This is a genomic window from Agromyces sp. NPDC056965 (genome assembly GCF_042673425.1).
In the GTDB taxonomy this organism is placed as follows: Bacteria; Actinomycetota; Actinomycetes; order Actinomycetales; family Microbacteriaceae; genus Agromyces.
Genome location: NZ_JBHURI010000022.1, coordinates 1 through 52,533, shown reverse-complemented (window position 1 = coordinate 52,533; position 52,533 = coordinate 1). Strand labels below are relative to the sequence as shown.

At 70.2% G+C, this 52,533-nt stretch carries 40 protein-coding genes; 33 read left to right on the top strand and 7 right to left on the bottom strand.

The features are described from left to right. The 11 genes from ACFTQE_RS07835 to ACFTQE_RS07785 all read left to right on the top strand — a co-directional run. Positions 1 to 4,943: Ig-like domain-containing protein (locus ACFTQE_RS07835; protein ID WP_376924514.1), on the top strand; the 4,943-nt coding region annotated here is incomplete at its 5' end. A 43-nt stretch (positions 4,944 to 4,986) separates the two neighbouring features. Then, positions 4,987 to 5,955, top strand: a complete 969-nt coding sequence (locus tag ACFTQE_RS07830) for an AAA family ATPase (protein WP_376924513.1) — start codon at positions 4,987 to 4,989, stop codon at positions 5,953 to 5,955. Beyond that, entirely contained in the window at positions 5,952 to 7,319 is a 1,368-nt protein-coding gene (locus tag ACFTQE_RS07825) for a DUF58 domain-containing protein (RefSeq protein WP_376924512.1), read from the top strand. The genes ACFTQE_RS07830 and ACFTQE_RS07825 overlap by 4 nt, the downstream gene beginning before the upstream one ends. Then, positions 7,316 to 9,823, top strand: coding sequence for a transglutaminase domain-containing protein (locus ACFTQE_RS07820; RefSeq protein ID WP_376924511.1), 2,508 nt, complete (start codon positions 7,316 to 7,318; stop codon positions 9,821 to 9,823). Before ACFTQE_RS07825 ends, ACFTQE_RS07820 begins: the two co-directional genes overlap by 4 nt. 43 nt (positions 9,824 to 9,866) lie before the next feature. Continuing rightward, the gene (locus ACFTQE_RS07815; protein ID WP_376924510.1) at positions 9,867 to 10,367 is read left to right on the top strand and encodes an FHA domain-containing protein; all 501 of its coding nucleotides are present in this window, start codon (positions 9,867 to 9,869) and stop codon (positions 10,365 to 10,367) included. 161 nt (positions 10,368 to 10,528) lie between these two features. After that, complete coding sequence (leuC, locus tag ACFTQE_RS07810; RefSeq protein ID WP_376924509.1) at positions 10,529 to 11,992, top strand: 3-isopropylmalate dehydratase large subunit; 1,464 nt, start codon at positions 10,529 to 10,531, stop codon at positions 11,990 to 11,992. 2 nt (positions 11,993 to 11,994) lie between these two features. Next, positions 11,995 to 12,615 (top strand): 3-isopropylmalate dehydratase small subunit, encoded by a 621-nt coding sequence (gene leuD / locus ACFTQE_RS07805; RefSeq protein WP_376924508.1) that lies wholly within the window; start codon positions 11,995 to 11,997, stop codon positions 12,613 to 12,615. Next, positions 12,612 to 13,979, top strand: a complete 1,368-nt coding sequence (gene murA / locus ACFTQE_RS07800) for a UDP-N-acetylglucosamine 1-carboxyvinyltransferase (RefSeq protein ID WP_376924507.1) — start codon at positions 12,612 to 12,614, stop codon at positions 13,977 to 13,979. The genes leuD and murA overlap by 4 nt, the downstream gene beginning before the upstream one ends. A gap of 40 nt (positions 13,980 to 14,019) precedes the next feature. After that, positions 14,020 to 14,763 carry a lysophospholipid acyltransferase family protein gene (locus ACFTQE_RS07795; protein WP_376924506.1) on the top strand — a complete coding sequence of 248 codons (744 nt, stop codon included), beginning with the start codon at positions 14,020 to 14,022 and terminating at the stop codon, positions 14,761 to 14,763. Then, complete coding sequence (locus ACFTQE_RS07790; RefSeq protein ID WP_376924505.1) at positions 14,753 to 15,901, top strand: NAD(P)H-dependent glycerol-3-phosphate dehydrogenase; 1,149 nt, start codon at positions 14,753 to 14,755, stop codon at positions 15,899 to 15,901. The genes ACFTQE_RS07795 and ACFTQE_RS07790 overlap by 11 nt, the downstream gene beginning before the upstream one ends. Next, positions 15,801 to 16,889, top strand: coding sequence for a D-alanine--D-alanine ligase family protein (locus ACFTQE_RS07785; RefSeq protein WP_376924504.1), 1,089 nt, complete (start codon positions 15,801 to 15,803; stop codon positions 16,887 to 16,889). Before ACFTQE_RS07790 ends, ACFTQE_RS07785 begins: the two co-directional genes overlap by 101 nt. A 79-nt stretch (positions 16,890 to 16,968) precedes the next feature. Here ACFTQE_RS07785 and ACFTQE_RS07780 read toward each other — a convergent pair whose 3' ends face one another. Beyond that, positions 16,969 to 17,499: a DUF3515 domain-containing protein gene (locus ACFTQE_RS07780; protein ID WP_376924503.1), complete on the bottom strand. Its 531-nt coding sequence runs from the start codon at positions 17,497 to 17,499 to the stop codon at positions 16,969 to 16,971. 210 nt (positions 17,500 to 17,709) lie between these two features. On the opposite strand from ACFTQE_RS07780, the gene ACFTQE_RS07775 reads away from it, so the two are divergent. Beyond that, positions 17,710 to 19,440, top strand: a complete 1,731-nt coding sequence (locus ACFTQE_RS07775) for a substrate-binding domain-containing protein (protein WP_376924502.1) — start codon at positions 17,710 to 17,712, stop codon at positions 19,438 to 19,440. 25 nt (positions 19,441 to 19,465) lie between these two features. Then, a complete protein-coding gene (thiL, locus tag ACFTQE_RS07770; RefSeq protein ID WP_376924501.1) occupies positions 19,466 to 20,476 on the top strand; it encodes a thiamine-phosphate kinase in 1,011 nt (336 codons plus the stop codon). Here thiL and ACFTQE_RS07765 read toward each other — a convergent pair. Then, positions 20,446 to 21,039 carry an RsmD family RNA methyltransferase gene (locus tag ACFTQE_RS07765; RefSeq protein ID WP_376924500.1) on the bottom strand — a complete coding sequence of 198 codons (594 nt, stop codon included), beginning with the start codon at positions 21,037 to 21,039 and terminating at the stop codon, positions 20,446 to 20,448. The genes thiL and ACFTQE_RS07765 overlap by 31 nt on opposite strands. 259 nt (positions 21,040 to 21,298) lie before the next feature. Here ACFTQE_RS07765 and ACFTQE_RS07760 point away from each other — a divergent pair, with 259 nt between their 5' ends. The 16 genes from ACFTQE_RS07760 to mutM all read left to right on the top strand — a co-directional run bounded on the left by ACFTQE_RS07760 (position 21,299) and on the right by mutM (position 41,117). Then, entirely contained in the window at positions 21,299 to 22,105 is an 807-nt protein-coding gene (locus ACFTQE_RS07760; protein ID WP_376924499.1) for a tetratricopeptide repeat protein, read from the top strand. After that, positions 22,102 to 24,339, top strand: a complete 2,238-nt coding sequence (locus tag ACFTQE_RS07755) for an ATP-dependent DNA helicase RecG (RefSeq protein WP_376924498.1) — start codon at positions 22,102 to 22,104, stop codon at positions 24,337 to 24,339. The genes ACFTQE_RS07760 and ACFTQE_RS07755 overlap by 4 nt, the downstream gene beginning before the upstream one ends. 51 nt (positions 24,340 to 24,390) lie before the next feature. Beyond that, on the top strand, positions 24,391 to 24,882 hold the full coding sequence (gene coaD / locus ACFTQE_RS07750) for a pantetheine-phosphate adenylyltransferase (RefSeq protein WP_375833841.1): 492 nt from the start codon (positions 24,391 to 24,393) through the stop codon (positions 24,880 to 24,882). Between the two features lie 26 nt (positions 24,883 to 24,908). Beyond that, complete coding sequence (locus tag ACFTQE_RS07745; RefSeq protein WP_376924516.1) at positions 24,909 to 25,883, top strand: AAA family ATPase; 975 nt, start codon at positions 24,909 to 24,911, stop codon at positions 25,881 to 25,883. Between the two features lies 1 nt (position 25,884). Continuing rightward, entirely contained in the window at positions 25,885 to 27,267 is a 1,383-nt protein-coding gene (locus ACFTQE_RS07740; RefSeq protein ID WP_376924497.1) for a DUF58 domain-containing protein, read from the top strand. After that, complete coding sequence (locus tag ACFTQE_RS07735) at positions 27,257 to 29,584, top strand: transglutaminaseTgpA domain-containing protein (protein WP_376924496.1); 2,328 nt, start codon at positions 27,257 to 27,259, stop codon at positions 29,582 to 29,584. Before ACFTQE_RS07740 ends, ACFTQE_RS07735 begins: the two co-directional genes overlap by 11 nt. Before the next feature lie 11 nt (positions 29,585 to 29,595). Next, a complete protein-coding gene (locus ACFTQE_RS07730; RefSeq protein ID WP_056009712.1) occupies positions 29,596 to 30,165 on the top strand; it encodes a DUF177 domain-containing protein in 570 nt (189 codons plus the stop codon). A 2-nt stretch (positions 30,166 to 30,167) separates the two neighbouring features. Next, a complete protein-coding gene (gene rpmF / locus ACFTQE_RS07725) occupies positions 30,168 to 30,371 on the top strand; it encodes a 50S ribosomal protein L32 (RefSeq protein WP_022891802.1) in 204 nt (67 codons plus the stop codon). A 55-nt stretch (positions 30,372 to 30,426) separates the two neighbouring features. After that, positions 30,427 to 31,110, top strand: coding sequence for a ribonuclease III (gene rnc, locus ACFTQE_RS07720; RefSeq protein ID WP_376924515.1), 684 nt, complete (start codon positions 30,427 to 30,429; stop codon positions 31,108 to 31,110). A gap of 113 nt (positions 31,111 to 31,223) precedes the next feature. Then, complete coding sequence (locus ACFTQE_RS07715) at positions 31,224 to 32,453, top strand: ROK family protein (protein WP_376924495.1); 1,230 nt, start codon at positions 31,224 to 31,226, stop codon at positions 32,451 to 32,453. A gap of 168 nt (positions 32,454 to 32,621) precedes the next feature. After that, complete coding sequence (locus tag ACFTQE_RS07710; RefSeq protein ID WP_376924494.1) at positions 32,622 to 33,830, top strand: glycoside hydrolase family 76 protein; 1,209 nt, start codon at positions 32,622 to 32,624, stop codon at positions 33,828 to 33,830. A 112-nt stretch (positions 33,831 to 33,942) separates the two neighbouring features. Beyond that, complete coding sequence (locus ACFTQE_RS07705; protein WP_376924493.1) at positions 33,943 to 35,295, top strand: extracellular solute-binding protein; 1,353 nt, start codon at positions 33,943 to 33,945, stop codon at positions 35,293 to 35,295. A gap of 3 nt (positions 35,296 to 35,298) precedes the next feature. After that, positions 35,299 to 36,246, top strand: a complete 948-nt coding sequence (locus ACFTQE_RS07700) for a carbohydrate ABC transporter permease (RefSeq protein WP_376924492.1) — start codon at positions 35,299 to 35,301, stop codon at positions 36,244 to 36,246. Between the two features lie 7 nt (positions 36,247 to 36,253). After that, entirely contained in the window at positions 36,254 to 37,084 is an 831-nt protein-coding gene (locus ACFTQE_RS07695) for a carbohydrate ABC transporter permease (protein WP_376924491.1), read from the top strand. A 30-nt stretch (positions 37,085 to 37,114) separates the two neighbouring features. Next, the gene (locus ACFTQE_RS07690) at positions 37,115 to 40,153 is read left to right on the top strand and encodes an alpha-mannosidase (protein WP_376924490.1); all 3,039 of its coding nucleotides are present in this window, start codon (positions 37,115 to 37,117) and stop codon (positions 40,151 to 40,153) included. 40 nt (positions 40,154 to 40,193) lie between these two features. Next, positions 40,194 to 41,117 (top strand): bifunctional DNA-formamidopyrimidine glycosylase/DNA-(apurinic or apyrimidinic site) lyase, encoded by a 924-nt coding sequence (gene mutM, locus ACFTQE_RS07685; RefSeq protein WP_376924489.1) that lies wholly within the window; start codon positions 40,194 to 40,196, stop codon positions 41,115 to 41,117. Between the two features lie 30 nt (positions 41,118 to 41,147). On the opposite strand, the gene ACFTQE_RS07680 is transcribed toward mutM, so the two are convergent. Then, positions 41,148 to 41,705, bottom strand: a complete 558-nt coding sequence (locus ACFTQE_RS07680) for a dihydrofolate reductase family protein (RefSeq protein ID WP_376924488.1) — start codon at positions 41,703 to 41,705, stop codon at positions 41,148 to 41,150. A 103-nt stretch (positions 41,706 to 41,808) separates the two neighbouring features. Between ACFTQE_RS07680 and ACFTQE_RS07675 the strand changes: the two genes are divergently transcribed. Beyond that, positions 41,809 to 42,447, top strand: a complete 639-nt coding sequence (locus ACFTQE_RS07675) for a TetR/AcrR family transcriptional regulator (RefSeq protein ID WP_376924487.1) — start codon at positions 41,809 to 41,811, stop codon at positions 42,445 to 42,447. Here the strand turns inward: ACFTQE_RS07675 and ACFTQE_RS07670 are convergent. Further along, entirely contained in the window at positions 42,435 to 43,538 is a 1,104-nt protein-coding gene (locus tag ACFTQE_RS07670) for a GNAT family N-acetyltransferase (protein ID WP_376924486.1), read from the bottom strand. The genes ACFTQE_RS07675 and ACFTQE_RS07670 overlap by 13 nt on opposite strands. Beyond that, positions 43,535 to 44,620: a GNAT family N-acetyltransferase gene (locus tag ACFTQE_RS07665; RefSeq protein ID WP_376924485.1), complete on the bottom strand. Its 1,086-nt coding sequence runs from the start codon at positions 44,618 to 44,620 to the stop codon at positions 43,535 to 43,537. The genes ACFTQE_RS07670 and ACFTQE_RS07665 overlap by 4 nt, the downstream gene beginning before the upstream one ends. Before the next feature lie 172 nt (positions 44,621 to 44,792). On the opposite strand from ACFTQE_RS07665, the gene smc reads away from it, so the two are divergent. Then, on the top strand, positions 44,793 to 48,311 hold the full coding sequence (gene smc, locus ACFTQE_RS07660; protein ID WP_376924484.1) for a chromosome segregation protein SMC: 3,519 nt from the start codon (positions 44,793 to 44,795) through the stop codon (positions 48,309 to 48,311). Between the two features lie 40 nt (positions 48,312 to 48,351). On the opposite strand, the gene ACFTQE_RS07655 is transcribed toward smc, so the two are convergent. Together ACFTQE_RS07655 and ACFTQE_RS07650 are read right to left on the bottom strand one after the other, a co-directional pair. Beyond that, a complete protein-coding gene (locus tag ACFTQE_RS07655; protein WP_376924483.1) occupies positions 48,352 to 50,016 on the bottom strand; it encodes an alpha-amylase family protein in 1,665 nt (554 codons plus the stop codon). Then, positions 50,013 to 50,981: a TIGR03885 family FMN-dependent LLM class oxidoreductase gene (locus ACFTQE_RS07650; RefSeq protein WP_376924482.1), complete on the bottom strand. Its 969-nt coding sequence runs from the start codon at positions 50,979 to 50,981 to the stop codon at positions 50,013 to 50,015. Before ACFTQE_RS07650 ends, ACFTQE_RS07655 begins: the two co-directional genes overlap by 4 nt. 107 nt (positions 50,982 to 51,088) lie before the next feature. Here ACFTQE_RS07650 and ftsY point away from each other — a divergent pair, with 107 nt between their 5' ends. Further along, a complete protein-coding gene (gene ftsY / locus ACFTQE_RS07645; RefSeq protein ID WP_332063374.1) occupies positions 51,089 to 51,964 on the top strand; it encodes a signal recognition particle-docking protein FtsY in 876 nt (291 codons plus the stop codon). 13 nt (positions 51,965 to 51,977) lie between these two features. Beyond that, the gene (locus ACFTQE_RS07640; RefSeq protein ID WP_376924481.1) at positions 51,978 to 52,460 is read left to right on the top strand and encodes a DUF2004 domain-containing protein; all 483 of its coding nucleotides are present in this window, start codon (positions 51,978 to 51,980) and stop codon (positions 52,458 to 52,460) included. Positions 52,461 to 52,533: the final 73 nt, after the last annotated feature.

Genomic DNA, 52,533 nt, shown 5'->3' with positions numbered 1-52,533 from the left:
GCGGCGAGACGCTCGCGATCCTCTCGCCGAAGGGCGAGCTCTGGGTCACGGGCGCGGCGGGCGAGCTGCAGTTGAACCCGGCAGACACGGAGCCGATCGCCCAGCTCGGCAAGGATTCCCACGTCGCCGTGTCGAAGGGCGGCGTGGTCTTCGCGAGTTCCGCAGAAGACGACGAACTCGTGAAGGTCGAATCGCCGGGCGCCGACCCTGAGCTGAGCGATCTGCCGGCGATCGGTGAGCACCAGTTGTCGGTGGTGGGCGATGAGCCGGTGGTGCTCGACACCGACGAGAACGTCCTCGTCATCGATGGCGCCGCGAGGAAGCTCGAGAAGAAGGCGCTCAAGATCCAGCAGGTCGGCGTCGAGACCGACTCGGTGCTGCTCGCCACTGGGGACTCGTTGCTGAATGTGCCGCTCAGCGGCGGCGACGTCGACGTCATCTCCGCCGACATCGACGCCCCTGTGTCCGCGGTGGATGTCTCGAGCCCCGTCTGGCTCGATGGCTGCGCCCACGGGGCATGGGCGGGCGTCGGTCGCTACGTCAACGCGTGCGACGGGCAGAAGCCGGTCGTGCAGCCGATCGATCAGGTCACGACAGGCTCGCGACTCGAGTTCCGGGTGAACCGCAGCGTCATCGCCCTGAACAACCTGTCGAACGGCAACGTGTGGCTCGTCGACTCCAACATGCGTCTCGTCGACAACTGGGACGAGGTGACGCCGCCCGACGAGACCGACGCCGAAGAGGGCGATGAGAAGGCCTCCCAGCAGACGTTCGAAGACACACTGGCCGAGCGCAGCGAGACCAACCGTCCGCCCACCGCGCGCGACGACGACTTCGGCGTCCGCCCCGGCCGCACCACGGTGCTCGAGATCCTCGAGAACGATACCGACCCCGACGGCGACGTGCTCACCGCGACGAACATCAGCGAGATCTCGGAGCAATCGGGCCGTCTCGAGGTCATCGACGGGGGTCGTGCCCTGCAGTTCACCCCGGCTCAAGGGGCCGCGGGCACGATCTCGTTCCAGTACACCGCCGACGACGGCAGGCTCGGTGTCGCGCAGGCGCATGTCGACGTGACGATCCGCCCGATGGCCGAGAACAACGCCCCGGTCGCGATTCGTTCGGGTGCGGTCAGCGTCGAGCAGGGCAAGTCGATGGGCTACAACGTGCTCGCCGACTGGGTCGACCCCGACGGCGACGACGTCTTCCTCGTGAGTGCCTCGCCCACGAGCGGTGATTCCGTGCGGTTCGCGCCCGACGGCTTCGTCACCTTCGAGCACAAGACCGGAGAACTCGGCACGAAGGAGGTGCAGTTCGTCGTCTCCGACGGCACGCTCACCTCGGCCGGGGTGCTCACCGTCGACGTCAAGGAGCCGGGCGCGCTGAACCCCGTCGGAACCCCCGACTTCGCCGAGGTCTTCGCCGGTGAGACGGTGATGATCGAACCGCTCGTCAACGACCTCAGTCCGTCGGGGGAGCCGCTGGCGTTGCTCGGCGTCGAGCAGACGTCGACGGCTGCATCCGTCTCGCCGAATCTCGAGCGCGGCGCGATCGCGTTCTCGTCCGACAATGTCGGAAGTCACATCTTCCTCTACAACCTGGGAGCCGGTGCGGCGACGAGCGTCGGGCTCATCCGCGTCGACGTGAAAGAGGTCCCGGGGGAGTCACCACCGCCGATCGCGGTGAAGGACACGGCGTTCCTCCGTCCCGGCGAGCCGACGACATTGGCGATGCTCACCAACGACGTGTCGCCGAGCGGGCGTGTGCTCGCCGTGCAGACCGTCGACACCGAGGCATCCGGCGACCTGCTCTCGGTCGAGGTGCTGAACAACACGGTCGCGCGCATCACGGCGTCCGAGGCGATCACCCAGCAGCTCCAGTTCGAGTACACGGTCTCCGACGGCATCGCGAGTTCGACGAGCACCGTGACCGTGGTGCCCGTGCCGCCGCTCGTGAAGCACCAGCCGCCCGTCGCGACGGATGACGCGGTGACGGTGCGCGCCGGCGACATCGTCACCGTGCCGGTGCTCGACAACGACTACCACCCCGATGCGGCACCGCTCACGCTCGATGCCGAGCTCGTCGACGTCAGCGGAGCCGGCGGTCTCGTCTTCACCGCCGACGACACCGTGCGCTATCAGGCGCCGAGTGAGCCCGGCGTCTACACCGCCTCCTACCGGGTCTTCGACGACTACGAGCAATCCGCCTCAGCGGTCGTGCGCTTCACGGTCGTCGGCCCCGATGCGAAGGGCAACCGGGCGCCGTTGCCGTTGCCGCTGACCTCGCGCACCTTCGAGGGCACCGCGGTCAAGATCGACGTTCCTCTCGACGGCATCGATCCCGACGGCGACTCCGTCACGCTCGTCGGCATCACGACCCCGCCCTCGCTCGGCAAGATCGTCGACATCGGCAGCACGCACATCAGCTACGAGGCCTACGCGGGGTCGGCGGGTACCGAGTCGTTCACCTACGAGGTGGCCGACACGGCGGGCAAGTCGGCGACGGGCACGATCCGCATCGGCGTGATCCCTCGGCCCGCCGAAGCACTCCCGCCGAACGCCGTCGACGATGTCGTCGAACTGCGCCCGGGTCGCCGTGCGGCGATCGACGTGCTCGCGAACGATTCCGACCCGAGCGGATACCCGATCAAGGTGCAGAAGAAGCTGCCCGAGGTCGGCGAGGGCCTCACGGCGAGCGTGAAGAACAACCGGGTGCTCGTCGAGGCGCCCGACTTCGAGGGCGGCAACTCGGTCCGCTACGAGATCACGAACGGCCACGGCGGCGCCGACGGAGCCTTCATCCAGGTACTCGTGACCGAAGACGCGAAGATCGAGCCGCCGATCGCGCACGACCAGATCATCGAGCCGAAGCAGGTGGCCGACAAGAGCTCAGTCACGGTCGACCCGCTGAACGATGCGCAGAACCCCGGCGGTCTGGTCGAGGACCTCGTGGTGACCGTCGAGGGCCCGAACTCCGAGAACGCCGAGGTGATGACCGACGGCACCGTCAAGGTGAAGCCGACCTCGAAGCGGCAGGCGATCGCCTTCCGACTCACGAACGAGGTCGACGAGCTCACGGCGATGGCGTTCATCATCGTGCCGCCGAGCACCGATCCCGACGATGCGGGGAAGGAAGAGGAAGAGACGTTCCCGCCGCCCTACCTCGCGGAACTCGGCCCGCAGATCGTCCGCATGAACGGCACCATCTCGTGGAGCGTGGGCGACATCGTGATCGTCCCGTCGGGCAAGCCCGCGCGCATCCTCTCAGCGACGTCGACGAACGGTGACGGCGGGTCGCCGATGACCGACGCCTCCACCCTGACCTACAAGCCGGCCAAGGACTTCCGGGGTCAGTCCGCGGTGACCTTCGAGGTCACCGACGGCGAGAGCGCGAGCGATCCGAAGGGCCGCAAGGCATTCCTGACGATCCCCGTCACCGTCGGCGACCCGAACTTCGAAGACGTACCGCCGACGTTCACGCCGCGCGCAGTGAAGGTCGAGGCCGGCGAGCCCCCGCAGCAGATCGACCTGCGGCAGTCGAGCGGCCACCCGAGCGACAAGGTGCTGCAGGAACTCTCGTACAACGGACTGCAAGGGCAGAACGCCGATTTCACGGCCGGGATCAGCGGTTCGACACTGACCGTGGGTTCCCCGCTCGGCGTGCAGCCTGGCACGAAGACGACGCTCACGTTCACGGTCGACTACAAGGAGTTCTCGGTGCCGGGCTCGATCGACGTCGAGGTCGTGAGCTCGTCGCGGCCGAAGGCGCAGGCGCGCGATGACGGACCCGAGGAGATGCTGCGCAGTCAGTCCAAGACGATCGACGTGTTGGCCAACGACATCAACCCGTTCGAAGCCGAGGGCACTCCGCTGCGCGTCGTCGACGCTCAGATCGACCAGGCGTCGGTCGGATCGACGGCGAGCGTGTCCTTCACGGCGACCGGCATCACAGCGAAGACGGGTCCCGCGTTCACCGGTGAGCTCAGCATCGTCTACCGGGTGCAGGACGGCACGAAGGACCCGGCACGCGAGGTGCAAGGTCGCGTCACCGTGATCGTGCGCGCTGCCCCTGACGCACCTGCCGCCCCGCACGCCACCGCGGGCGACGCAACGGCCTCGGTGCGATGGCAGACGCCGGCGACCAACAACTCGCCGATTCTCGACTACACCGTGAGCTGGTCGGGCGGCAGCAGGACATTCCCGGTCAGCGCTGCCGGCACGTACCAGGAGATCCCGAATCTGACGAACGGGCAGGCCTATTCGTTCACCGTCACCGCGAGGAACAAGATCGGCAGCTCGACGGCATCATCGGGCAGCAACACCGTCACTCCCTACGGAACGCCGAGCCAGCCGCGAAGCGTGGTGATCCGGAAGGGTGGCGACGCGCCGACGACGTTGACCATGGACTGGAACGCCCCCTCGGTCACCGGCGGGGGTTCGATCCACTACGAGTGGCGTCTGAACGGCGGAGGCTGGCAGAGGGCGAACGGCACCTCGGCTTCATCAGGCAGCGCCGGCGCCGGCACGTGGACCGTCGACGTGAGGGCCGTCAATGAAGGCAGCGGCAAACCGGGCCCCATCGACAGCGCATCCGTCGTCGTCAACAACCCACCGCCACCGCAGCCCTCCGGATCGATCGGCAAGGGCCCGAGTATCGGCTGCCAGAGCGGCGGAGGCGGGTGCGCCGAGGTGCGCATCACCTGGAATAATCTCGACCCGGGAAACTACAGGGTCTATGCGCTGGCCGGCGGCTCCGCCGTGGGTTCCTACAAGGGCACGTACAACAATCTCGGTGCGAGCGGACAGCTCCAATTGCAGAATCACCTCGGAATCCGCAACGACACCATCGCCGTACGGTTCGAAGACATCGGCGGCGGCACGTCGGTGACATTGGGTGCGATCAGCGGTGCTCAATGGAACGCCATCCCTTACAACACATGGTGACCCCGTGCCACCAACACAGCCCGAACACCTCAGAGGAGCAGACATGGCAGTGACACAGGAACAGGCGGACTGGTTCTCCGACGCCTTCGCGAAGCTCGTCGACAACGTCGACCAGGCGATCCTCGGCAAGCGCGAAGTCATCCGGCTCGTCGTGACGGCATTGCTCAGCGACGGCCACGTGCTGCTCGAAGACGTACCGGGCACCGGCAAGACGGTGCTCGCCAAGGCGCTCGCCAACACGCTCGACGGTTCGAACTCGCGCATCCAGTTCACCCCCGACCTGCTGCCGTCGGACGTCACGGGCGTGACGATCTACGACCAGGGCAAGGGCGTCTTCGAGTTCCACAAGGGCCCGATCTTCGCCTCGATCGTGCTCGCGGACGAGATCAACCGAGCGAGTCCGAAGACGCAGTCGGCGCTCCTCGAGGTCATGGAGGAAGGACGCGTCACGGTCGACGGCGTGAGCCACGACGTCGGTCGTCCGTTCATGGTCATCGCGACGCAGAACCCCGTCGAGCAGGCGGGCACCTACACGCTTCCCGAGGCGCAGCTCGACCGCTTCCTGATCAAGACCTCGCTCGGCTACCCCGACCACAACACCGCGGTCGCACTGCTCCTCGACTCGTCGAACCGCGCTCGCGCATCGAAGGTCGCGCCGATCATCGCCCCCGGCTCCGTCGCGGCGATGGCCCAGCTGGCCTCCGAGGTGTTCGTCGACGCATCCGTGCTCGCGTACCTCAATCACATCGTGACCGCGACGCGCTCGCACAAGGACTCGACCCTCGGCGTCAGCATGCGCGGCGCACTCGCGCTCGCGCGAGCCGTCAAGACATGGGCGCTGTCGCAGGGCCGCACCTACGTGACGCCCGACGACGTGCGCGAGCTCGCGGTGCCCGTTCTCGCGCACCGCATCATCGTCGACCCCGAGTCGGACTTCGCCGGAGTGACGGCCGAAGACATCGTGAGCCGAGTGCTGGTCGACGTCGAACCGCCCGCGTACCGCGCGGCATGACGAATTCCACCGCACCCGAACGCCCGGCGGCCCCTCTGCGCGACGGTGTGACGGGTACCGTCACGCCCGAACGCCCGGATGCCGCTCCGCGCGTGCCCTCGCAGGCCGCCATCGCCCTGCGGGGCCTGTGGCGCGCCGTCGCGGGCGGCGTGCGGAACGCGCTGCGGCTCTCGGGGCAGGCGCTCGGGCGCGTGTTCGGGTTCGCCGCGCCGGTCACGAGCGTGGTCTCCCCGCTCGGCTGGATCGTGCTGGCCGGCGCCGTGGTGTCGTTCGCACTCAGCCGTATCTTCGGGTGGATCGAGTTCGGGTTCGTCGGCGCGACGCTCGCCGCGGCCCTGCTCGTGGCGGTCGCGTTCGTCTTCGGACGCGCGAACTTCAGCGTGCACATCGAGCTGAATCCGCACCGCGTCGTCGCCGGCGAGCGGGCGCTCGGTCGCATGCTCGTGACGAACGTCGCCGCGAAGCCCTCGATCCCGTCTCGCATGGAGCTGCCGGTCGGCGGCGCCGTCGCCGAGTTCGTCGTTCCGGTGCTCGCACCGGGCGCCGAGCACGACGAGCTCTTCGCCGTGCCGACCCATCGTCGCGCGGTCATCGTGGCCGGTCCCGCGATCACGGTGCGCGGCGACCAGCTCGGGCTGCTTCGACGCACCGTGCGATGGACCGATGAGGTCGAGCTCTTCGTGCACCCCGTGACGGCGCGGCTGGCGCCGAGCGCCTCCGGCCTGGTTCGCGACCTCGAGGGCGAGGTCACGAAGACGATCACGAACGACGACATCTCCTTCCACGCCCTGCGTTCGTACGAGCCGGGCGACGCCCTGCGAAACGTGCACTGGCGCACATCGGCGCGCACCGGCCAGCTGATGGTCCGCCAGTTCGAGGAGACGCGTCGCTCGCAGCTCACGATCGTGCACACGACCGATCGCGCCGCCTACGCCTCCGAAGACGAGTTCGAACTCGCCATCTCCATCACCGCGTCGATCGGAGTCCAGGTCGTGCGCGACGGAACCAGGATGAGCATCGTGAGCGAGCGGATGCCGCTCTCCACCGCCACCCCGACGTCGCTGCTCGACGACACCTCGCGTCTGGTCGAGACCTCGGGCGACCACGCGAACCTGCGAGACTTCGCAAGGGACGCGACGAAGCGTCTCCCGCCGCCGAGCGTGGTCATGATCGTCGGCGGCTCGCAGGTGCCGCTCGCCGACTTCCGCGCGGCCGAGACCGTCTTCGGCCTCGACACGCAGACCATCGGATTCCGTGCCGAGTTCGGTGCGCCGTCGCGCATCGCGAAGGTCTCCGGGCTCACGGTCGTCACGATCGGTGCGATCGGCGACCTGCCCCGGGTCATGCGGAGGGTGCGGCCGTGACCGATTCGACGACACCTGTGCAGCCCGCCCCCGCGGCTCCCGCCGCGCAGTCCGCCACACGGCCGTTCCCGGCGCGGGCATGGCCCGACGTGGCGATCATCTCCGTCCTGTCCCTGCTCGGCGTGATCGGCTACGAGACCTCGTTCGGCGACTACAACTTCCTGGTCGCCGGCATCGGCGGCCTCGTCGTGGGCACCGCGTTCGGCGTGCTCGGCTACGTGCTCCGGCTCGGCGTCGTCACCAACGTGCTGGCCGCGCTCCTCGGCTACTTCCTCTTCGGCAGTGCGCTGACGATGCCCGCCCAGTCGTTGTTCGGCGTGGTGCCGAGCCTCGAGACGCTCGCGGGGCTCGCACTCGGCGCCGTCTGGGGCTGGGCGGACATCGTCACCCTCCAGACTCCGGTCGAGGCCCCGTACTACATCCCCGTCGTGCCGTACTTCGCGACGTGGCTCGTCGCGCTGGTCGGCACGATGCTCGCGAGCCGCTGGCTCGTGGTGCGCCGGTCGCCGCTCCGCTCGAGCGTGCTGCTCATCGGCCCGGCGCTGCTCTTCCTCTCCGGCATCCTGCTCGGCACCGATGAGACCTATTTCGCGGGTGTCCGCGGCGTCGCGTTCGCCGCGATCGCGCTCATCTGGCTCGGCTGGCGGCGGAGCGCGGCTCCCGCTGCAAGCGATGCCGGTGCGAACCGGCTGCGGCATCGCAAGCTCGCCGGAACCGGCATGCTCGTCACCGGTGCGGTGCTCGTCGGCGCCCTCGCCGGCACGGCGCTCGCTCCGACGCAGCCCGATCGCTTCGTGCTTCGCGAGGAGATCACGCCGCCGTTCGATCCGCTCGCGTTCCCGAGCCCGCTCGCGGGATTCCGCTCGTATACGAAGGACCTCGCCGACACGCCGATCTTCACGGCGACCGGACTCGAGCCGGGCGACGTGATCCGGCTCGCGAGCATGGACTCGTACGACGGCCGGCTCTGGAACGTCGCCGGGCCCGATGACATGGCCTCGTCCGACGGCGGCTTCGAGCTCGTCGGCGAGACGCTGCCGCTGCCCGAACTCATGCGCGCGGGCGGCGACCGCACGGCGGAGATCGAGATCGCCGGCTACGACGACGTCTGGCTGCCGGGAGTCGGGTATCCGACACGACTGCGCTTCGACGACGCCGAGAGCGTCGCCGGGGCGGGCGACCTGCGCTACAACCCGTCGACCGGCACCGCGGTGCTGACGAGCGGGGTCGGCGAAGGCTACCGGTACACGATCGACGCCACGCTGCAGAAGGGCATCGACGACGACGACCTCGTCGACACGCCCGCGGCTCAGATCGACCTCGCTCCGGTGGAGAACACACCCGATGTCGTCGTCGCGAAGGCGCAAGAGTTCGCCGGTGGTGCGGAGAGCCCCATCGAGCAGCTGCGGGCGATCGAGACGGCGTTGAAGACCCAGGGATTCCTGAGTCACGGCCTCGCCTCCGACTCCGTGCCCTCGCGCGCCGGGCACGGCGCCGACCGAATGATCGAGCTGTTCACGCGGAGCCAGATGGTCGGCGACGAGGAGCAGTACGCCTCGGCCATGGCCCTCATGGCCAGGTACCTGGGGTACCCGGCGCGAGTGGTCATGGGCTTCGCACCGCAGATCGGCGACGACTCGGAGTCCGTCGAGGTCGTCGGCGACGATGTCACGGCCTGGGTCGAGGTCGCGTTCGAAGATGTCGGCTGGGTCTCCTTCCACCCGACCCCCGACGAGACCGACATCCCGCAGGACCAGACGCCGAAGCCGAAGTCGGAGCCGCAGCCCCAGGTGCGACAGCCCCCGCGGAGCGACAACGAGGACGAGGACCTGCTCACCGCGGTCGAGATCGACGACAGCGACGACGAGAAGAAGAATCAGCCGTTCGCCATCCCGTTGTGGGCGTGGGTCGCGGCGGGGGTGGTCGGCATCCCGCTGCTCCTGTTCTTCGGAGCGATGCTCGCGATCGCCGCGGTCAAGGCGCGGCGTCGGCAGCGGCGACGGAATAGGGGATCCGGGGACCGCCGCGTCGCCGGAGCCTGGGACGAGATGACCGACGAGTTCGCAGAGCTCGGCTTCGACGTGCCTCGCGCCGGGAGCCGCCGACAGGTGGCCGCGGTGATCGAGCGTCAATTGCGCGAGCAGGGACTCGGCGACGCCCGGGGAACGCACACCGACACCGGCCCGGTGCGGGTCGTCCGTGCCGACGGGCCCGCGAGCGGCATCCGGGTGATGCCGTTGGCGGATGCCACCGACCGGGCGGTCTTCGGCGGACAGGAGATCGAGCAGTCGGTCGTCGACGAGAGCTGGAGCGCAGCCCTCGAGTCCGTCGGACTCGCGCGCGCGGCATCCGGTCGCCTCAGGCGGCTGTTCAGCCGTTTCCGCATCCGTTCGAAGCGCGACTGGGCGAAGGTGGACATCTCCGGAGCTGCGCCGACCAAGCCGCCGAAGACGGCCGGGCGAGCGAAGTCCGGCGGCGAGGCCGCAGCACCCGCAACGGGATGACGCGGGGCTGCGCCGCCGCCGCGGGCTCGCCTAGAGTGGAGCCGTGGAGCACGAGGGGTTCATCGTTCCGCCTCCGGGGTTGATACCAGACACGGTCGAGGCGCCGCCGCGGCCTGCGCCCGCCGTGGCGCCGGCCGCCTTCCCGACGTTCACGCCGGTGGCGCCCGGGACGCCGCCGCAGCCGGTCGTGCCCGAGGCGCAGGCCGTGCCGCACGGGCCGTGGATCCTCTCGCTCGACGACGGACAGCGGTTCCAGGTCGGCGGGTCGCTCGTGCTCGGCCGCGATCCCGCACCCGTGCCGGTGCGCCCGCACGCGGTGCTGGTCCCCGTCGTCGACGCCGCGAAGTCGGTGTCGAAGACCCACGCGATCGTCGACCTCGAGGGCGCGGAGCTCTCCGTCACCGACCTGCACTCGACGAACGGCGTGCTCGTGACCGATGCGCACGGCGTCGAGCGCGACCTCGATCCGGGTGAGCGCGTCGTGCTCTCGCCGGGCGATCGGTTCGAACTCGGCACCTTCGCGGTGCGCGTCGAGCGCGCCTGAGCGTTCGGTGTCATCTGGCAGGGCCGACGTTTCCGAGGTGTTAGCCTGAAGCTGTGCGCGCACGACTTCTCCTTCGTTGCCGCGGCGGGGCTTCGTTCTGAGGCCTTCCCCGCCGCGGAGTCTGTCGTCGGCTGACCCCTGGACCTGAGGAAGACGAACGCATGAACGCAGCACCCACGAACGACGCTGTCGCGGCGACTGATCGCCCGCGCACCCTGGCCGAGAAGGTGTGGAACGCCCACCTGGTCAAGCAGGGCGAAGACGGCACGCCCGACCTGATCTACATCGACCTGCACCTCGTGCACGAGGTGACGAGCCCGCAGGCCTTCGACGGCCTGCGAATGGCGGGTCGCCCGGTGCGCCGGCCCGACCTGACGATCGCGACCGAGGACCACAACACCCCGACGCTCGACATCGACAAGCCGATCGCCGACCTGACGAGCCGCACGCAGATCGAGACGCTGCGCCGCAACGCCGCGGAGTTCGGAATCCGCCTGCACTCGCTCGGCGACAAGGAGCAGGGCATCGTGCACGTCGTGGGCCCGCAGCTCGGCCTGACGCAGCCGGGCATCACGGTGGTCTGCGGCGACTCGCACACCTCGACGCACGGCGCGTTCGGCGCCATGGCGTTCGGCATCGGCACGAGCGAGGTCGAGCACGTGCTCGCCACGCAGACCCTGCCGCTGAAGCCCTTCAAGACCATGGCGATCAACGTCGAGGGCAGCCTGCGCCCGGGAGTGACGGCGAAGGACATCATCCTCGCGGTCATCGCCAAGATCGGCACGGGCGGCGGCCAGGGGTACGTGCTCGAGTACCGCGGCAGCGCGATCCGCGCGCTCTCGATGGACGGCCGCATGACGATCTGCAACATGTCGATCGAGGCGGGTGCGCGCGCCGGAATGGTGGCGCCGGATGCCACGACGTACGAGTACCTCGAAGGCCGCGACCACGCACCGTCGGGCGCCGACTGGGGCGACGCCGTCGCCTACTGGGACACGCTCGCGACCGATGACGGCGCCGAGTTCGACGCCGAGGTGTTCATCGACGCCGACACGCTCGAGCCCTTCGTGACCTGGGGCACGAACCCCGGCCAGGGCGTCTCGCTCTCCGAGACCGTGCCCGACCCCGCGGCGATCGACGACCAGCACGAGCGGGCCGCCGCCGAACGCGCCCTCGAGTACATGGCGCTCGAGCCCGGCACGCCGCTGAAGGAGATCGCGGTCGACGCCGTCTTCATGGGCTCGTGCACCAACAGCCGCATCGAAGACCTGCGGGCCTTCGCCTCGATCATCAAGGGCAAGCAGAAGGCCGAGGGCGTGCGCGTCATGGTCGTGCCCGGTTCGGCTCGCGTCCGGCTCGAGGCCGAGGCGGAGGGGCTCGACAAGGTCTTCACCGACTTCGGCGCCGAATGGCGCTTCGCCGGCTGCTCGATGTGCCTCGGCATGAACCCCGACCAGCTGGCACCGGGCGAGCGCTGCGCCTCGACCTCCAACCGCAACTTCGAGGGGCGCCAGGGCAAGGGCGGCCGCACGCACCTCGTGTCGCCGCTCGTCGCCGCCGCCACCGCCATCCGCGGCACGCTGTCGAGCCCGTGGGATCTGCAGACCGAAGGGGAGGGGCACTGATCATGGAGAAGATCACCGCCGTCACCGGCACCGCGGCGCCGCTGCGCCGTTCGAACGTCGACACCGACCAGATCATTCCGGCCGTCTTCCTCAAGCGGGTCACGAAGACCGGATTCGACGACGCCCTCTTCTACGCCTGGCGACAGGACCCCGACTTCGTGCTCAACCGTCCCGAGCACCAGGGCGTGAAGGTGCTGATCGCCGGCCCCGACTTCGGCACCGGCTCGAGCCGCGAGCACGCCGTGTGGGCGCTGCGCGACTTCGGCTTCGACGTCGTGATCAGCTCGCGGTTCGGCGACATCTTCCGGGGCAATGCCGGCAAGCAGGGGCTGCTCGCCGCGCAGGTCGCCTATGAAGACGTCGAGCGGCTCTGGGAGGTCGTCGAGGCCGATCCGGGAATAGCGGTGACGGTCGATCTGGTTGAGCGAACAGTGACCGTAGGGTCGCTGAAGGTGCCGTTCGAGATCGACGACTACACTCGGTGGAGGCTGCTCGAGGGGCTCGATGACATCGGGCTCACCCTCAGAGATGAAGCAGCAATCGCCGAGTTCGAGTCTCATCGAGAGTCGTGGCGGCCGAAGACGCTCCCCATCCGGGAGCCGGCGGAATCAGGGAGTCTGTGAACACACTCGGGCAAGATGCCAAGAACCATGGAACGGCAGTCGGGTTGAACGTCGACAAGATCACGATCAACGGTGGCAAGCCGCTCCGCGGTCGCATCGAGTTGAAGGGCGCGAAGAACCTCGTCACGAAGGCGATGGTCGCGGCCATCCTCGGCGACACTCCGAGCGTGCTGAAGGACGTTCCGAACATCAGCGATGTCCGGATCGTCCGCGGCCTGCTCGAAGTGCACGGTGTGAGCGTGACGCAGGGTGTCGAGGGCGAGCTCATCCTCGACCCCTCGGCGGTCGAGACCGCGCACATGGCCGACATCGACGCGCACGCGGGTTCCAGCCGCATCCCGATCCTGTTCTGCGGCCCGCTGCTGCACCGGCTCGGCGAGGCGTTCATCCCCGACCTCGGCGGGTGCCGCATCGGCGACCGTCCGATCGACTACCACCTCGAGGTGCTGCGCAACTTCGGCGCCATCGTCGAGAAGCTGCCGAGCGGCATCCGCATGTCGGCGCCCGGCGGCCTGCACGGCGCCAAGGTCTCGCTGCCCTACCCGAGCGTCGGGGCGACCGAGCAGGTGCTGCTGACCGCCGTGCTCGCCGACGGCATCACCGAGCTCTCGGGCGCGGCGATCGAGCCCGAGATCATGGATCTCATCAACATCCTGCAGAAGATGGGCGCCATCATCACGGTCGACACCGACCGGGTCATCCGCATCGAGGGCGTCGAGAAGCTCGACGGCTACACGCACCGCGCGCTCTTCGACCGCAACGAGGCCGCGAGCTGGGCCGCTGCGGCGCTCGCGACCGAGGGCGACATCTTCGTCGGCGGCGCGCGCCAGCCCGAGATGCTCACCTTCCTCAACGTCTTCCGCAAGGTCGGCGGCGCCTTCGAGATCGAAGAGGACGGCATCCGCTTCTTCCACCCCGGTGGCGAGCTGAAGCCCGTGATCATCGAGACCGACGTGCACCCGGGCTTCATGACCGACTGGCAGCAGCCGCTCGTGGTCGCCCTCGCCAAGGCGAAGGGCGTCTCCATCGTGCACGAGACCGTCTACGAGCAGCGGTTCGGCTTCGTCGACGCGCTCGTCGAGATGGGCGCATCGATCGACGTGCACAAGGAGTGCCTCGGCTCGGCGGCCTGCCGCTTCGGGCAGCGCAACTTCAAGCACTCGGCGATCATCTCGGGCCCCACGAAGCTCACGGGCGCCGACATCGAGGTGCCCGACCTCCGCGGCGGCTTCAGCCACCTCATCGCAGCACTCACGGCCGACGGCCGCTCGACCGTCTCGAACGTCGGGATCATCGCGCGCGGGTACGAGAACTTCATCACGAAGCTGGAGCTCCTCGGGGCGGACTTCGAACTCGAAGGATAATGGGGGAGTGCCACACGACGACACTCCCTCGACGAGCCCCATGACGACACGGTCGGAGACCCGCCGACCGTCGTTCTTCTGGTTGCTCGCCGCCATCGCCCTCCCGCCGCTGAGCCTCGCGGTCCGCTACCGGTTCCACCACAGGGAGCGGATGCCTCAGTCGGGTGCGTTCGTGCTCGCGCCGAACCACTACAGCGAGATCGACCCGCTCGTGATGGGCGCGGCCGTCTGGAAGCTCGGCCGCGCGCCGCGATTCCTCGCGAAGGCGTCGCTCTTCAAGAACCCCGTGCTGGGCTGGCTCCTGCGCACCTCCGGGCAGATCCCGGTCGAGCGCGCGGGCAGCAAGAGCCACCGCGCCCTCCGTGCAGCGGAGGAGCTCGTCGAGAAGGGGCGCATGGTCGTCGTCTACCCCGAGGGCTCGCTCACCCGCGACCCCGACCTGTGGCCGATGCGGGGCAAGACGGGCGCGGTGCGCATCGCGCTCGAGCGCGACATCCCGATCATCCCCGCTGCGCACTGGGGCACGCAGGAGCTCATGCCGCGCTACGGCAAGAAGCTCCACCCGTTCCCGCGCAAGACGATCGACGTCATCATCGGCGAACCGCTCGACCTCAGCGCCTACCGGGGCGGGCCGCTCGACCAGCGCACGCTGCTCGCGGCGACCGGCGAGCTCATGGACGCGATCGCGGAGCTGCTCGCGGAGCTGCGCGGCGAACCGGCACCGGCCGAGCGTTGGGATCCGACGCAGCACGGCCAGAAGGAGACCGGTCGCCTTGAAGACTAGAGTTCTCGCCAAGACCGGCCGCAAGGCAGCAGGCAAGCGCGTCGCCGTCCTCGGCGCCGGCAGCTGGGGCACGACGTTCGCGAAGATCCTCGCCGACGGCGGCGCCGACGTCGTGCTGTGGGCGCGGCGCCCCGAGCTCGCACGCGAGATCCAGGAGGCCAAGCGGAACAGCGACTACCTCCCCGGCGTCAACCTACCGCTGGGGCTCCGGGCGACGAGCCGACTCGATCTCGCGCTGGCCGGCGCCGAGCAGGTCTACATCTCGGTGCCGAGCCAATCGCTGCGCGAGAACCTCGCGGTCATCGCGCCGCACCTGCACGCACAGGCATCCGTCGTCTCGCTCATGAAGGGCGTCGAGAAGTCGACCGGCAAGCGCATGAGCGAGGTCATCGCCGAGGTGCTGCGCATCGACCCCGCGCAGATCGCGGTGATCTCGGGCCCGAACCTCGCGCTCGAGATCGCGAAGGAGCAGCCGACGGCCGCCGTCGTCTCGTCGACGAGCCTCGAGACGGCCCAGGCCGTGGCATCCGTCGCCCGCAACCGCTACTTCCGCTCGTTCGTGAACACCGACGTGATCGGCACCGAGTTCGGCGGCGTGCTGAAGAACCTCATCGCCGTCGCGATCGGCATCGTCGACGGCGTCGGCTACGGCGAGAACACGAAGGCGTCGATCATCACGCGCGGCCTCGTCGAGATGACGGACTTCGCGGTCGCATACGGAGCCCACCCCGAGACCCTCGCGGGCCTCGCGGGGCTCGGGGACCTCATCGCGACGAGCCAGTCGCCGCTCTCGCGCAACAACACCGCCGGGCGGCTGCTCGGCCAGGGCTACCACCTGAACGACGTCGTCAATCAGATGCAGCAGACCACCGAGGGGCTCGCATCGGTCGGACCGATCCTCGAACTGGCGCGTGCGATGGGCGTCGACATGCCCATCGTCGAACAGGTTCGGCAGGTGCTCGCGGGCACCCTCGACCCGAAGGACATCGCGCCCCACCTCACGACAGACGACGAGCCGCAGGGCGAAAGGACGATCGATGGACAAGCTCAGAGTGGTTCTGCTGTTCGGAGGGCGTTCCAGCGAGCATTCGATCAGCTGCGCAACGGCGGGCGGGGTGCTCCGGGCGATCGACCGTAGCCGGTACGAGGTGATCCCGGTCGGGATCACCCACGACGGCGCGTTCGTGCTCGAGTCCGACGACCCCGACCGCTTCGCCCTCGACCCGGCCCATCTGCCCGAGGTCGTCGACAACGGCAGCCGGGTGCGCTGGCCCGAGAGCGCGTCGTCGCGCGAGCTCCGAGTGACGGATGCTTCGGGCGAGCGCTCGCTCGGCGACGTCGACGTGGTCTTCCCGATCCTGCACGGCCGCTTCGGCGAAGACGGCACGGTGCAGGGGCTGCTCGAACTCCTCGGCCTGCCCTACGTCGGCAACGGCGTGCTCGCCTCGTCGATCGGCATGGACAAGCACTTCACGAAGACCGTGCTCGAGGGCGCCGGCATCGCGGTGGCGCCGTGGGTGACCCTCACCCGATCCTCGCTCGACGAGAACCGCGAGCTGTGGGAGCGACGCACCAGGGCGCTCGGCCTTCCCGTGTTCGTGAAGCCCTCACGCGCCGGCTCCTCGGTCGGCGTCACGAAGGTCGCCGACTGGTCGGAGCTCGACGTCGCCCTCGAGACCGCCTTCGCCGAAGACGGCACCGTGCTCGTCGAGGCCGCGGTCGTGGGCCGCGAGATCGAATGCGGCGTGCTCGGCGGCGCCGACGCGTCGGTTCGCGTGAGCGTCGCCGGCGAGGTCGTCGTGACTGGCCGCGAGTTCTACGACTTCGAGGCGAAGTACCTCGACGCCCCCGGCGTCGAGCTGATCTGCCCGGCCGAGCTCGGCGACGGCGAGCTCTTCGAGCTGCAGCGCGTCGCGCGCCACGCGTTCGAGGCGATCGGCGGCGAGGGGCTCGCCCGTGTCGACGTGTTCCTGACCGACGAGGGCTTCGTCGTGAATGAGATCAACACGATGCCGGGCTTCACGCCCATCTCGATGTTCCCGACCTGCTGGCAGCAGTCGGGGCTCGCCTACCCCGACCTGATCGCCGAGCTCATCGACGGCGGGTACGCACGCGGCAGTCGCTGAGCGCGTCCGGCGCCTGCCCGCACCGGGCGCCGGCCACGAGCCCTGCGCCGGGCGCGGCCGTCGCCGTCGCCGTCGAGCGTCAGCCCGACGTGTCGTCGAACGTCTCGTCGAGCGTCGTGCAGCCGCCATCTGCCGGGATCACCGAGACCGCTGACGCGAGTTCGGTGATGACGGTCGTGCCGGAGACGACGTCGTTGTCGACGAGCACCTCGACGGCCGGCGTGCGCCCGTACGTGGTGAACAGGTAGTTCGGCTTCTGCGACTCGTCGATGACCCAGTCGACGCCGTTGACGCTGACGCAGCGATCGGTCGTCGGGCCGGGCGCCTCGGCGCCGCAGCGCAGGATGACGGAGGCCGGTTCGCCCCATGCGCCCGTGCCCTGGGCGTTGGTCTCGCGCTGCTGCTGCTCGGCCTCGGTGTCCTTCGCGAGTGCGTCGGGCAGTCGCACGACGACGGCCGCGCAGGCGGGATCGCTCGCGAGCGGCGCCGTCTCGATCGGCACGGCCTGGCTGCAGCCGGCGAACACGAGCACCGAGGCGGTCACGGCGACGACGGCGGTGAGCGCGCGGATTCCCGGGCGGAGCCGGGTGGGGGCGGGTGAATCAGGCATCCCGATCAGGCTATCGCGACTGCGTCGTCGGAAAGCTGGGCGTCGCCCGTCGAGCGAGCCGCCGGCAACTCGGGAGTGCGACGACCCGCTCCCGGATGTAATGATTGCTTACCAATGCAAGCGGTGCACCCCGCCGTCGAAACCCCTGACGAGCATCGCGGCATTCCCGAGCGCTGACCCCGAGCGCTCACCGCCGAGCAATGGAGCACGATGAGTCGTCGAAGCGAACGCGAGCAGAGCCGGAAACGTCGGCGCCGGACGACCGCGGTCCTCGCCGCGGCGATCGCCGTCATCGCCCTCGTCGGCGGGGTCGGAGCGGTCGGCACCGCCTGGGCGACGGGCGGACTCGACGGCTGGATCGACCCGGTGCCCGAGTGCACGACGCCGGTCGAGTTGACCGTCGTCGCCGATCGGGCGATCGCGGCGACCGTGCAGGCCGTCGCCGCCGAGTACGACGCGACCGAGGCCGCGTGCTCGCGCACCGAGGTGCTCGCCCAGGAGTCCGCCGACACGGCGGCCGTGCTCGCCTCCGGCAACGCGACCGAGGTCGACGCGTGGATCCCCGACTCCCCGGTCTGGCTCGTGCGGATGTCGAGCATGGCGCGTTCGCTCGGGCGCCCGGTGCCCGACATTGCGCTCGAGCGGTCGATCGCGACCAGTCCGGTGGTCTTCGCGGCGCCGGTGAGCAGGGCCGAGGAGTTCGCCGGTCGTGAGCTCAGCTGGAAGGGCCTGCTGAACGACGAGTTCCCGGCGCTGCTGCCCGATCCCGAGGCGTCCTCGGCGAGCCTGAACGCGCTCCAGTCGCTCGAGAGCCGGGCCGACATCACGCAGCCGAGGCAGTTCCAGAACGCGATGTTCCGGTTGAACGGCGAGGTTCCGGCGAATGCGGATGCCGCGTTCGCCGCGCTCAGCGTCAACGCGCCGGGGTCCGTGGCGATCGCGAGCGAGCAGCAGCTCGCGCTGCACAACCGCAAGGTGGGCGCCGAGCCGCTGCTCGCGCTCTACCCGAGCGACGGCAGCCTCGCCCTCAGCTATCCGTTCCTGCGCCTGCTCGACGAGAGCGAGCTCGCGAAGCACCTGCGCGACGGCGAGCCCGACGAGTCCGACGCCCAGGCGGTCGAGCTCGCGAGCCGCGCCCACGAGCTCGGCGCGCTGAAGATCGCGCTCTGGAAGGCGAAGGACCGCTTCGCGACCGACGGGTTCCGCGACGGCCGAGGCGGCGGCGAGCTCGAACAGGACGGCGTGGTCGAGGCGCCCGTCGAGGTGAGTTCGGCCGCGGCATCCGCTCAGGTGGCGATCCTGCGCACCTGGGGCGTCGTGAGCGTGCGCTCGCGCATCCTGACGGTCATCGACCTGTCGGGATCCATGGAGGAGCCGACCGTGTCGGGGCAGCGTCGCATCGACGTGCTGCAGCAGGCGGCCGCGACGACGCTCGCCCAGTTCTCGGGCCAGGTCGACCTCGGCGTCTGGGGCTTCTCGACGCTGCGCGCCGGTGAGCAGGACTGGGAGTCGCTCGCGCCGATCGACCGGCTCTCGAACGACGCGCACAAGCAGCTCGTGACCGACGTGATCGCGTCGTTGCCGGCGCGCCTCGGCGGCGCCACCGGCCTCTACGACACGACGCTCGCGGCCGTGCAGAGCGTGCGCGAGCAGTACGACCCCGAGAAGGTCAATTCGGTGCTGCTCCTGACCGATGGCCGCAACGAGGACGAGAACGGCATCTCGGGGGAGCAGCTGCTCGCCGAGCTCGCCGCGCTGAACGATCCGGCCCGGCCCGTGCCGGTGACGCTCGTCGGCATCGGGCCCGACACCGATCTCGACGCCATGCGGCGGATCGCCGAGGCGACGGGCGGCGCCGCATACTCGGCCGCCCGCCCCGAGGACCTGAGCGTGGTGCTGACCGACGCGCTCTCGCAGCGGGCCTGCCGGCCCAACTGCTGAGGGCGGGGACGCTAGCGTGAAGGGCATGCACGAGCCCGAGCGCGCCGCCCCCGCAGCCCAGCACCGAACCGTCGGCGAACTCGGCGAGGACGCCGCACTGGCGCTCATCCTGCCGCGGCTGCGTCCGGCGCAGGCGGCACTGCTCGGCCCCGGCGACGATGCCGCCGTGGTCGCCGCGGCCGACGGGCGGTTCGTCGTGACGACCGACCTCATGGTGCACGGCCCCGACTTCCGGCTCGCCTGGTCGACGCCGTTCGAGCTCGGCTGGAAGGCCGCGGCCACCAACCTGACGGATGTCGCGGCGATGGGAGCCCGGCCGACCGCACTCGTCGTCGCCATCGCGGCCCCGCCGGCGCTCGACGCCTCGGTGCTCGAGGGCATCGCCGACGGGCTCCGCGAGTGCCTCGCCGCCCTCGCGCCGGGCGCCGGGGTCGTCGGCGGCGACCTCACCGCCTCCGCGGTGCTGACGATCGCCGTGACGGCGTTCGGCGACCTCGAGGGGCGGCCGCCGGTGACCCGCAGCGGCGCCCGCCCGGGCGACGTCGTCGCCCATGCCGGTGCTCGGGGCGACGCCGCCCGTGGTCTCGCCCTGCTCTTCGACGAGGCGACGGATGCCTCGGGCGAACCCGATCCCGACGCGGCCGACGCCCTGCGCGCCCGCCACCCCGGCCTCATCGCCGCGCAGTTGGCGCCGTCGCCCCCCGTCTCCGCCGGAGTCGCGGCCGCCGTCGCCGGAGCGACGTCGATGCTGGACGTGTCCGACGGGCTCGCCCGCGACGCGCGTCGCATCGCCCAGTCGAGCGGCGTCGGCATCGACTTCTCGGCCGCGGCGCTCGGGCCCGACACGCGGCTCGCCCTCGCGGGCGGCGAGGACCACGGCCTGCTCGCGACGTTCCAGGCGGGCACGCTCCTGCCCGAACCGTTCGAACGCATCGGGCACGTGACCGATGCCGCGGGCCGGCTCTTCGTCGACGGCGTCGCGATCGACTCGGCCGGGTGGGATCCCTACTCGGGCTGGGACGGCCGCACGGGCTGAGCCGTGGTGGCCCACCAGAGCGTCGTCTCGCCGTAGTCGCGGCGACGTTCGGGCTCGATGCCGTCGGGCCATGCGGGCTCGGGGGAGCGGGAGCTCCGTTCGACCATCACCACGGCATCGGGCGCCAGCAGCGGCGCGAGCAACTCGAGGTCGCGCGCGAGCGCGGCCTCGTCGAGGTCGTACGGCGGGTCGATGAAGGCGAGGTCGACACCGGCCGCGGCGGTCTCGAGGTAGGCGGCCACCGGGCGCACGGCCACCCGGAGGTGCGGTCGATGCCCGCCTCTCGCCGCCTTCAGCAGGGCATCGGCATTGGCGCGGCACACCTCGGCGGCGGGCTTGGCGCGTTCGACGAGCACGACATCGGTCGCGCCGCGGCTCGCGGCTTCGAGTCCGAGCGCGCCCGAACCCGCGTACAGGTCGAGCACGCGTGCGCCGTCGAGGGCATCTCGCGCCTCGAGCGCGGAGAAGATCGCCTCGCGCACGCGGTCGCTCGTGGGACGGGTGCCGGAACGCGGCACCCGGAGGGTGAGTGAGCCGGCGAATCCGGCGATGATGCGGGTCATGCTCAGGCGAGCATAACGGGCGACCTCTCGGCGCTGCCATGAGGGGCTCTCGGCGCTGCCGTGATGCATGGATGCGCGGCATGCTCGGCCGACCTCTCGGCGCTGCCATGATGCATGGATGCGCGGCATGCTCGGCCGACCTCTCGGCGCTGCCGTGATGCATGGATGCGCGGCATGCTCGGCCGACCTCTCGGCGCTGCCGTGATGCATGGATGCGCGGCATGCTCGGCCGACGTCCGCGCGCTGCCATGATGGGAGGGTGGATGACTCGACCGACCAGGTGCCCGCCGAACCGTCCCGACACCGCGGCGCCGAACAGCAGATGATCGACCGACTCTGGGACTTCGGGGACCCGGCAGCCAGCGAGGAACGGTTCAGGGAGGCCGCCGACGACGACGGCAACTCCGCGCACCTGCGCGCCGTCATGGCGACGCAGCTCGCACGGGCGCTCGGCATCCAGGGCCGGATCGACGAGGCGCTGGCCGTGCTCGACGACGTGGCGGCGGGCGTTCCCGCCGGTGACGGCGGCAAGGACGCCGCAGAGCTCCGGGCACGTGTGGCGATCGAGCGGGGCCGGCTCGCGGCATCCGCCGGGCGCCCTGCCGACGCGGTGCCCGAGCTGACTCGCGGCGTGCGCGAGGCGGCGCTCGCCGGATCGACCTTCCTCGTGCTCGACGCCCTGCACATGCTCGCGCTGAACGACGCCGGACACGAGGAGGAGTGGGCGGCCGAGGGGTTCGACGTGCTCGACGGGGTGCGGGACGCACGCCAGCTGCGCTGGGGCGTCGCCCTGCACAACAACCTCGGCTGGACCATGCACGACGGCGGCAGGGCCGAGGCTGCGCTCTCGCACTTCGAGCAGGCCGTCGTGGCCGCCGACAGCTACGGCACGGCCGAGCAGCGACACGTCGCCCGCTGGTCGGTCGCGAGGTGCCTGCGCAGCCTCGGACGCACCGACGAGGCCCTCGCGATGCAGCAGGAGCTCGCCGCCGCCCGTCCGAACGACCCGTACGTGCAGGCGGAGCTCGCCGCGCTGACGGAGGCGGAGCCTACGATCGAGCCATGACCGAGGGGCGCGAAGCGACGACGGGCGGCGAGATCGCACCCGGCTCGTTCACCCTCGATTCCCGCCTGTCGGGTGCGCTCGGCGGCCGCACGGCCCAGGCGTTCGAGCGCGGCTTCGGCCACCGCACCGTCGGCGACCTCCTCGCCCACTACCCGCGGCGCTACGCCATGCGAGGCGAGCTCACCGCGCTCGCGACGCTGCCGCTCGACGAGAACATCACGATCATCGCCGAGGTGATCGAGGTCGGCGAACGGTCGATGCGCGCCCGCCGCGGGTCGATCGTCGAGGCGAAGATCACCGACGGCACGGGCGTGCTCACGCTCACGTTCTTCAACCAGCGCTGGCGCGCCGCCGACCTGCGGCCGGGCCGACGCGGCATCTTCGCCGGCAAGGTGAGCGACTACAAGGGTCAGCGACAGCTCGCCCACCCCGACTACGAGCTCTTCGACGACGCCACGCCGCTCGAGGCGGGTGATGCGGCGGCCAAGCGGTGGGCCGAAGCCCCGATCCCGATCTACCCCGCGACGAGCACGCTCGCGAGCTGGCAGATCGCGAAGGCCGTCGAACTCGTGCTCGACGGCCTCGCCCCGCTCGACGACCCGTTGCCCGCCTCGGTGCGTGCGGCGAAGTCGCTCCTCGCCCACCGCGAGGCGCTCGAACTCGTGCACCGGCCCGTTCGCGACGGCGACTGGAAGCGGGCCCGCGGCACGCTGCGCTTCACCGAGGCCTTCGTGCTGCAGACCGCACTGCTCGAGCGCCGCGCCGAACTCCGCACGCACACGACCGTCGCGCGAACGCCGGTGCCCGGCGGCCTGCTCGAGCGGTTCGACGCCGCGCTGCCGTTCACGCTCACGGGCGACCAGGTCGACGTGGGCGGCGAGATCGCGCACGACCTCGGCGAGCCCGTGCCGATGAACCGGCTCGTGCAGGGCGAGGTCGGCTCGGGCAAGACCGTCGTCGCGCTCCGTGCGATGCTCGCCGTCGCCGACTCCGGCGGTCAATCGGCGCTCCTGGCGCCGACCGAGGTGCTCGCCGGCCAGCACCTGCGTTCGATCGCGAAGATGCTCGGCCCCGACCTGGCGGCCGAGCTCATGCCGACCCTCCTCACGGGTCAACTGCCCCTCGCCGAGCGCAAGAAGGCCCTCCTTCGCGCTGCAGCGGGCCAGTCCCGCATCGTCGTGGGCACGCATGCGCTGCTCGGAGACAACGTCTCGTTCGCCGATCTCGGCCTCGTCGTCGTCGACGAGCAGCACCGCTTCGGCGTCGAGCAGCGCGAGGCGCTGCGGTTGAAGGGGCAGAGCCCTCCGCACGTGCTCGTGCTCACGGCGACGCCGATCCCGCGCACCGTCGCGATGACGGTGTTCGGCGACCTCGACGTGTCGACGATCCGCGAGCTCCCCGCCGGCCGCGCGGGCATCACCTCCCAGGTGGTGCCGCTCGCGATCAGGCCGACCTGGCGTCCGCGCATCTGGGAGCGGCTCGCCGAAGAGCTCGCGCTCGGTCGGCAGGCGTTCGTCGTATGCCCCGCCATCGAGGCGAAGGTCGTCGAAGACGAGGGCCCGGCGGGCGCGACGGGGGTCGTGTCGACCGACGGCGAGGGCCAGGCGGATGCCGCGGCGCCCGTGGCATCCGTCGTCGCCGTGCTCGCGGAGCTGCGCGCCCATCCGCGCTTCGCCGAGACGCGAATCGCGCCGCTGCACGGTCGAATGTCGGCCGACGAGAAGGACGCGGCGATGCGCGCGTTCTCGGCCGGCGAGATCGACGTGCTCGTCGCGACCACGGTCATCGAGGTCGGCGTCGACGTGCCGAACGCGAGCGCCATGGTCGTGGTCGACGCCGACCGGTTCGGCGTCTCGCAGCTGCACCAGCTTCGCGGCAGGGTCGGCCGGGGCTCGGTGCCGGGCCTCTGCCTGCTCGTGACCTCCGCCGTGCCCGGGTCGCTCGCCCTGCAGCGCGTCGAGGCCGTCGCGGCGACCCTCGACGGCTTCGAGCTCGCCCAGGCCGACCTCGAGCTGCGGCAGGAGGGCGACGTGCTCGGCGCCGTGCAGTCGGGCGGGCGCTCGTCGTTGAAGCTGCTGAAGGTCGCCCGCGACGGCGACCTCATCGCCGAGGCGCGCGAGATGGCGCACGAGGTGCTCGAGGGCGGCGACGGACTCGCATCGCATCCCGCGCTCGCGGCCGCGGTGCGCCGCCGTCTCGACGAGGAGACGAGCGGGTACCTGAGCAAGGGCTGAGACTCTCCACAGCCCCTCGCGCGAGGCTTCGCGGGCAGTACGCTGTTGCGTATGCAGCGGATCGCCGTCGTCCCAGGATCGTTCGACCCCGTCACGCTCGGCCATCTCGACGTCATCGAGCGGGCGGCGGGGCTCTACGACGAGTTGCACGTCGTCGTCGTGCACAACCCCGACAAGTCCGCCCTCCTGCCGATCGCGCAGCGGGTCTCGCTCATCGAGCGATCGATCGCCGAAGCCGGCATCCGTGGGCGCATCGTCGTGGCGTCGTGGAGCATGGGGCTCCTCGTCGACTACTGCACCGACGTCGGCGCCTCCGTGCTCGTGAAGGGCGTGCGCTCGCAGCTCGACGTCGCGTACGAGACGCCCATGGCGATCGTCAACCGCCACCTCGCGGGGGTCGAGACCGTGTTCCTCCTGCCCGACCCGGCGAACGCCCACGTCTCGAGCTCGCTCGTGCGACAGGTGTCGGCGCTCGGCGGCGACGTCGCACCCTACGTGCCGACCGCGGTGGCCGAATACCTCCAGGCGGCGATGACGCCATGACCGAGACCACCGCCGTCGCGGCGCAGATGGGCATCGACGAGGTCGGTGCACGCGCGGCCGCCATCGTGCAGAACGTCGAGGCGGTCATCGCGGGCAAGCGCGAGGCCGTCACGAGCGCACTCACCGTGCTGCTCGCCGAGGGCCACCTCCTCATCGAAGACGTGCCGGGCGTCGGCAAGACGATGCTCGCCAAGACCCTGGCCCGCTCGGTCGACGCGACCGTCAGCCGCATCCAGTTCACGCCCGACCTGCTGCCGAGCGACGTCACCGGCGTTTCGGTCTTCGACCAGGCGAGCCGGCGATTCGAGTTCAAGCGCGGGCCGGTGTTCGCCAACATCGTGATCGGCGACGAGATCAACCGGGCGAGCCCGAAGACCCAGTCGGCCCTGCTCGAGTGCATGGAGGAGCGCCAGGTCACCGCCGACGGCACGACCTACCGCCTCGAGCCGCCGTTCACCGTCATGGCCACGCAGAATCCCGTCGAGATGGAAGGCACGTATCCACTGCCAGAGGCCCAGCGCGACCGGTTCATGGCGCGCATCTCGATGGGCTACCCCTCATCGGCCGACGAGCTGGCGATGCTCTCCACGCGAGAGACGTCGAGTCCGCTCGACACGCTCCAGCCCGTCGTCGACCTCGACGAGCTCCGCGGCATGATCGAGGCGGTGCAGCACGTGTTCACGTCGCAGCCCGTCAAGGAGTACGCCGTCGACCTGGCGCGCGCGACGCGCGAAGACCGTCAGCTCCGGCTCGGCGCGAGCCCGCGGGCCACGCTGCAGCTCATTCGCGCGGCGAAGGCGCACGCGGCGATGCACGGCCGCGACTTCGTGCTGCCCGACGACGTCGACGCGCTCGCCGTGCCCGTGCTCGCGCACCGTCTCGTTCCCACGAGTCGTGCGGTCGGGGCGCACGACCGCGACAGCGGGCCGCTCATCGACGCCATCGTGCGCCGCATCGTGGGGGAGACGCCGGTTCCGGTCGGCAGCGCACGAAGGAACTGACATGTGGCACCCCCGCTCCGCTCGAATCGCGACATGGCCGCGACTCACTCGCCGGGGTGCCACGCTCGTGATCGTCGGGGTCCTGCTGCTCGCCGTCTCGCTCTGGTTCGATTCACGCGACGTGCTCGTGCTCGCGTTCGTCGGCATCGCCATGCCGGCAGTGGCCGCCCTCTTCGTGGCACTGCGAAAGCCGAGCCTCGCCGTCACGCGCAGGTTCGCGCCACCGGTCGTGGAGGCCGGCGGCTCGACCGGGGTAGCGCTCGTCATCAAGAACCGCTCACGCCGCACGTTCGACGGGGCGCACTGGCGCGACGGCGTGCCCACGGCGCTCACGGCGGCACCCGAGGCGATCCTGCCGGCGATGGGGCCGTACGAGTCGATGCTGCCCTCGGGCGACGACACGGTGCGCGTCGAGTACCGCCTCCGCATGCCGCGACGCGGCGTGTACCCGATCGGCCCGCTCCGCGTCGGCATCGCGGACCCGTTCGGCCTCGCCCGGGTCGATCGCGATGTCGGCACCGCCCACGAGGTCGTGGTCACCCCGAGGGTGACGCCGCTCGACACGGCGCTCGGTTCGGCGGCGAGCGTCGACGGGGTGCTCAACGGACTGCAGCTGCGCACGCACCCGAACTCCGACGAGCTCATCGCCCGCGAATACCGCTACGGCGACCCGCTGCGCCGGGTGAACTGGGCGGCGACCGCCCGTCGCGGCGAGCTCATGGTGCGCGAAGAGGAGCAGCGCGGCGACCCCGAGGCTCGCATCATCCTCGACACGACGCTCGCCGGGCGGGCGAAGCAGGCGATCCATCGTCGTGACGGCGACGACGGGCCGCACTTCGGGTTCGAACTCGGCGTCGAGGTCGCGGCATCGATCGGCATGCACCTGCTCGAACACGGGTACCGGGTGCGTTGCGACCGCCTCGACGACCCCGAGCGCGGTCTCGCCTCAGGCGAGTCGGGTGCCGGCTATCGCATGCCCGGCGGCGATCGGCTCCTGCTCGAAGACCTCGCGCGTCTCGATGGGCCCTCCGGTTCGGCCGGCGCTCGCACACAGCCGTCCGCCGGGGCGCACGCCGGGGGATCGCGCGGTCGTGACGCCCGCATGCCGGGATTCGCCGTGCTCGTCGATCCCGACGAACACGACGCTCGCTCGCTCGTCGCATTGCGATCGAGCATCGAACCCGCCGTGGTGTTCGCGACCGAAGGGGTGTCCGGCGGCATCGTCGAACTGCTCGAGAAGGCCGACTGGCGTGTCGTGCGGGTGCGCCGGGCCGCCGAGATGGCGTCGGCGTGGTCCGGGACGACCCGCCAGCAACCCGCGGCGCCGCGTGGCACCGGCGCGCGTCGTACTCCGGCCGAACCGGGGGCGCACGATGCGCCCTGACCCGGTTCCCCTGTCACGTGCGCAACGGCTCGCGCTGACCGCGGCGTCCTTCCTGCTGCTCGCGACCGCGGCGATGGCGCTCGGTCCGCTCATCGCGGGCAGCGGATGGTGGTGGCTGTGCGCGTTCATCGCGGGCGGCGTGCTGTTCGCCGGCACGGGCCTGCGCGCCCTGCGTACCCCCGCCTCCCTCGTGCCCGTGCTCGAACTCGTGGTGCTCCTCGCCCTCCTCACGCTCGTGTTCGGCGGAGCCACGAGCATCGCGCTCGTCATCCCGACCCAGGGCACCTTCGAGGTCTTCGGCGACCTCATGTCGGGCGCCCAGCGCACGATCGAGCAGCAGTCGGTTCCGGCCATCCCCGTGCCGCCGCTCCTGTTCGCGCTCGCGCTCGGCATCGGGCTGCTCGCCTTCGTCGTCGACGTGCTCGTGCAGACCCTCAGGGTGCCGGCGCTCGCCGCGGTGCCGGCGCTCGTGCCCGTCGTCGTGCCGGGCTTCATCATCGAGGCGGGCGCCGAGGCCCCCGCCCTCGTGCTCACCGCCGCGGCGTACCTGCTCCTGCTCAGGATCGACGTCCGGGTACGGCGTCGTGCGCACCTCGCGGCCGGCGCAGAGGGCGACGACGCTGCGACGATCGTGCCGCCGAACCGGGTGCCCATCGTCTCGACCCTGGGGGCATCCCTCGGCCTCGCCGCGGTCGGCCTGCTCACAGCTTCGATCCTGGCCGCATCGACGCCGAGCATCTCATCGAGCCTGCTGCTCGGGTCGCCGAGCCAGGGCACGCTGTTCGGGCGCGGCATCAGCCCGTTCATCGACCTCGGACGCGACCTCCGGAGGCCCGAGGCGCGCCCCGCGTTCCACTACTTCGCGCGCGACGCCGACCGCCCCTACTTCACCCTGCTCACGCTCGACGAGTTCGAGGGCGAGGTCTGGGGTGCCAGCGACGCGGCCGTCGACGGCGACAACACCGTCGATGCGATGCCGAGGCCCGAGGGGCTCTCCGACGAGGTCGAGACCGCGGAGCATCCGATCGAGGTGATCATCGACGAGGTGCGCACGACCTGGCTGCCCGTTCCCTATCCGACGGCGCGCGTCGAGGGGTTGAGCGGTTCCTGGTTCTGGGACGAGGGCTCGCTCTCGGTGCGCAGCGTCGACACGAACACGGGTGGGCAGCGCTACCGGGCCACCCGACTCGAGGTGGATCCCACGGTCGCGCAACTTCGCGACGCGAGCACCGAGGTGCCTGCCGAACTCGAGGGAAATCTCGCGTTGCCCGAAGAGATGCCGCCGATCATCGCCGAGACGGCCGCCGCGGTGACCGCGGGCACCGCCTCCCGCTACGACGCAGCCGTGGCGATCCAGTCCTTCCTCCGTTCCTCCCAGTTCGACTACTCGACCGAGGCTCCGGTCGCCGAGGGCTACGACGGCGGCGGCTTCGACGTGATCGCGCAGTTCCTCGAGAGCAAGTCCGGGTACTGCGTGCACTTCGCGTCGACGATGGCGGTGCTCGCACGCGAGATCGGCATCCCCTCGCGCATCTCGCTCGGGTACACGCAGGGGTCGCCGACGCAGGAGCGCGTCGACGGCGTGCAGCGGGTCGAGGTCGACTCGCACGATCTCCACTCGTGGCCCGAGCTCTACTTCGAGGGCGTTGGGTGGGTGCCGTTCGAGCCGACACCGGGTCGCGGAACGGTGCCCGACTATTCGCGACCGGGCGCGGGCGACGGCACCGGCGCTGCGGCGCCGAGCACGGCGCCCGTCACCCCCGGTGAGAGCGGTCGCCCCGAACTCGACCCCGACCGAGGGCTCGCCGGGCAGGCCGGTGGTGCCGCGACGGCGGACGCGTGGTGGCAGCGCGGACTGCCGGTGGCGCTCGTCGCGCTGTTCGTGCTCCTCCTGCCGGCGATGCTGCGCCTCGGCCAGCGCTGGACGCGCCGCCGTCGCGTGGGCAAGGGCGAGCGGCCGGCGGATGCCGCGTGGGACGAGGTCATCGCGACGGCACGCGATCTCGGGGCCGGCGGCGACGACGCGGAGACGGCCCGTGCCTTCGCAGCCGCTGTCGCCGAGCGTGCGGCGTTCGGCGCCGGCGAGGCGAGGGTCGCCCTGTTCGAACTCCGCGACGCCGTCGAACGCGAACGATACGGTCCCGATGCCGCCTCGCCGGCGCCGGCGACCGACTTGCTCCGCGATGTCGCGAACGTGCGGGCGGCGCTGCTCGCCGATGCCGCGCCGGCGGTGCGCGCGCGGGCGATGCTGGCCCCGCGATCGCTCTTCGACGCCGCACGCCGGGCGTTCGGCGAACGCCCATCCCTCGGCGCGTAGACTCGTCGATCGTGGCCATCAAGTATTCGCCGTTCCGCGTGAACGTCCGCGACCTCGTCAACCGTCCCGGTGAGATGCGCGAGCACCCCTTCTCCGTCGCCGCCGGCGACCAGATGGGCGAGGGGCTCGTCGCCGTCCGGGCCGGATCCGAGCTCGACATCGACGTCCGTCTCGAGTCCGTGCACGAGGGCATCCTCGTCACCGCAGAGGTCGACGCCGTGGCCGAAGGGGAGTGCGGCCGATGCCTGATCGACATCGCCCTGCCCGTCGAAGTCGAGTTCCAAGAACTCTTCGGGTATCATTCTGGGGAAGCCATCGAGTATGAGGTTCAAGACGACCACGTGGATCTTGAACCACTCATCCGAGATGCGGTAGTGCTGGCACTGCCGTTCCAGCCGGTGTGCCGACCGGATTGCCCGGGACTCGACCTCGAGACCGGGCTCCGACTGGCCGATCATCCGGAACTCGTTACCCCTGAGCACAGCGATCCACGATGGTCCGCGCTCGCAGGGTTCCAGGCTTCCGAAGACAGCGGCCCGGATGACGCATCCGGCGCCGACCAGCAGAGAGAAGAGAGATAGTCATGGCTGTTCCGAAGCGGAAGAAGTCACGCGCCCGAACCCACATGCGCCGCGCGCAGTGGAAGGCCGAGGTCCCCACCCTGGTCAAGACGGTCGAGAACGGCAAGGTCACCTACAGCCTTCCTCACCGCGCCAAGGTCGTCGAGGACTCGGCGGGCACCCCGCTCTTCCTCGAGTACAAGGGCCGCAAGGTCGCCGACGTCTAGTCGGCCCCAGATACCCGAACGACCGGTCGTGACGCGAACGGAGCTCAACGGGGCAGTGGATCAGGCGATCGAGGAACTGCAGCAACGCCTGCAGATCTCGATCGATCCCGCCCTGCTCCAGCTCGCGCTCACGCACCGGTCATTCGCGTACGAGAACGGCGGCATCCCGACCAACGAACGCCTCGAGTTCCTCGGCGATTCGATCCTCGGGCAGGCCGTCACGGTCAAGCTCTTCCGCGACCACCCCGATCTCGACGAAGGGGAGCTCGCGAAGCGGCGGGCGAGCCTCGTCTCGAGTGTCGCGCTGGCCGAGGTCGGTCGTGCGATCGGCGTCGGCCGATTCATCCGGCTCGGCAGGGGTGAGACCATGACCGGCGGCGCAGACAAGCCGTCGATCCTCGCCGACACGGTCGAAGCGATCATCGGAGCGGTCTACCTCGACGCCGGCGGTGACACCGCCACTGAGCTCGTGCTGCGTCTCGTCGCGCCGCTCATGAAGGACCCGGCACGATTCGGCGCCGCCATGGACCCGAAGACGAGCCTGCAGGAGATCGCGGCGCGTCGTGGAGCCACGGCGCCGGTCTACACCGTCGCCGAGAGCGGACCCGACCACAACAAGCACTTCGTCGCCACGGTCACCGTCGGCGACCTCGTCGAGGCATCGGGCGAGGGGTCGAGCAAGAAGCAGGCCGAGATGGCCGCTGCGCTCGAGGCCTGGACGCTGCTGAACGCGCACTGACGGCCGAACGCGCACTGACGTCCGAACGCGCTGACGCGCGAGCCGCGCCGAGCTTGCCCGCCATCCACCGCCCGACGGGCATACTGGTGGCGGACCGCTCGAGGGGGTGAGGCATGCGACGAGGCACGAACGTCCATGCGCTCGGCGGCTTCAACCAGATCGTGATCCTCGATACGATCCGGCGCACTCGCGACGGCCTGAGCCGGGTCGAGATCGCCGAACAGACCGGGCTCAGCGCGCAGACCGTGTCGAACGTGTCACGCCGACTCCTCGACGAGGGCATCATCCGCGAGGCGGGGCAGCGCATCCTCGGGGTCGGGAAGCCGCGCATCATCCTCGAGCTCGACCCCACGGGCGGATACGCGATCGGCGTGCACCTCGACCCCGCGGTGATCACCTACGTCGTGCTCGATCTCGACGGACGAGTGGTCGCGCACCATTCGACGAGGACGCCCTCCGGGGTGACGCCCGATCGCGTGATCCTCGACATGCGCGACGCGATCGAGGCCATCATCGACGAGGCCGGCGTCGATCGGGCCCGCGTGCTCGGGGTGGGCATCGCCGCCCCCGGTCCGCTCGACCTCGATCGTGGGGTCGTGCTCGACCCGCCGCTCCTGGAGGGCTGGCACGGGGTCGCGCTCAGGGACGCCTTGGCGGCGGCGACGGGCCTCACGGTGCTGCTCGAGAAGGACGTGACGGCCGCGACCGTCGCCGAGCTCTGGACGAGTTCGGCCCATGAGCGCGACGACTTCATGTTCTTCTACTACGGGACGGGCGTCGGCGTCGGCCTGGCGATCGCGCATGAGGCCGTTCGCGGGGCGACCAGCAACGCCGGCGATGCCGGGCACATCATCGTCGATCCCGACGGGCCGCTCTGCAGTTGCGGCCGGCGCGGATGCCTCGGTGATGCGATCATGCCGCGGAGGATCGTCGGACGGGCGATCTCCTCGGGCCTGATCGCGGCGCCCGGCGATCGTCTGGACGGGCGTGAGGTCGACGAGGGCCTTGCGAGGATCGCGGCGCTGGCGGCGTCCGGCGATGCCGATGCATCCACGGTCCTCGACGAGATGGCCGATCGGGTCGCCGTCGCCGTCGTGACCATCGCGAACCTGCTCGACCTCGACACCGTGGTCTTCGGCGGCCCGTACTGGAATCGCGTGTCGCCACGGATCCTCGGCCGCATCTCGGCATCGGTCAACTCGTCGGACGCGCTCGTCACGACGCACCCGATCGCCGCGACGGTCTCGACCATCGGCGATGACGTCGCCGCGGTCGGTGCCGCGTGCCTGGTGCTCGACGACGCGCTCTCGCCGCGTCCGTCGGCACTGCTCATCTCCGGCTGAGTCGGTCGAAGCGGCCGCTCGCCTCGTGCGACGGCGGGCACGAGGCGAGCCCGGCCGACGTGCGGAGAAGTGGTTGACAAGAATAAGTCCATGCGTTTTAGTTATGCGGGATGGGCCCAGTCGGCATCGGAGCCGGAGCGGGAGACCACTTGGAATCGAAGGAGATCCATGAAGAAGGCACTGGCCGGAACGGTCGCCGTCGCGGCGGCATCGGCACTTCTGTTCGCGGCATCCGCCCCCGCCTCCGCAGCCCCACCAGAGCCGGTCGATCGAACCGGAGCCGGACACGGCATCATCGACCGGGTGCAGAACGCCGTGCGCGCCCACTCGGCGTTCCAGGCGATGCAGCGGCACTTCGCGGTCGACGACGGAAGCGGGCTCTACCTCGAACAGGTTCCGGCCGGCGCCGAAGACCGCCCCTATGCCTTCGAATGGCCGTTCTCCCAGGCGCACATCGCGATCGCGGATCTCGCGAACCAGCCCCTGATCGGTCGTCACTACGACGACTCACTCGCGACGGCGGCCGCTGCACAGGAGCATTACTGGGATGCCGACGGCGGCACCACCGGACTCCCGGGCTACGCCTCGTACCCCGTCGGCGAGTACGGCGACGGCGGCGACTACTTCTACGATGACAACGAATGGGTCGGACTGCTCGATGTGCAGCGGTACCTGACCGACGGAGACGACGCCGCACTGGCACGCGCCGAGGAGATCTTCGCCCTCGTGGTCTCCGGCTGGGACACCGATCCGAGTCACCCGAACCCGGGCGGCGTCTTCTGGACCCAGGCGCCGTGGAGCAGCGACCGGAACACGGTGTCGAACATGCCCGGTGCGCAGCTCGGGCTCCGACTCCACCAGATCACGGGGGAGCAGGGCTACCTCGACTGGGCCCTGCGGATGTACGACTGGACCAACGAGAACCTGCAGCGCCCCGACGGCCTGTACTCCGATCACGTCGACCTGGCCGGGACCATCGAGCCCACCGTCTGGTCGTACAACCAGGGCGTACCCGTCGGCGTGAACGTGCTGCTGTACCAGGCGACCGGCGACCAGCGCTACCTCGACGAGGCCGTGCGCATCGCCGACGCGGCGTATCGCTACTACGTCACCGACGGGCGGCTGGCCGACCAGCCCGCCTTCTTCAACTCGATCTTCTTCAAGAACCTCCTGCTGCTCGAGTCGGAGATCGGCGGGTCGAAGTACCGCACGGCGATGCAGGACTACGCCGATGAGGTCTGGTCGGAGCACCGCGACCCCGCCACCGGGTTGTTCGCCTTCGAGGGCGACCACACGCAACTGCTCGAACAGGCCGCCGTCACGCAGATCTTCGCGGTGCTCGCCTGGTCGCCGCGCCAGTGGCGAGACCTGTACTAGCGGGGCGGATGCCGGCGGCATCCACCCGGAGGAATCCGTTTCACGGCGTCGTCGACCGCGGCAGGGCAGCCGCCGACGAGGCACCCACCCAGAGGAACCACAAGGAGATTCGATGAAGCACACACTCACGGCGACCGTGGCGCTCGCCGCAGCGGGCCTGCTCGCCCTCTCAGGATGCTCAGCCGGCGACGGCGGTTCATCCGACACGATCAAGGTGGCCTACCAGAAGTTCGGCACCTTCACCCAGCTCGACGATCACATGAAGGAGGTCAAGGCCGCGTTCGAGGCGGAGCACGAGGGCCTGACCGTCGAGCTCGTGCCGATCGAGGCGCAGCAGAACGACTACTTCACCAAGCTCGCGCTCATGAACCAGTCCGCCTCGACGGCGCCCGACGTCATGTACGAGGACACGTTCATGGTGGAATCCGATGCCGACGCCGGCTACCTCGCCCCGCTCGACGAGTACACCGAGTCGTGGGACGACTGGGCGGCCTTCTACGACAACGCGAAGGGCGCCGGACTCGGCGGCGACGGCAAGACCTACGGCATCCCGATGGGCACCGACACCCGAGCGCTCTGGTACAACACGGAGGTCTTCGAGCAGGCCGGCATTCCCGTGCCGTGGGAGCCGAAGACGTGGGCCGACGTGCTCGATGCGGCCGCGACCGTGAAGGCGGAGCTGCCCGACGTCGTTCCGCTGAACGTCTACTCGGGCAAGGCTCAAGGCGAGGCCGCGGCCATGCAGGGGTTCGAGATGCTGCTCTACGGCACCGGTGACACCCTGTACGACACCGACGCGAAGAAGTGGGTGACCGGCTCCAAGGGGTTCGAGGACTCCCTCGGCTTCATCGAGGATCTCTACCAGGGCGGACTCGGCCCGACCCCCGAGCAGGCGCTCGACAAGAACGTCGGCAACCTCGTCTCGAGCGAGTGGTTCCCGCAGGGCACCCTCGCGATCGGCCTCGACGGGTCGTGGCTGAGCGGCACCTGGCTCGAGACCGGCACGGCACCGTGGCCGGAGTGGAGCGAGGTCATGGCACAGGCGCCGATGCCGACCCAGGACGGCGACGAGCCCGGTGCGACGAGCATGTCGGGCGGCTGGACGCTCGCGATGGGCTCGAAGTCGAAGAACAAGGATGCCGCGTGGGACTTCATCGCGCTGGCGCTCGACAAGGACAACTCGCAGGCCTACGACATCGCCGCCAGCCAGATCGCGGTGCGCAGCGACGTCTCGGAGGACCCGGACTACCAGGCCGCCAACCCGACCTTCGGCTTCTTCTCCGACATCGTCGCCGTGACGAACTTCCGACCGGCGACGAGTGACTACGGAAAGATCTCGAGCGAGATCACGATCGCGATGGAAGCCGTCATGACCGGGCAGCAGAGCCCGGCCGACGCCGCGGCCGCCTACGACGAGGCGGTCGTCGGGATCGTCGGCGAAGAGAACACGACGGGCGCGAAGTAGCCGATGGCCACGCTCGCCCAGGCGCGACCGGACACCGCGCCGGGCCGGGGACCTGTTCCCCGGCCCGGCCGGTCGAAGGCCGGTGCCCGCAGATCGCTCGTGCGCAGCATTCCGCTGCTGCCCGCGATCGTGCTCCTGACGATCTTCCTGCTCGGGCCGGTGATCAGTTCGTTCTACGGATCGTTCACCGATGCCTCGCTCACCGGGTCCGCCGCGCAGGGTGCGTCGTTCGTCGGGTTCGCCAACTACATCGAGCTCTTCGCCGACCCCGACTTCCCGAAGTCGGTCATGTTGACGCTCCTCTTCCTGGTCGCGTCGGCCATCATCGGACAGAACGTCATCGGCCTCGGTCTCGCCATCCTGATGCGATCGTCGAACGGGTTCGCCCGAGGTGTGGTCGGCACATTCGTGGTGAGCGCGTGGGTGCTTCCCGAGATCGTCGCCGCATTCGCCGCCTACGCGTTCTTCAACGACACCGGCACGTTGAACACCCTGCTCGCCTCCATCGGGCTCGAGGGCACGAACTGGCTCTACGCGACCCCGATGCTCGCGGTCATCCTGGCGAACATCTGGCGCGGGACCGCGTTCTCGATGCTCGTCTACTCGGCGGCGCTACAGGACGTGCCGCCCGAGATCACGGAGTCGGCCGAGGTCGATGGCGCACGCGGCTGGCAACGGCTGGCCTTCATCACGGTGCCGATGATCCGGCGCAGCATCTCGACGAACCTGATGCTCACGACGCTGCAGACGCTCTCGGTGTTCACCCTGATCTTCGTCATGACCGGCGGCGGTCCGGGCACCGACAGCTCGACGCTGCCCGTGCTGGCGTACCAGGAGGCGTTCCAGTTCGGCAAGCTCGGGTTCGGCACGGCGATCGCCACCATCCTCCTGCTCGTCGGGGCGTTGTTCTCGATCGTGTACCTGCGGGCGCTCAAGCCGGAGGTGGACTGAGATGGGCATGACCTCTCCCAGCCGGCGCAGCCTCCGCACCGTGTCCAACGGCGTGCTCCTGCTCGTCGGCGTCGCCTTCGCCCTGCCGCTCGTCTGGTTGGTGCTGGCATCGGTCGACGAACGCGCGACGCTCTCGATCAAGCTGCCCGATGCGGTGTCCCTGCAGAACTTCGTCGAGGTGATGACGCCCGAGAAGGCATTCATCCCGCTCCTGAACAGCCTCATCCTCTCCGCCGGCTGCGCGATCATCACCGTCGTGGTCGCGGTGCTCGCGGCGTACCCCTTGTCGCGCTATCGGATGCGCATCAACAAGCCGTTCCTCTATGGCGTGCTCTTCGGCACCTGCCTGCCGATCACCGCGATGATGGTGCCCGTCTACAGCCTCTTCGTCGCGTTCAACCTGATCGACTCGATGGGCGGCACCATCCTCTTCCTCGCGGCGACGAGCCTGCCGATGGCGATCTACATGACGAAGAGCTTCATGGACAGCGTTCCGGTCACGCTCGAGGAGGCCGCCTGGATGGACGGCGCCTCGATGATGACCACGCTCACGCGCATCGTCGTGCCGCTCATGCGACCGGGGCTCGCGGTGGTGTTCATCTTCGTGTTCATCGGTGCATGGGGCAACTTCTTCGTGCCGTTCGTACTGCTGCTCTCGCCCGACAAGCTGCCCGCCGCGGTGAGCATCTTCGCGTTCTTCGGCCAGTACGGATCCGTCGCCTACGGCCAGCTCGCCGCATTCTCCCTGCTCTACTCGGTTCCCGTGATCACCCTGTACGTGCTCGTCTCGCGAGTGCTGGGCGGTTCGTCCGCACTCGCGGGCGCCGTCAAGGGCTGATCGCACCCCACTCGATAGGAAACATGCTCCATGCACGACAACTCCACCCTCGTCCGCGCCCGGATCGCCCGGTTCGTGGAAGAACGCGTGAAGCCCGCCATCCACGTCGCGAGGGCCCCGCTCACGCTCACCGCGTGGGAGGTGCCCGACGAGCCGGTGCCGTTCGCGGAGGCCGTGGCACAGGCCTTCAGTCCGTTCGCCGTCGGCTCGCCGTGGGGCAAGCCGTGGGGCACGACCTGGTTCCACGTCACGGGCGAGGTGCCGGTCGAGTGGGCCGGGCGGGCCGGCGTCATCGAACTCGTCGTCGACCTCGGCTTCCTCTCCGGCCAGGCCGGGTTCCAGGCCGAGGGGCTGGTCTTCGATCCGTCGGGTCGCATCGTGAAGGCGATCGAACCGCTCAACGACCATGTGCCGGTCGACGTGGGTCCGGGCGGTCGTATCGATCTCTACATCGAGGCCGCGTCGAATCCGGATGTCGGCAGCGACTGGAGCTTCCGACCGACCCCGGTCGGTGACAAGTCGACGGCCGGCACGGAGCCGATCTACCGCCTTCGACGGGTCGACGTCGCCGTGCGCGACACCGAGGTGTGGGAGCTGCAGGCGGACATCTGGACCCTCACGGGGCTGATGAACGAGTTGAGCGACGACCTGCCGCGGACCGCCGAGATCCTGCGGGCCCTCGAGTCGGTCGTCGATCGAATGGACCCCGAGGATGTCGCGGGCACCGCGCAGCTCGGACGCGCGATCCTCGCCCCGGTGCTCGCGCAACCCGCGTATGCAAGCGCGCACCGCGTGGTCGCGGTGGGTCATGCGCACATCGACTCTGCGTGGCTGTGGCCAGTGCGCGAGACGATCCGCAAGTGCGCCCGCACCTTCTCGAACGTGCTCGACCTGATGGACCGGGACCCCGGATTCGTCTTCGCGGCCTCGTCGGCCCAGCAGTACGCCTGGATGAAGGAGCACTATCGCGAGCTGTTCGAGCGCATCCGGGCTCGAGCGGCGGAAGGCCGGTTCGTGCCGGTCGGCGGCATGTGGGTCGAATCGGACACCAACATGCCGGGCGGTGAGGCGCTCGTGCGGCAGTTCCTCGCGGGCAAGGCGTTCTTCATGCGCGAGTTCGGCATCGAGCCGCTCGAGGTGTGGCTGCCCGACTCGTTCGGCTACTCGGCGGCGTTGCCGCAGATCGCCACGGCCGCCGGGTCCCGCTACTTCCTGACGCAGAAGACGAGTTGGAACGAGACCAACACGATGCCGCATCACACCTTCTCGTGGGAGGGCATCGACGGCTCGCGCATCTTCACCCATTTCCCGCCCGTCGACACCTACAACTCGGTGCTCTCGGGGGAGGAGCTGGCCAAGGCGCAACGGCAGTACGCCGAGAAGGGCGCTTCGAACGTGTCGCTCGTACCGTTCGGGTTCGGCGACGGCGGCGGAGGGCCGACGCGCGAGATGCTCGCGGCCGCTGCGCGGACCGCGTCGCTCGAGGGTTCGCCCACGGTGCGCGTCGCCTCGCCGCTCGCGTTCTTCGAGGAGGCCGAGCGGGACTACCCGAACCCGCCGGTCTGGTCGGGCGAGCTCTACCTCGAGTTCCATCGGGGCACGTACACCTCGCAGGCGCGGACGAAGGCGGGCAACCGTCGCAGCGAGCACCTGCTGCGCGAGGCGGAGCTCTGGGCGGCGACCGCGGCGGTGCGCGCCGGTGCCGAGTACCCGCATGAGCAGCTCGCCGAGCTCTGGCACGCGGTGCTGCTCCTGCAGTTCCACGACATCCTGCCCGGCAGTTCCATCGCGTGGGTGCACCGTGAGGCCGAGGCGAACTACGCGCGCATCGCGGCCGAGCTCGAGGACCTCATCGCCGCGTCGATCGCCGCGCTCGACGTCGGTGCCGACGCCGCGCTCGACGGTGGCCCGGTCGTGTTCAACGCCTCGCCGTTCGCCGTGTCCGGCGTCGCGGCGATGTCGGCCGGGGTCGTCGACACGACGCCCGCCGTGCACGCGGAGCAGTCGGCCGGCGGCTTCGTGCTCGAGAACGCTCGCGTCCGCGTGGTCATCGACCAGCACGGACTGCTCACCTCGTTCGTCGACGTCGTGACCGGTCGTGACGCGATCCCGGCCGGTCGGCCCGGCAACCTCCTGCAGCTGTTCCGGGACACCCCGACCCAGTGGGACGCCTGGGACATCGACCAGCACTACCAGAGATCCGGCATCGAGCTGCGCGACGTGGAATCGGTCGAGCTGGTGACGGATGACCCGGGGCGGGCGGCCGTGCGGGTCGAGCGCCGCTTCGGCGCCTCGACGGTGTCGCAGCTGTTGACCCTGACGGGTGACGCCGCGGCGCTCGAGATCGAGACCACGGTCGACTGGCACGAGAAGCAGAAGCTGCTGAAGCTCGCGTTCCCGGTCGACGTCCACGCGGAACGCGCGGCGTCGGAAGTGCAGTTCGGTCACGTGCACCGCGCGACCCACGTGAACACCTCGTGGGACGCCGCCCGCTTCGAGACCTGCGCGCATCGCTGGGTGCACGTCGCCGAACCGGGGTTCGGCGTCACGATCGCCAACGACTCCACCTACGGACACGACATCACGCGCGTGGCCGGATCGAACGGCGGCACGACGACGCTCGTGCGTCAGTCGCTGCTGCGTGCGCCGCTCTTCCCCGACCCCCACAGCGATCAGGGTCGCCACCGGCTGCGCTCCTCGATCGCGATCGGCACCGATGTGCTCGACGCCGCCGAGGAGGGATACCGGCTGAACCTGCCGCTCCGAGCGGTCGTCGGGGCCTCCGCGGTGTCGGCACTGGTGCGCAGCGACTCGCCGAGCATCGTCATCGAGTCGGTGAAGCTCGCGGAGGACCGTTCCGGCGACCTCGTCGTGCGGCTCTATGAAGCGCGCGGCGCGCGAACACAGGGGGTCGTGACCGTCGACTGCGAGGTCGGCGGCATCGTGGAGAGCGATCTGCTGGAACGGACGATCGCCGAGCCGACTGCGCTGATCGGGGTCGACGGTGCGAGTGCCGAGCTCAATCTCCGCCCGTTCCAGCTGGTGACGCTCCGGTTCGCCCGGAGCTGACGACGGCGGCGGAGTCAGTGGGTCCAAGTAGTCTCGAGGGATGCCTGAACTGCCCGAAGTCGAGGTCGTGCGGGCCGGGCTCGCTCCGGCCGTCACCGGTGCCGTCGTGTCGGCGGTCGAGGTGCTCGAACCTCGGTCGCTGAAACGGCACGACGCGGCATCCGGTGATTTCGAAGCGCTCATGACCGGAGCGCGCATCGAGGCGGCCGTGCGTCGCGGCAAGTTCCTCTGGTTGCCGCTCTCGGGTGATCAGGTGCGTTCCGGTCGGGCCGTGGTCGGGCACCTCGGCATGAGCGGGCAGATGCTGCTGCGAACGCCCGATCACCCGGGCGACGACGCGCACGCTCGCGTTCGACTGCACCTCGAGCATCCCGAGCACGGTGAACTGCGTGTCGACTTCGTCGACCAGCGCATCTTCGGCTCGCTCGCGATCGACCGGCTCGTGCCGACGGCCGATGGCGAGATCGGAGGCTTCTCCGACGGCGTCTCGGGGGAGTGGGCGCGGCAGGTGCCCGCCCAGGTCGCCCACATCGCGCGGGATCCGCTCGACCCCGCGTTCTCCGAGCGGGCCTTCCTCGCGGCACTCGCGAAGCGCGGCACGGCGATCAAGCGCGTGCTGCTCGACCAGGGCGTGGTCAGCGGCATCGGCAACATCTACGCCGACGAGTCGCTGTGGGCCGTGCGCCTGCACGGCGAGCAGCCGGCCTCCTCGCTGTCGAGCCGGCGCGCCCGCGACCTGCTCGGTGCGGTGCGCGAGGTGCTCGGCAAGGCGCTCGTCGAGGGCGGCACGAGCTTCGACGCCCAGTACGTCAACGTCAACGGGGCATCCGGGTACTTCGAGCACTCGCTGAACGCCTACGGGCGCGCCGGCAAGCCGTGCCCGCGCTGCGGCACGCCGATGGTTCGCGAGCAGTTCATGAACCGCGGCTCGCACTTCTGCCCGAAGTGCCAGCGGTTGCGGTGATGCGGTGAGGGCCGCCGCGCAACCCGAACGTCACCGGGTGCGGTAGCCCGCATAGATCAGTCCGTTGTCGAAGGCTCGCTGCGCGAACAGCTCGAGATCCAGACGCACGCCGTCGGGGAAGAACCGGGTGCCGCCACCGACCACGCTCGAGGTGATGAAGAGGTGGTACTCGTCCACGAGTCCGGCCGCGATCGCCTGGGCTGCGAGGTTCGGCCCGTCGACGCTGAGGTCGTGGTCGGACTCCGCCTTCAACTTGCGGACCGCATCGGGGTCGAATGTGCGCTCGATCCTGGTCTTCGCGCTCGACACCGCCTCGAGCGTCGTGGAGTACACGATCTTCTCCGCCGCCTTCCACTCGTCGGCGTACTGCAGGATGTACGGCGGCACGTCGGCCTGGGCGTCGACGGTCTCCCAGAAGACCATCGTCTCGTACATGCGCCTGCCGTAGAGGAAGGTGCCGACGTTGCGAAAGGCGTCGCCGATGAACGTGTGCACCTCTTCGTCTTCGGCTCCGTTGCCGAGGTCGCCCTCGGCCGCCTTGGCGTACCCGTCGAGCGAGGTGATCATCGAATAGATGAGCTTGCCCATTTCAGCTCCCTTGCTTGAGGTGAGTCGCTTGGCTTACCACTTGCAAAAGTAGCAACAGTCGAGTCGTGAGTCAAGCGACTCACCTCTCTGGCATACTGGATGCATGCCCCGCGAACTCTCCGCGTATCACCGCCGCATCGCCGCCACGAACCGCGCGGCCATCGTCGACGCGGCCACCGCCCTGTTCCTCGAGCACGGCTACGACCGCACCTCGCTCACGCGCGTGGCCGAGCAGGCGGGGGTCTCCAAGGCGACGCTGTTCAAGCAGTTCCCGACGAAGGCCGAGCTCTTCGAGGCGATGGTCCTCGAGGCCGGCGGTGCACCGGCCGGAGCCGTCGTCGACCCGCCGACCGGCGATCTCGGCGCGGGTCTGACCGCCCTGGGCTCCGCATACGTGGAGCTGCTGAACCGCCCCCGCATGGAGCAGTTGATCCGCACCCTGATCGGCGAGTCGCAACGATTCCCCGAGTTGCGGGAACGCACCTTCGACTTCGGCACGCTGCCCGTGTTCGCGGCGCTGGGGCGCTACCTGCGAGCCGAGGACGCGGCCGGATCGGCGCGCATCGACGATCCCGATGCAGCGGCAGCGCAGTTCCTCGGCATGATCTCCACAGTCGTCTTCTGGCCGCGCCTCATCCATGGCGGTTGGTCGCTCAGCGAGCACGAGACGCGCAACGTGGTCGACGAGGCCGTGCAGACGATCGTGGCGCGGTACGGTGCCGTTCGGGTTCAGCCGGTCTGACGGCCCGGCCCCGGGAGCACGCGCTGCCAGACGGCCTCGAGGCCGCAGCGGCGGAATCCCAGCGCGATGTTGATCGCGAGCATGTGCTCGTTCTCGTCGGCGTTCCAGGTGTAGACGACGGTGCGCGCGGGCTCGGTCTCGGCGAGCCGCACCAGATTCGCGAGCTTCACCAGCATGCCGAGCGCCTTGCCGCGGTGGGCGCCGACGACGAGCGTGTCGGACTGGTACGCGATCTCGCGTCCGATGGGGAGTTCGAGTTCCGTGTATCCGGCGATCGTGCCGGTGCCGGTGACGGCAGCGGCCACGAGCAGGCTCGCGTCGCCCTCGAGCGACTCGGATTCGTGCTCGCGTACTCGAGCGGCATCCCAGCGCTCCTCGTCGATCGTGACGCCGCCCGCCGGAACGTCGAGGGCCATGCGCTCGCGTGCCGCCGCATATGCGTCGACGAGGTGGCCCGGAGTGCGATCGGTCCAGCATTCGATGCGATAGCCGCCGGCGTTCGCACGCGCCATCCGTGCCGTGAGCTCTCGGCGGAACCGGCCGACCCGGTCGGCCAGGTCGAGGATGCTCACGCGTTCGAGCTGAGCGAGTTCGTAGCCGTGCACCGAGGCGAAGCCGGCGGCGGCGACGGATGCCGCGAGCCCCGCATCGCCGTCGGGTGCGTGCAGCACCGGCACGTCGTCGCCCTCGGCATCGGGGTGGTCCGAGTACCCGACGACGGTTCCGCGGCGGAGGTCGCGAGCCGCGTCCTCCGTCGCCGCGAGCAGCGCCGACCCGATGCCCCGCCTGCGATGCCGCGGGAGCACGCCGAGGGTGAACTCCACCGTGGCGGCCTCCGGATCCCGCTCCCAACCGAGCCCCGCTCTCCCGACCATCATGTCGCCGTCCCATGCGCCGAAGAGCGCGTGCCCGCGGTGAGCGTCGTTGCGGTGCCGCCCGAGCATCTCCGCCGCGCTCTCCGCGAAGTGGTCGTGGCCCCAGTTCGCTCGCTCGAGCTCGGAGCCGAGCGCCGCGCAGGCCTCGAAATCCGCAGCCTCGGGCGTGCCGAGCAGGTGCGGCACGCGAACGCGACGGATCTCCACGGCCGTCATCCCTCCTCCTGTCGGCCCTTCTGCCACGACGAATCCATCGCGACGGCTTCGAAGCCGAGGGCGACGTTGATCGCGAGCATGTGTGCGTTCTCGTCGGCATTCCAGGTGATGACGCGTTCGCGATCGGGGGCGGTGCGACCGAGCTCGATCAGGTTCGCGAGCTTCATGCGCAGGCCGAGGCCGTGACCGCGGTGGTCGGCGAGCACGAGCGTGTCGTCCTGGAAGGCGACCCGCTTGCGCGGCGCGAGCGCGAACTGCGTGTACCCGGCCACTGCGTCGTCGGCGGCGATCGCGGCCGTGATGATCGTGGTGCGGCCGGCATCGAGCGCGTCCTGCTCCTCCGATCGGATCCGGTCGGCGTCCCAGGCCTCCTGCTCGTAGATCCCGGCGCCCGGCGCGTCCACCGACATCCGCTCGCGTGCATGCGCCATGGCGTCCACGAGGTCGTCGGGCGTGCGATCGTGCCACGTCACGAGCCGGTAGCCCGGCGAAGCCGATGCCTGGCGTGCGAGGCGTTCGCGGAACTCGCCCGCTCTGCCCGTCACTGCCATCGCGCTCATCCGGTCGAGTTGGCCGAGCGCGTACCCGTGGGCGAGCGCGAAGCGGGCGGCCGGTTCATCGGCGGGGATGCTCGCATCGCCCTGCGGAGCGCTGAGCCGTTCGGCCCCGGAATCGCCGTCGTCGATGCGGTGGTCGGCACGAAGCACGAGGGCCGGCCTGCCTGCGTCGCGTGCGGTGCGCTCGAGCTCGGCGAGCAGACGGCTGCCGATGCCCCGGCGCCGCGACTCGGGCGCGACGCCGAAGATGGTCGAGAAGGCGGTGGTCGCGTCGGGGTCGAGCTCCCAGGCCACGTTCGCGACGCCGATCAGCCGGTCGTCGTCCCACGCGCCGAACGCGCGTCGCCGGACGTATCGCTCGTCGCGGTAGAACACGAGCAGCTCGTCGGCGCCGAAGCTGAGCTCGTCGGTGCCGTGCACTTCGACCACCAGGGCCTCGGCGAACGCCGCGAATGCCTCGAAGTCGGCGGCAGCGGGGGTGCCGAGTGAGGCGGGCACCGGGATCGGGCGGATGTCGACGCTCATCTGGTTGACTGCACTCTCCGGCCCGCGTCAGCGCGGGCAGCCGATCAGGATATCGGCAGCGCCGCACGACGACAAGATCGGATCGAACGGAGGGCGGCGCGCGTGCGCGGCGGGGGCTCGATCCTCGGATACCGTAGACCCCAGCGTTCTCGCGACCAGGAGAGGGTGGGACGTGTACCTGAAGAGCCTGACGCTCAAGGGCTTCAAGTCCTTCGCACAGCCGACGACGTTCGCGTTCGAACCGGGCGTCACCTGCATCGTCGGACCGAACGGCTCCGGCAAGTCCAACGTCGTCGACGCCCTCGCCTGGGTGATGGGCGAGCAGGGCGCGAAGACCCTTCGCGGCGGCAAGATGGAGGACGTCATCTTCGCGGGCACCTCGACCCGCGGTCCGCTCGGGCGCGCCGAGGTGAGCCTCACGATCGACAACAGCGACGGCGCGCTGCCGATCGAGTACACCGAGGTGACGATCTCGCGCACGCTGTTCCGCAACGGCACGAGCGAGTACGCGATCAACGGCGACAACTGCCGCCTGCTCGACGTGCAGGAGCTGCTGAGCGATTCGGGCCTCGGTCGCGAGATGCACGTCATCGTCGGCCAGGGGCAGCTCGACCAGGTGCTGCGGGCGACGCCCGAAGACCGCCGCGGCTTCATCGAGGAGGCCGCCGGCATCCTGAAGCACCGTCGCCGCAAGGAGAAGACGCTCCGCAAGCTCGACGCCATGCAGGCGAACCTGACCCGCCTCTCCGACCTCGCGGGCGAGATCCGGCGGCAGCTGAAGCCGCTCGGCCGCCAGGCCGAGGTCGCCCGAGAAGCGGCGACGATCGCCGCGGTCGTGCGCGATGCCAAGGCGCGACTGCTCGCCGACGAGGTCGTCGGCCTCCGCCGGGCCCTCGATGAACACGGCAAGAGCGAGCACGAGCGTCACGCCGAGCGCCTCGTGCTGCAAGATCAGTTGGAGCAGCACCAGGCCAAGGTCACCCGCCTCGAGCAGGCGCAGATCGGCGATGCCGTCGACCGGGCGCGATCGACGACCTTCGCGCTCGAGCAGGCGCAGGGGAGCCTCCGATCGCTCGATTCGCTCGCCCGGCAGCGCATCGCACTGCTCGGCAGCGCGGCAGAGCAGACGGATGTCTCGCCGAGCGTGACCCGCGCGATGATCGACGAGGCCGTGGCCGAACTCACCGGCATCCGCGACGGCGTCGGCAGCGCGGCATCCGCTCTCGACGATGCGCACGAGGCGACCATGCGCCGCCGCGCCGAACTCGACACCGTCGACGAGGGCATCGCCCGGCAGAGCGCGCTCGTCTCGGCGTACGACCTCGAACTCTCCAAGCTCACCGGCCAGGCCGACACGGCGGCGTCGAAGCTCGCCGCGGTGCGCGGCGAGGTGCTGCGCCACGAGAACGCCCTCGCGGCCTCTGCCGAGCGTCGCGCGTCGGCGGCCACCGCGCTCGTCGCGGCCGAGGCCGAGGCCGACAACGGCGAGACCGCGGAGACCGACCTCGACGAGGCGTACGAGCTCGCGCAGGCGGCCGTGTTCGAGGCCGAGGCCGAGATCGAGCGCATCCGCGAGGCGCTGCACGGTCGCGAGCGCGAACACGGTGCCCTCGGCGCCCGCACCCAGGCGCTCTCGCTCGCCCTCGACCAGAAGGACGGCTCGGCGGCGCTCGTCACGGCCAGCGTCAGCGGGGTGCGGGGCCTCCTCGCCGAGGCGCTGCAGGTCGAGCCGGGCTACGAACCCGCCATCGCCGCGGCACTCGGCTCGCTGAGCGACGCGGTGCTCGTCGACGATCGGGCTGCGGCCTACCGCGCCCTCGAGCACGCCGAGCGCGGCGAACTCGGTCGCGTCGCCCTGGCGCTCGCCGACGCCGGCACCGAGTCCGCGGCGGCTGCGCCGGTCGCGGGGCTCATCGCGGCATCCGACGTCGTGACCGCGCCCGCAGGCGTGCTCGGCCTGCTCGCGGAAGTGCTCATCGCGGACGATCTCGCCGCCGCCCGTGAGGCGGAGGCGGCGCTCGCGAAGCGCGCGAGCCCGGCCACCGTCATCACGAAGGACGGCACGGTCGTCGGCCGCTACGTGCTGCGCGGCGGCTCCGGCCGCAAGCAGAGCCGCATCGAACTCATCGCCGAACGCGATCGCGCCGCCGCCCGCCTCGAGGAGGTGCGCGCCGAGATCGAGCGCGCCCGCTTCGAGCTCACCGAGCAGCGCCAGATCGTCGAGCAGTCGAAGGAGCAGTCGAAGCGAGCCCTCGCGGCGCTCCGCGAATTCGACGCGCAGCTCGCCCAGCGCACCGAGCGGCTGAACCGTGCACGCGTGCAGGCCGAGGCCGCCGATGCCGACTCCGAGCGCCTGCGGCAGGCCGCGGCGCTCGCCGAGGAGCGCGTCGCCGAGGCCGAGCAGCTCGCGAGCGCCGCCAAGGCCGCACTCGAGGCCGCGCGTGCCGAACCGCGACCGGTGCTCGAGACGGCCGCCCGCGACGGCGCGCTCGCTGCGCTCGAAACGGCCCGCGAGGCCGAGGTCGAGGCGAAGCTGCGACTCGAGACGGCGAAGGAGCGCGTGCGCGCCGAGGAGGCCCGCATCCGCGCCATGGAGGCCCAGTTCGAGGCGGAACGGCAGGCGGCAGCGGATGCCGCGCGCCGTGCCGTGATCCGTCGGGCACAGCTCGAGGCGGCCACGCGAGTGGCCGACGTACTGCCCGAGGCGCTCGCCTCCGTCGATGCATCCGTCGCCGAAGCGCGTGTGGCGCTCGGCCGTGCCGAGGCCGAACGCGCGAGCCGCAACGAGGAGCTGCAGGCGGTGCGCCGAGAAGAGGCCGCCGTACGGGAGCGGCTGCAGTCGGTGACCGAAGACGTGCACGGCCTCGAGCTGCGCATCTACGAGAAGAAGCTCCACGTCGCGGGCCTCGTCGAGCGCGCCGAGTCGGAGCTCGGGCTCACCGAGGACGTGCTGGTCGACGAGTACGGTCCCGAGCAGCTCATCCCCGCCGAGGAGGAGGATGGCGAGCCCCGCCCGTTCCGTCGCGAGGAGCAGCAGCGCCGGCTCGCGCAGGCCGAGCGCAAGTTCACCCAGCTCGGCCGCGTCAACCCGCTCGCCCTCGAGGAGTTCGCGGCGCTCGAGCAGCGCCACCTCTTCCTCACCGAGCAGCTCACCGATCTCGCCAACACCCGCAAGGACCTGCTGACGATCATCGAGGAGATCGACGGCAAGATGGAGTCGATCTTCCGCAGTGCCTTCGACGACACCCAGGCGGCGTTCGCCGAGGTCTTCCCGGTGCTCTTCCCGGGCGGCGTCGGCAGCATCACGCTCACCGACCCCGAGAACATGCTCACGACCGGCATCGAGGTGAGCGTGAAGCCCGCGGGCAAGAAGATCGAGCGCCTCTCGCTGCTCTCGGGCGGTGAGCGCTCGCTCGCCGCGGTGGCGCTGCTCATCGCGATCTTCAAGGCCCGCCCCAGCCCGTTCTACATCATGGACGAGGTCGAGGCGGCGCTCGACGACGCGAACCTCGGACGACTGCTCACGACGATGGAGTCCCTGCGCGACGACTCCCAGCTCATCGTGATCACGCACCAGAAGCGCACGATGGAGATCGCCGACGCGCTCTACGGCGTCTCGATGCGGCAGGACGGCGTGTCCGCCGTCGTCGGACAGCGCGTGCGCGAGGAGCGCGAGGCGAAGGCGAGCTGACGGATGCCGGGGCATGCGCTCCGCGACGGGGTCACGTCGCTCAGGTGAGCCGGCGGTCGTCGGGGTCGACGATCCGGAACCACCGATACCCGTAGGCGTCGAGGTGCACGTCGATTCGCCCGCGCTCGTCGAGCTCGAAGGTGTCGACCGCGAACAGGTCGGAGAGCACGGAATCGGCCGGCACCGGGCCGAGTTCGAGTGCCACCACCGTCGGGGTCGGCGCGAAGTTGTGCACGGCGACGAAGTGCCCGACGTCCGCGGTGATGCGATGCGCGAGCACCGCGTCCTGCCCGCTCGGCAGCACCTCGTGGCGGCCCCAGCCGATCTCGGGGGAGCTGCGGTAGCGCACCGCGAAGCTGCGGATGATGCTGAGCAGCGAATCGGGGTCGTGCATCTGCGACTCGACGTTGACGTGCTCGGGCGCGTACCCGTCGTCGGGCGCCGACGCTGCGAGTCGGCGCGGCGCGGCGCGCGAGAAGCCGCCGTTCCTTCCCGCGGTCCACTGCATCGGCGTGCGCACGGTCATCCGTCCGCCCTCGTCGCGGTTCTCGCCCATGCCGATCTCCTCGCCGTAGAACAGCACGGGGGTGCCCGGCAGTGAGAAGAGCAGGCTGTAGACCATGCGGATGCGGCGGGGGTCGCCGTCGAGCATCGGCGGCAGTCGGCGGGCGATCCCGCGGTCGTAGACGCGCATCCACTCCTCGGGAGCGAACGCGTCGAACACCTCCTGGCGCTCGGCATCGCTCAGCTTGTCGAGGGTGAGCTCGTCGTGGTTGCGGACGAAATTCGCCCACTGCGCCTCGGGCTCGAGCACGGGCCGCTCGGCGAGCGACTTCGCGAGCGGGCGTGCGTCCTCACGGGCGAGCGACAGGAAGAGGGCCTGCATGCCGAGGAAGTCGAACTGCATCGTCAGTTCCGGCGGGTCGCCGGGCCGGCCGAAGAACTCGAGCTGCTGGTCGTACGGCAGGTTCACCTCGCCGAGGAGGACGGCCTCGCTCGAGCGGCGCTGCAGGAAGCGGCGGATGTCGCGGAGGAATTCGTGGGGATCGCCGATGTCGACCCCCTCGGGCGGTTCGATCAGGAACGGCACCGCATCGACGCGGAACCCCGAGATCCCGAGTTCGAGCCAGTATCCGAGGGTCTTCGCGATCTCGTCGCGAACCGCGCTGTTGGCGATGTTCAGGTCGGGCTGATGCCGGTAGAAGCTGTGCAGGTAGTACTGGCCGCTGCGCTCGTCGAGCTCCCAGACGCTGTCCTCCTCACCCGGGAACACCGTCGCGGCCTGTTTCGCCGGAGGTTCGTCACGCCACACGTAGTAGTCGCGGTAGGGCGAATTGCGGCTGCGTCGTGCCGCCGTGAACCACGGATGCCGGTCGGAGGTGTGGTTCATGACGAAGTCGATGATGACGCGCATTCCCCGGTCGCGAGCCGTGCGGGTGAACTCGCCGACGTCGCCGAGCGAGCCGAGTCGGGGATCGACGCCCGTGAAGTCGGTGATGTCGTACCCGTCGTCGCGGTCGGGGCTCGGCTGGAAGGGCATGAGCCAGATGCACGTGACCCCGAGCTCGGCCAGGTGGTCGAGCCGGTGCGCGAGACCCTCGAAGTCGCCGAAGCCGTCGTCGTTCCAGTCCATGTAGGTCTCGACGTCGAGGCAGTAGACGACCGCGGTCTTCCACCACAGGTCGCTCCGGTCGGTGATCCTCATCGGTCGACCTCCTTGAGCGCCGGCAGCACGTGCTCGCCGAACGCGTCGATGAATGCGGCCTGCTCGGTGCCGACGTGGTGCAGGAAGATGCGATCGACCCCGAGCTCGGCGATGGCCGTCAGGTGCTCGAGGTGCCGGCCGGGATCGGCGAAGACCGGCAGTGTCTCGGCGACCTGCTCTGCCGAGACCCCCGAGGTGCGATCGTCGAAGTCCTCCGGCGTCTCGAGCTCCCAGGCCAGGTGCGCCGGAACCAGGCTCTGGCGCCATTGGTCGTGCGCGATCGATCGCGCCTCGTCGTCGGTCGGCGCCCAGCTCAGGTGGACCTGGACCGAGACGGGCCCGCGCCCGCCGGCATCCCGATAGGCGTCGATGAAGGCCCGGAGCGCGTCGGGCGATTGGTCGACCGTGATGACGCCGTCGGCCCAGGCCGCGGCCTCCCGCGCCGTCTCGGTGCTCACCGCCGCTGCGAAGAGTGGAGCAGGCGACTCGGGCAGGCTCCAGATGCGGGCGCGGTCGACCCGGATGCGTCCGGCAGCGGAGACCTGTTCGCCGGCGAGCAGGCGACGCATGACGTCGACGGTCTCGATGAGCCGCGCGTCGCGTTCGTCCTTGTCGGGCCAGGGATCGCCCGTGATGTGCTCGTTGATCGCTTCGCCGCTGCCGATCGCCGCCCAGAAGCGCCCGGGGTACATCTCGGCGAGGGTCGCGATCCTCTGCGCGGCGACCGCCGGGTGGTAGCGCTGACCCGGTGCCGTGACGACGCCGAGCGAGAACCGGGTGGCCTCGAGCGCGGCGGCGAGCCAGCTCCACGCGTATCCGGAGTGTCCTTGGCGCACGCTCCAGGGTTCGAAGTGGTCGCTGCACATCGCGGCGTCGAAGCCCGCCTGCTCGGCGTGCCGGACCGCCTCGAGCAGGCGGCTCGGCGGGAGTTGTTCGTGCGAGGCGTGGAATCCCACGATCGTCATCCGCACTCCTTCCGTTCCTCCGAGGCTCCCGTTCCCGAGCATGGCCGGCAACCCCTTGCGGGGCCCGACTGGATCGGTGTAGCCGGCTCGCGCTCTAGGCTGGAGACATGGCAGAACGTGCATCCTGGTCGCTCGGCGCGGCACTCCGCGGGGTCTTCGGCGCGAAGACGATCGACGAGGACACGTGGGACGACCTCGAGTCGGCCCTCATCCGGGCCGATTTCGGCCCATCGGTCACCGAGGAGATCGTCGCGCAGATCCGCGCACAGGTCGAGCGGTTCAAGACCACCGATCCGAAGGACGTGCAGCGGATGCTCCGCGAGATCGTCGAGGAGCGGCTCTCGAAGTACGACCCCACGCTGAAGCTCACCGAGCGGCCGGCGGTCGTGCTCGTCGTCGGCGTCAACGGCGTCGGCAAGACGACCACCATCGGCAAGTTCGCCCGGTTCCTCCGCACCTTCGACCGCTCCGTCGTCGTCGGCGCGGCCGACACCTTCCGCGCGGCGGCGGTCGACCAGCTCGCGACGTGGGCCGAGCGCGCCGGCGTCGGCATCGTGCGCCCCGAGCGCGAGGGTCAGGACCCGGCGTCCGTCGCCTTCCAGACCGTCGAGCAGGCCAAGCGCGACGGCACCGAGATCGTCATCATCGACACGGCGGGCCGCCTGCACACGAAGGGCGGGCTCATGGACGAGCTCGGCAAGATCAAGCGCGTCGTCGAGAAGCAGGCTCCGATCAGCGAGGTGCTGCTCGTACTCGACGCGACGACGGGCCAGAACGGCCTCGCACAGGCCGAGGCGTTCATCGAGCACGGCGGGGTCACCGGCCTCGTGCTCACGAAGCTCGACGGCAGCGCCAAGGGCGGCTTCGTGCTCGCGGTGCAGGAGAAGACCGGCCTGCCCATCAAGCTCATCGGACAGGGCGAGGGCATCGGCGACCTCACGGGATTCACGCCGCACGTCTTCGCACAGAAGCTCGTCGGCTGAGAAGGAGAACGACATGGCCATCGAACACGACTACTTCGGCCTCATCGGCGACTACTGGGCCGAGCGCAAGGAGTACGGCGATCAAGACGTCGAGGTCGTGCTCGACGCCGACTCCGACGACGTCTCGAGCGCGTCACTCGACGCGGCGGCGACGATGGTCGGCGAGCTCGAGCTCATCGACGACGAACTGCGCGGCGTCTTCGTCGGCCAGCTCGACTCGGGTTCGAGCCCCGTCTCGCTGTTCCTCCGCTCCGTGCTGGGCGGCGACGACGCGGATGTCGCGGGCGACGCGATCACCCGCGACTCGGGCGATCGCGACATCGACGCACTCCGCTCGCTGAGCCTCGTGCGCGTCGACCTCCGGCCCGACGCCGATGGCGACGGCGAGACCTTCGCGGAGTTCGAGTTCGGGCTCGCGCCCGAAGACATCGACTCGCGCCTCGTGGCGTCGATCGATATCCACCGCGACATGGTCGACCTCCGCTTCGACGCCTGAGCAAGGCCGACCCGGGTCAACAAACCGCTGCGGGCGTCCGGGATGCTGGCCAGGATCCCGGGTCGACTTCCTC

Bases quoted from the DNA above. Each gene is read 5' to 3' on its own strand.
- rpmF (WP_022891802.1), top strand. From the start codon at position 30,168: ATGGCTGTTCCGAAGCGGAAGAAGTCACGCGCCCGAACCCACATGCGC.
- coaD (WP_375833841.1), top strand. From the start codon at position 24,391: ATGCAGCGGATCGCCGTCGTCCCAGGATCGTTCGACCCCGTCACGCTC.
- thiL (WP_376924501.1), top strand. From the start codon at position 19,466: ATGCACGAGCCCGAGCGCGCCGCCCCCGCAGCCCAGCACCGAACCGTC.
- ACFTQE_RS07755 (WP_376924498.1), top strand. From the start codon at position 22,102: ATGACCGAGGGGCGCGAAGCGACGACGGGCGGCGAGATCGCACCCGGC.
- ACFTQE_RS07830 (WP_376924513.1), top strand. From the start codon at position 4,987: ATGGCAGTGACACAGGAACAGGCGGACTGGTTCTCCGACGCCTTCGCG.
- ACFTQE_RS07700 (WP_376924492.1), top strand. From the start codon at position 35,299: ATGGCCACGCTCGCCCAGGCGCGACCGGACACCGCGCCGGGCCGGGGA.
- mutM (WP_376924489.1), top strand. From the start codon at position 40,194: ATGCCTGAACTGCCCGAAGTCGAGGTCGTGCGGGCCGGGCTCGCTCCG.
- ACFTQE_RS07695 (WP_376924491.1), top strand. From the start codon at position 36,254: ATGACCTCTCCCAGCCGGCGCAGCCTCCGCACCGTGTCCAACGGCGTG.
- ACFTQE_RS07715 (WP_376924495.1), top strand. From the start codon at position 31,224: ATGCGACGAGGCACGAACGTCCATGCGCTCGGCGGCTTCAACCAGATC.
- ACFTQE_RS07745 (WP_376924516.1), top strand. From the start codon at position 24,909: ATGGGCATCGACGAGGTCGGTGCACGCGCGGCCGCCATCGTGCAGAAC.
- ACFTQE_RS07675 (WP_376924487.1), top strand. From the start codon at position 41,809: ATGCCCCGCGAACTCTCCGCGTATCACCGCCGCATCGCCGCCACGAAC.
- ACFTQE_RS07650 (WP_376924482.1), bottom strand. From the start codon at position 50,981: ATGACGATCGTGGGATTCCACGCCTCGCACGAACAACTCCCGCCGAGC.
- ACFTQE_RS07665 (WP_376924485.1), bottom strand. From the start codon at position 44,620: ATGAGCGTCGACATCCGCCCGATCCCGGTGCCCGCCTCACTCGGCACC.
- ACFTQE_RS07780 (WP_376924503.1), bottom strand. From the start codon at position 17,499: ATGCCTGATTCACCCGCCCCCACCCGGCTCCGCCCGGGAATCCGCGCG.
- ACFTQE_RS07785 (WP_376924504.1), top strand. From the start codon at position 15,801: ATGGACAAGCTCAGAGTGGTTCTGCTGTTCGGAGGGCGTTCCAGCGAG.
- ACFTQE_RS07690 (WP_376924490.1), top strand. From the start codon at position 37,115: ATGCACGACAACTCCACCCTCGTCCGCGCCCGGATCGCCCGGTTCGTG.
- ACFTQE_RS07705 (WP_376924493.1), top strand. From the start codon at position 33,943: ATGAAGCACACACTCACGGCGACCGTGGCGCTCGCCGCAGCGGGCCTG.
- ACFTQE_RS07775 (WP_376924502.1), top strand. From the start codon at position 17,710: ATGAGTCGTCGAAGCGAACGCGAGCAGAGCCGGAAACGTCGGCGCCGG.
- ACFTQE_RS07765 (WP_376924500.1), bottom strand. From the start codon at position 21,039: ATGACCCGCATCATCGCCGGATTCGCCGGCTCACTCACCCTCCGGGTG.
- ACFTQE_RS07740 (WP_376924497.1), top strand. From the start codon at position 25,885: ATGTGGCACCCCCGCTCCGCTCGAATCGCGACATGGCCGCGACTCACT.
- ACFTQE_RS07795 (WP_376924506.1), top strand. From the start codon at position 14,020: ATGACGACACGGTCGGAGACCCGCCGACCGTCGTTCTTCTGGTTGCTC.
- ftsY (WP_332063374.1), top strand. From the start codon at position 51,089: ATGGCAGAACGTGCATCCTGGTCGCTCGGCGCGGCACTCCGCGGGGTC.
- leuC (WP_376924509.1), top strand. From the start codon at position 10,529: ATGAACGCAGCACCCACGAACGACGCTGTCGCGGCGACTGATCGCCCG.
- ACFTQE_RS07710 (WP_376924494.1), top strand. From the start codon at position 32,622: ATGAAGAAGGCACTGGCCGGAACGGTCGCCGTCGCGGCGGCATCGGCA.
- leuD (WP_376924508.1), top strand. From the start codon at position 11,995: ATGGAGAAGATCACCGCCGTCACCGGCACCGCGGCGCCGCTGCGCCGT.
- ACFTQE_RS07655 (WP_376924483.1), bottom strand. From the start codon at position 50,016: ATGAGGATCACCGACCGGAGCGACCTGTGGTGGAAGACCGCGGTCGTC.
- ACFTQE_RS07825 (WP_376924512.1), top strand. From the start codon at position 5,952: ATGACGAATTCCACCGCACCCGAACGCCCGGCGGCCCCTCTGCGCGAC.
- ACFTQE_RS07670 (WP_376924486.1), bottom strand. From the start codon at position 43,538: ATGACGGCCGTGGAGATCCGTCGCGTTCGCGTGCCGCACCTGCTCGGC.
- ACFTQE_RS07640 (WP_376924481.1), top strand. From the start codon at position 51,978: ATGGCCATCGAACACGACTACTTCGGCCTCATCGGCGACTACTGGGCC.
- ACFTQE_RS07735 (WP_376924496.1), top strand. From the start codon at position 27,257: ATGCGCCCTGACCCGGTTCCCCTGTCACGTGCGCAACGGCTCGCGCTG.
- ACFTQE_RS07680 (WP_376924488.1), bottom strand. From the start codon at position 41,705: ATGGGCAAGCTCATCTATTCGATGATCACCTCGCTCGACGGGTACGCC.